The organism is Shewanella saliphila (assembly GCF_014648295.1).
In the GTDB taxonomy this organism is placed as follows: domain Bacteria; phylum Pseudomonadota; class Gammaproteobacteria; order Enterobacterales; family Shewanellaceae; genus Shewanella; species Shewanella saliphila.
On record NZ_BMQV01000004.1, the window covers coordinates 115,344 to 158,627 of the forward strand.

Annotated in this window: 31 protein-coding genes, 6 tRNA genes and 1 pseudogene (1 of these 38 cut by a window edge); 29 read left to right on the forward strand and 9 right to left on the reverse strand. The window is 43.3% G+C overall.

Annotation, left to right across the window (positions count from 1 at the left end; translation table 11 throughout):
• Positions 1–740, forward strand: the 3' portion of a protein-coding gene (gene rpoS, locus IEY48_RS03705) for an RNA polymerase sigma factor RpoS (RefSeq protein ID WP_188917390.1). 232 nt of this gene lie to the left of the window's left edge; only the last 740 of its 972 coding nucleotides appear in the window; its start codon lies off the left edge, out of view; its stop codon occupies positions 738–740.
• A gap of 116 nt (positions 741–856) precedes the next feature.
• Here rpoS and mutS read toward each other — a convergent pair whose 3' ends face one another.
• Positions 857–3,433 (reverse strand): DNA mismatch repair protein MutS, encoded by a 2,577-nt coding sequence (mutS, locus tag IEY48_RS03710; RefSeq protein ID WP_188917392.1) that lies wholly within the window; start codon positions 3,431–3,433, stop codon positions 857–859.
• 285 nt (positions 3,434–3,718) lie between these two features.
• Between mutS and IEY48_RS03715 the strand changes: the two are divergent.
• From IEY48_RS03715 to IEY48_RS03790, 16 genes and pseudogenes are all read left to right on the forward strand, one after another.
• Positions 3,719–4,593: pseudogene (locus IEY48_RS03715) on the forward strand (recombinase RecA).
• Between the two features lie 720 nt (positions 4,594–5,313).
• The gene (gene alaS / locus IEY48_RS03720; protein WP_188917394.1) at positions 5,314–7,938 is read left to right on the forward strand and encodes an alanine--tRNA ligase; all 2,625 of its coding nucleotides are present in this window, start codon (positions 5,314–5,316) and stop codon (positions 7,936–7,938) included.
• A 425-nt stretch (positions 7,939–8,363) separates the two neighbouring features.
• A complete protein-coding gene (csrA, locus tag IEY48_RS03725; RefSeq protein WP_188917397.1) occupies positions 8,364–8,561 on the forward strand; it encodes a carbon storage regulator CsrA in 198 nt (65 codons plus the stop codon).
• A 250-nt stretch (positions 8,562–8,811) separates the two neighbouring features.
• A tRNA-Ser gene (locus IEY48_RS03730) sits at positions 8,812–8,903 on the forward strand.
• 23 nt (positions 8,904–8,926) lie between these two features.
• Positions 8,927–9,003 (forward strand) — tRNA-Arg (locus IEY48_RS03735).
• Positions 9,004–9,030: 27 nt separating this feature from the next.
• Positions 9,031–9,107 (forward strand) — tRNA-Arg (locus tag IEY48_RS03740).
• 27 nt (positions 9,108–9,134) lie between these two features.
• Positions 9,135–9,211, forward strand: a tRNA-Arg gene (locus tag IEY48_RS03745).
• 7 nt (positions 9,212–9,218) lie between these two features.
• Positions 9,219–9,310: transfer RNA gene (locus tag IEY48_RS03750), tRNA-Ser, on the forward strand.
• A gap of 67 nt (positions 9,311–9,377) precedes the next feature.
• A tRNA-Arg gene (locus IEY48_RS03755) sits at positions 9,378–9,454 on the forward strand.
• 1,164 nt (positions 9,455–10,618) lie between these two features.
• A complete protein-coding gene (locus IEY48_RS03760; protein ID WP_188917398.1) occupies positions 10,619–10,861 on the forward strand; it encodes an OadG family protein in 243 nt (80 codons plus the stop codon).
• Between the two features lie 13 nt (positions 10,862–10,874).
• Entirely contained in the window at positions 10,875–12,665 is a 1,791-nt protein-coding gene (gene oadA, locus IEY48_RS03765; RefSeq protein ID WP_188917400.1) for a sodium-extruding oxaloacetate decarboxylase subunit alpha, read from the forward strand.
• Between the two features lie 9 nt (positions 12,666–12,674).
• Complete coding sequence (locus IEY48_RS03770) at positions 12,675–13,805, forward strand: sodium ion-translocating decarboxylase subunit beta (protein ID WP_188917403.1); 1,131 nt, start codon at positions 12,675–12,677, stop codon at positions 13,803–13,805.
• 369 nt (positions 13,806–14,174) lie between these two features.
• Positions 14,175–15,563: a CmpA/NrtA family ABC transporter substrate-binding protein gene (locus IEY48_RS03775; RefSeq protein WP_188917405.1), complete on the forward strand. Its 1,389-nt coding sequence runs from the start codon at positions 14,175–14,177 to the stop codon at positions 15,561–15,563.
• 84 nt (positions 15,564–15,647) lie between these two features.
• Positions 15,648–16,568: an ABC transporter permease gene (locus IEY48_RS03780; protein WP_229786307.1), complete on the forward strand. Its 921-nt coding sequence runs from the start codon at positions 15,648–15,650 to the stop codon at positions 16,566–16,568.
• Positions 16,569–16,578: 10 nt separating this feature from the next.
• The gene (locus tag IEY48_RS03785; RefSeq protein WP_188917407.1) at positions 16,579–17,451 is read left to right on the forward strand and encodes an ABC transporter ATP-binding protein; all 873 of its coding nucleotides are present in this window, start codon (positions 16,579–16,581) and stop codon (positions 17,449–17,451) included.
• 167 nt (positions 17,452–17,618) lie between these two features.
• Complete coding sequence (locus tag IEY48_RS03790) at positions 17,619–18,782, forward strand: alginate export family protein (RefSeq protein WP_373293691.1); 1,164 nt, start codon at positions 17,619–17,621, stop codon at positions 18,780–18,782.
• 123 nt (positions 18,783–18,905) lie between these two features.
• Here the strand turns inward: IEY48_RS03790 and IEY48_RS03795 are convergent, their stop codons facing one another.
• Complete coding sequence (locus IEY48_RS03795; protein ID WP_188917411.1) at positions 18,906–20,156, reverse strand: dicarboxylate/amino acid:cation symporter; 1,251 nt, start codon at positions 20,154–20,156, stop codon at positions 18,906–18,908.
• A gap of 311 nt (positions 20,157–20,467) precedes the next feature.
• Between IEY48_RS03795 and IEY48_RS03800 the strand changes: the two genes are divergently transcribed.
• The 5 genes from IEY48_RS03800 (at position 20,468) to IEY48_RS03820 (ending at position 27,017) form a co-directional block, all read left to right on the forward strand.
• The gene (locus IEY48_RS03800; protein WP_188917413.1) at positions 20,468–20,887 is read left to right on the forward strand and encodes a YqaA family protein; all 420 of its coding nucleotides are present in this window, start codon (positions 20,468–20,470) and stop codon (positions 20,885–20,887) included.
• An 87-nt stretch (positions 20,888–20,974) separates the two neighbouring features.
• Positions 20,975–23,830, forward strand: coding sequence for a M16 family metallopeptidase (locus IEY48_RS03805; RefSeq protein WP_283106148.1), 2,856 nt, complete (start codon positions 20,975–20,977; stop codon positions 23,828–23,830).
• A gap of 352 nt (positions 23,831–24,182) precedes the next feature.
• Entirely contained in the window at positions 24,183–25,826 is a 1,644-nt protein-coding gene (gene gshA / locus IEY48_RS03810) for a glutamate--cysteine ligase (protein ID WP_268244294.1), read from the forward strand.
• A 2-nt stretch (positions 25,827–25,828) separates the two neighbouring features.
• Positions 25,829–26,281, forward strand: a complete 453-nt coding sequence (locus tag IEY48_RS03815; RefSeq protein WP_229786305.1) for a hypothetical protein — start codon at positions 25,829–25,831, stop codon at positions 26,279–26,281.
• A gap of 133 nt (positions 26,282–26,414) precedes the next feature.
• Positions 26,415–27,017 carry a transglycosylase SLT domain-containing protein gene (locus IEY48_RS03820; RefSeq protein ID WP_188917417.1) on the forward strand — a complete coding sequence of 201 codons (603 nt, stop codon included), beginning with the start codon at positions 26,415–26,417 and terminating at the stop codon, positions 27,015–27,017.
• A gap of 56 nt (positions 27,018–27,073) precedes the next feature.
• On the opposite strand, the gene IEY48_RS03825 is transcribed toward IEY48_RS03820, so the two are convergent.
• The 3 genes from IEY48_RS03825 to purE all read right to left on the reverse strand — a co-directional run bounded on the left by IEY48_RS03825 (position 27,074) and on the right by purE (position 30,565).
• A complete protein-coding gene (locus IEY48_RS03825; RefSeq protein WP_188917419.1) occupies positions 27,074–28,654 on the reverse strand; it encodes a methyl-accepting chemotaxis protein in 1,581 nt (526 codons plus the stop codon).
• 337 nt (positions 28,655–28,991) lie between these two features.
• Positions 28,992–30,074: a 5-(carboxyamino)imidazole ribonucleotide synthase gene (gene purK / locus IEY48_RS03830; protein ID WP_188917421.1), complete on the reverse strand. Its 1,083-nt coding sequence runs from the start codon at positions 30,072–30,074 to the stop codon at positions 28,992–28,994.
• Complete coding sequence (purE, locus tag IEY48_RS03835; protein ID WP_188917423.1) at positions 30,074–30,565, reverse strand: 5-(carboxyamino)imidazole ribonucleotide mutase; 492 nt, start codon at positions 30,563–30,565, stop codon at positions 30,074–30,076. Before purE ends, purK begins: the two co-directional genes overlap by 1 nt.
• Before the next feature lie 294 nt (positions 30,566–30,859).
• On the opposite strand from purE, the gene IEY48_RS03840 reads away from it, so the two are divergent.
• The 4 genes from IEY48_RS03840 (at position 30,860) to IEY48_RS03855 (ending at position 37,608) form a co-directional block, all read left to right on the forward strand.
• Positions 30,860–32,683, forward strand: coding sequence for a vWA domain-containing protein (locus tag IEY48_RS03840; protein ID WP_188917426.1), 1,824 nt, complete (start codon positions 30,860–30,862; stop codon positions 32,681–32,683).
• 91 nt (positions 32,684–32,774) lie between these two features.
• Positions 32,775–33,320, forward strand: coding sequence for a sigma-70 family RNA polymerase sigma factor (locus tag IEY48_RS03845; protein ID WP_229786309.1), 546 nt, complete (start codon positions 32,775–32,777; stop codon positions 33,318–33,320).
• Positions 33,320–34,177 carry a hypothetical protein gene (locus tag IEY48_RS03850; RefSeq protein WP_188917430.1) on the forward strand — a complete coding sequence of 286 codons (858 nt, stop codon included), beginning with the start codon at positions 33,320–33,322 and terminating at the stop codon, positions 34,175–34,177. The genes IEY48_RS03845 and IEY48_RS03850 overlap by 1 nt, the downstream gene beginning before the upstream one ends.
• Positions 34,178–34,323: 146 nt before the next feature.
• Positions 34,324–37,608: a S41 family peptidase gene (locus IEY48_RS03855; protein ID WP_188917432.1), complete on the forward strand. Its 3,285-nt coding sequence runs from the start codon at positions 34,324–34,326 to the stop codon at positions 37,606–37,608.
• Positions 37,609–37,782: 174 nt separating this feature from the next.
• Here the strand turns inward: IEY48_RS03855 and IEY48_RS03860 are convergent, their stop codons facing one another.
• Together IEY48_RS03860 and IEY48_RS03865 are read right to left on the reverse strand one after the other, a co-directional pair.
• Positions 37,783–38,223 carry an OsmC family protein gene (locus tag IEY48_RS03860; protein WP_188917434.1) on the reverse strand — a complete coding sequence of 147 codons (441 nt, stop codon included), beginning with the start codon at positions 38,221–38,223 and terminating at the stop codon, positions 37,783–37,785.
• 193 nt (positions 38,224–38,416) lie between these two features.
• On the reverse strand, positions 38,417–39,067 hold the full coding sequence (locus IEY48_RS03865; protein WP_188917436.1) for a DsbA family oxidoreductase: 651 nt from the start codon (positions 39,065–39,067) through the stop codon (positions 38,417–38,419).
• 406 nt (positions 39,068–39,473) lie between these two features.
• On the opposite strand from IEY48_RS03865, the gene hpf reads away from it, so the two are divergent.
• Positions 39,474–39,830 (forward strand): ribosome hibernation-promoting factor, HPF/YfiA family, encoded by a 357-nt coding sequence (gene hpf, locus IEY48_RS03870; protein ID WP_160053720.1) that lies wholly within the window; start codon positions 39,474–39,476, stop codon positions 39,828–39,830.
• Positions 39,831–39,897: 67 nt separating this feature from the next.
• Here the strand turns inward: hpf and IEY48_RS03875 are convergent, their stop codons facing one another.
• Positions 39,898–40,623, reverse strand: a complete 726-nt coding sequence (locus IEY48_RS03875) for a YebC/PmpR family DNA-binding transcriptional regulator (protein WP_188917438.1) — start codon at positions 40,621–40,623, stop codon at positions 39,898–39,900.
• A gap of 417 nt (positions 40,624–41,040) precedes the next feature.
• Here IEY48_RS03875 and IEY48_RS03880 point away from each other — a divergent pair, with 417 nt between their 5' ends.
• The gene (locus IEY48_RS03880; protein WP_188917440.1) at positions 41,041–41,289 is read left to right on the forward strand and encodes a TIGR02922 family protein; all 249 of its coding nucleotides are present in this window, start codon (positions 41,041–41,043) and stop codon (positions 41,287–41,289) included.
• A gap of 49 nt (positions 41,290–41,338) precedes the next feature.
• Here IEY48_RS03880 and IEY48_RS03885 read toward each other — a convergent pair whose 3' ends face one another.
• The gene (locus IEY48_RS03885; protein WP_188917442.1) at positions 41,339–41,923 is read right to left on the reverse strand and encodes a TetR/AcrR family transcriptional regulator; all 585 of its coding nucleotides are present in this window, start codon (positions 41,921–41,923) and stop codon (positions 41,339–41,341) included.
• A 145-nt stretch (positions 41,924–42,068) separates the two neighbouring features.
• Between IEY48_RS03885 and IEY48_RS03890 the strand changes: the two genes are divergently transcribed.
• Positions 42,069–43,112: an alkene reductase gene (locus tag IEY48_RS03890; RefSeq protein ID WP_188917444.1), complete on the forward strand. Its 1,044-nt coding sequence runs from the start codon at positions 42,069–42,071 to the stop codon at positions 43,110–43,112.
• Positions 43,113–43,284: the final 172 nt, after the last annotated feature.

Sequence of the window (43,284 nt, forward strand, 5' to 3'; positions counted from 1 at the left end):
AAGGCTGCGAAAAATCTCGCAACCGCATGATCGAAAGTAATTTGCGTCTCGTTGTTAAAATTTCCCGAAGATACAACAATCGTGGTTTGGCATTGCTTGATCTTATCGAAGAAGGCAATTTAGGCCTGATCAGAGCGGTAGAAAAATTTGATCCTGAACGCGGTTTCCGTTTTTCAACTTATGCGACTTGGTGGATCAGACAAACCATTGAACGTGCGATTATGAATCAAACACGCACAATTAGACTTCCTATTCACGTGGTGAAAGAATTAAATGTGTATTTGCGTACAGCAAGACAGCTGGCGCAAAAACTGGACCACGAACCCACAGCAGAAGAAATCGCTGAAAAGCTTGATGTATCAACCGGTGATGTTAGCCGTATGCTTAAACTGAATGAGAAAATTACTTCAGTTGACTCACCGCTTGGCGGCGAAAACGAAAAAGCGTTATTAGACGTGATTGCCGATGATGACTCGGTAGGGCCAGATCATCGCGTACAAAACGAAGACTTATCAAACTCTATTGTAGGTTGGTTAAACGAGCTCAACACTAAGCAACGTGAAGTATTGGCAAGGCGCTTTGGTTTATTGGGTTATGAGCCATCAACACTTGAAAATGTCGGTGCTGAAATTGGTTTAACCCGTGAGCGTGTTCGTCAAATTCAGGTAGAAGCGCTTAAACGATTAAAAGATCTACTTGGATCGCAAGGGTTATCAGTGGAAGCATTATTTAGAGACTAGAGACTAGAGACTAGAGACTAGCTAGCAAAAGTGTGCGGCTAAGCTAAGCCGCACTATGATATGAACACTATAAGGACACATTGGCGTGTCCTTTTTTATTGCTTACAATTTTACGCTTAATTGGCTAGTTTTTTTAGCTCATACAATAAGTCCAATGCCTGCTTAGGTGTAAAATCATCAGGGTTTATTTGTGCTAGCTTATCCATGGCAGGCAAAGGTTCCGGCATCGGCGCAAGTAAATTCATGCTCACCTGACTTGGTGCTTGTTCTGCAGCTGTTATATCGCGATTTTCGAGTTGATGCAGCTTATGCTTGGCAGCCTTAATGACTTGATTTGGTACACCGGCTAATGCGGCAACTTGTAAACCATAACTCTTACTGGCAGCGCCCTCTTGAACCGCATGCATAAAGGCAATGGTATCGTCATGCTCAATCGCATCTAAGTGAACATTCACTACCGCGGGTAATATTTCAGGTAATTGGGTGAGCTCAAAATAATGGGTCGCAAATAAGGTCAAAGCACTGACTTGTTTGGCAAGATATTCTGCAGCAGACCATGCTAGCGATAAACCATCATAGGTTGAGGTTCCTCGGCCAATTTCATCCATTAACACTAAGCTATTGGCGGTGGCATTATGCAAAATATTGGCGGTTTCGGTCATCTCGACCATAAAGGTTGAGCGACCCGATGCTAGATCGTCAGATGCGCCAATACGAGTAAATATTCGATCGATTTCGCCAATTTGTGCAGCATCAGCAGGCACAAAACAACCAATGTGCGCCATTAAGGTGATAAGTGCTACTTGACGCATGTAAGTCGACTTACCGCCCATATTAGGACCGGTCACAATTAACATTTTACGTTGTGGGGTTAGGCTTACAGGGTTGGCAATAAAGGCGGATTGACTGACCTGTTCAACGACAGGGTGACGACCTGCATCGATATGAATTCCGATATCGTTTGTCATCTGTGGGCATTGATAATTGAGCGTTTCTGCACGCTCAGCAAAATTGCTCAAAACATCTAACTGCGCGGCAGCGGTTGCAAAACTTTGTAACTCTTGCAATTTAGGTAACAGTAAATCAAATAATTGTTCCCATAACTGTTTTTCTAACGCGAGCGCTTTACCTTGGCTCGAAAGCACTTTTTCTTCATACTCTTTAAGCTCTGGAGTGATGTAGCGCTCTGTGCCTTTTAATGTTTGGCGACGTTGGTAGCTTAAAGGCACTTTATCAGCTTGTAAGCGGCTGACTTCAATGTAATAACCATGCACGCGGTTATAGCCCACTTTTAGGGTACTGATACCTGTTTGCAGTTTTTCGCGGGCTTCTAGTTCAACCAAATAATCACTCGCGCCTTCGCTCAATTTCCGCCACTCATCTAACTCGGCATGGTAACCGCTTTTAATTACACCGCCATCGCGAATTAACATCGGCGGGTTATCGACAATCGCGCGCTCGAGTAGGTCGTGCTGCTCAGGAAACTCGCCCAACTGCGTCGCTAATGTCATCATTTGTGGTTGTTGGCATTGAGACAATGTTTGCTGAACAGAGGGCAATAATGCTAACGCTTGCTTTAAGCGTGAAAAATCGCGTGGTCTGGCGCTGCGCAGGGCGAGACGAGCCATAATTCGTTCAATATCGCCCAAGCTTTTTAGTTGCTCATGCAGAGTATGGTAAAGGTCGTTTTCAATTAACTCATTGACCGCACCGTGGCGTAATTGAACAGCTTGGCGATCGCGAAGTGGTTCGTGGATCCAGCGCTGCAGCATGCGGCTGCCCATAGGCGTTGCCGTATTATCGAGTACCCAAGCAAGGGTGTTGTCGCGTCCACCTGATAAATTTTGAGTTAATTCTAAATTACGACGCGTCGCAGCATCTAAAATAATTGATTCAGATTGATTAAAGCGCACAATTGAATTGATGTGCGGCAAGGCCATTTTTTGGGTGTCTTTAACATATTGCATTAAACAGCCTGCAGCTTGTAATGCTAATCGCGCATCGCTTATGCCAAAGCCATGTAAATCTTTGGTGCCAAATTGGTTGAGCAATAAATTGACGCAGGTGTCGTAATCAAACTCCCATTCAGGTCGGCGGCGAATACCTTTCATGTGATTGATTAATAACATGTCGGTAAAATCTTCGCTGTACAGTAACTCAGCTGGGTGGGTGCGTTGCAACTCGGCTTCTAATGCTTCGCGTGTTGGCAGCTCGGCAATGACAAAACGTCCAGATGAGATATCCAGTGTGGCATAGCCAAAACCACTTTTACCTTGATAAAGCGCGGCAAGTAGGTTGTCTTGTTTTTCTTGTAATAGTGCTTCATCGGTTAATGTGCCAGGGGTAACAATGCGCACAACTTGACGCTCAACTGGGCCTTTTGAAGTCGCTGGGTCGCCAATTTGTTCACAAATAGCCACAGACTGACCGATTTGAACCAATTTAGCTAAATAGCCTTCAACGGCATGGTAAGGAATACCGGCCATTGGGATTGGGTCGCCACCACTTTTACCTCGAGCGGTTAATGAAATACCCAGCAGTTCAGAGGCTTTTTTGGCATCATCATAAAATAACTCGTAAAAATCTCCCATTCGATAGAACAGCAACATCTCAGCATGAGCGGCTTTTAAGCTCAAATATTGTCGCATCATCGGGGTATGTTTTTCTAAATCGCTGGTATCAATTACAGTCATTATGGACTCTTCACTCTATCAATCTTGGGGCACGAAACTTTATGGCGTTAATCTTAACAATTTTTATCTTCGGGGTATAAATCAATTCATAATAAAAATTGCCGGTTGGGTAAAATGTTGATGTCAAAAGGCAAATTAACTTGAAATAAAAAAAATTACCATCAGCACTTGATACTGTATGACTATACAGTATACTGATGAACATATTGAGATGAGTTACAACATTTCACCTAAATACAAAACGCATTTTACTAAACGTATTGAATGCCTTAAGAGGGTTTTACAATGAAGGTTGATCCAAACAAAGAGAAAGCACTAGCCGCCGTTTTAGGCCAAATTGAAAAGCAATTTGGTAAAGGCTCAATTATGAAATTGGGCGAAGACCGCACAATGGATGTTGAAACTATCTCTACCGGTTCACTTTCATTAGACGTCGCGTTGGGTGCTGGTGGTTTACCAATGGGCCGTATCGTTGAAATCTACGGACCAGAATCGTCAGGTAAAACCACATTAACGCTTGAGGTTATTGCTGCGGCACAAGCATGCACTCGACCCTATCTACGCTAAAAAGCTTGGCGTTGATATTGATAACTTACTTTGTTCTCAGCCAGACACGGGTGAACAAGCGCTTGAAATTTGTGATGCATTAACACGCTCAGGCGCCGTTGACGTGATCATTGTTGACTCGGTAGCAGCATTAACACCTAAAGCTGAAATCGAAGGTGAAATCGGTGATTCACATATGGGCTTAGCAGCTATCAGTTCGTTTAGATATTCGCCGTACCGGTGCTGTGAAAGACGGTGATGAAGTGGTGGGTAACGAAACTCGCGTTAAAGTGGTTAAAAACAAAATTGCAGCACCATTTAAGCAAGCTGAATTCCAAATTCTTTATGGTCAAGGGATTAATCGTACCGGTGAGTTAGTTGATTTAGGTGTACAGCATAAAATAGTGGACAAAGCCGGTGCATGGTACAGCTATAAAGGTGACAAAATTGGTCAAGGTCGTGCTAACGCCGGTAAATACCTAATTGAAAATCCAGCAATCGCTAATGAAATTGACACCACACTGCGCTCGTTATTGTTAGCAAGCGGCAGCAGTTTAGCAAATGCTGATGATGGTGATGAAAACATTGATTTAGAAACGGGCGAAGTTTTTTAATCTAGGCTTGCCTAGTATATAAACCCATCAGCTGAAAAGTCGTGGTTGCGTTTGTTACGCGCCGCGACTTTTTTGTTTTGGAACCAGGCAAAAGTTACATCATTTTGATGAGCAAGAAATAGAGCAAGCCCAGATCTGGCAAAGCACACTGCTATTTAAACGACTAACATTATGCCGTTAGTTTGACTAATAATCACATCAATAAAGGCCATGGAAGTGCGCGAACCTAGCAAGCTTTGGCTCAAAGAGGTTTGGTTAAAAAAGGTTTGGCTAAAGAGACAATGAAACCGCCATTAATAACGCGATTGTGATTGGTTTGAGCCGTGTATATCAAAAGCCACAAAAAATACGGCCTATTAACTGTAGATAATAACAAAGAAAAATCCCTTGGTATTCGTCTTCTCATTGGGCAAAGTGTTAGTTTGAACATCTTGCTTATGTCTTTAGCTATGATCCCTACACGTTAGATATAAAGCGCTAACGCCTTAAGATGACTCAAGTCATCTCTAATAAGCCTCCTTAATAACATTGTTGATGCTAATAATCGCGCTATTGCGGCATTTATGCGATAAAACTATTGAGCAATTATCGTTTTTTGCTCAGATGATAATCGGTTTACTCGTCTCGCTTATTCCCTTAAATTCAGTATATAATGCCTTCATTTACTGGCTTGCGTGTCAAGCTGGGTATTTTTGTATTCTTCTATTTCAGGGCCATTTCATGTTTCAGACTACAGCAGAGTTAAGAAGTGCTTTTTTAAAGTATTTTGAAGATAACGGACATCAGGTTGTTGATAGCAGCTCACTCGTTCCCACTAACGACCCAACACTGTTATTTACCAATGCGGGTATGAACCAGTTTAAAGATGTGTTCCTAGGCATGGACAAGCGTAATTACACACGCGCAACCACATCTCAGCGCTGTGTGCGCGCAGGTGGTAAGCACAATGATTTAGATAACGTGGGTTATACCGCACGTCACCACACTTTTTTTGAAATGCTAGGTAACTTCAGTTTTGGTGATTACTTTAAAGAAGACGCCATTCGTTTTGCATGGACCTTTTTAACTGAAACCCTAAAACTGCCAAAAGAGCGTCTATGCGTCACTATCTATGAAACAGACGATGAAGCGTATGATATCTGGACTCAAAAAATTGGTATTGCTCCTGAAAACATGATCCGTATTGGTGACAATAAAGGTGCAGCTTACGCATCAGATAACTTCTGGCAGATGGGTGATACCGGTCCTTGTGGTCCATGCAGTGAAATTTTCTATGATCATGGCGATCACATCTGGGGAGGCCGTCCTGGTACTCCTGAAGAAGATGGCGATCGTTTTATTGAAATTTGGAACATCGTATTTATGCAATATAACCGTCAAGCCGACGGTGAAATGCTGCCTTTACCTAAGCCTTCTGTGGATACCGGTATGGGGATTGAGCGTATTGCTGCCATTATGCAAGGTGTACATTCAAACTACGAGATCGATATCTTTAAGCAATTAATTGCTAAAGCTGCAGAGATTATTGGCGTATCTGATTTAGAAAATAAATCACTACGCGTTATTGCTGACCATATCCGTTCATGTGCATTTTTGGTTGCTGACGGTGTTATGCCATCAAACGAAGGTCGCGGATATGTACTACGTCGTATTATTCGCCGCGCAGTACGTCATGGTAATAAGTTAGGTGCTAACGATGCATTTTTCTACAAGTTAGTGCCGACGCTCATTAGCGTGATGGGCGATGCAGCTAACGGCTTAAAAGCCATGCAAGCTATCGTTGAAAAAGCATTAAAAGCCGAAGAAGAGCAATTTGCCCGCACCCTTGAGCGTGGCTTGGTTATTCTAGATGGCGCGTTAAACGGTCTTAAAGGCGACACCTTAGACGGTGAAACCGTCTTTAAATTGTATGACACTTATGGTTTCCCTGTTGACTTGACCGCTGATGTTTGTCGCGAACGTGACATTAATGTTGATGAAGCCGGCTTTGAAGCCGCAATGGCCGAACAAAGAAGCCGTGCACAAGCGGCGGGTAACTTTGGTGCAGATTACAACAGCAATTTAATCATTGATGCTGAAACCCAATTTTGTGGATATAGCGAGTTAACAGGTGAGTCGACTGTGACAGGGTTATATGTTGATGGCAAAGCGGTAGAAAGCGTCGCCGCGGGTCAAAAAGCCATTGTTGTGTTAGCCAATACCCCATTTTATGCTGAGTCAGGCGGGCAGGTTGGTGACAAAGGTGTGTTAAGCACACAAGGTATTGAATTTACCGTTAACGACACTCAAAAATTTGGTCAAGCTACCGGTCATCAAGGTGAATTAGCTCAAGGACAATTAGTTGTCGGCCAAAGCTTATCTGCGCAAGTGGATAAAAAATTACGTCACCGCACTCAATTAAACCATTCTGTGACTCACTTATTGCACGCTGCACTGCGTCAGGTATTAGGCTCTCACGTGACGCAAAAGGGCTCATTAGTGAATCCAGAGCGTTTACGATTTGACTTTTCACACTTTGAAGCCGTTAAGCCATCTGAGTTGAAAACGATTGAAGATCTTGTAAATACTCAAATTCGTCGTAACCATCAGTTAAAAACGGCTGAAATGGCCATTGATGAAGCCAAAGAAAAGGGCGCGATGGCGCTATTTGGTGAAAAGTACGATGACCAAGTCCGCGTAGTCACAATGGGCGACTTCTCTATCGAGCTGTGTGGTGGTACTCATGTTGGCCGCACAGGTGATATTGGATTATTTAAAATCACATCAGAAGGCGGTATTGCTGCCGGCGTTCGCCGTATTGAAGCTGTTACCGGTGCTGCGGCAATGAGTTATGTTGCCGAGCAACAAGCTATGCTAGATGAAGCTGCGCAGTTACTAAAATCTGACAACGCATCAGTGGTGGCTAAGTTAAAAGCCCAGCTTGATAAAGTGAAACAGCTTGAGAAAGACTTATCGCAACTTAAAGATAAGTTAGCCGCTGCAGCAAGTGCAGATATGGCCGGTGATGCTATTGATGTGAATGGCGTGAAAGTGCTGGTTAAAATGATGGAAGGTGTAGACCCTGGTTCATTACGCGGTTTACAAGATGAGTTAAAGCAAAAGCTTAAATCAGCCATTATTGTGCTTGGCACCGCGAGAGACGGCAAAGTAAACCTGATTGCGGGTGTGAGCAATGACTTAACTAAGCAAGTTAAAGCGGGTGAGTTAGTTGCAATGGTTGCTCAGCAGGTGGGTGGTAAAGGTGGTGGACGTCCTGATATGGCGCAAGCTGGCGGTACTCAACCTGAAAATCTAGCCGCTGCATTAGCATCTGTTGAACCATGGATTTCTGAGCGCTTGAGCTAATTTATTCATGATTTCATGATTTAGTCGACACTTAAGTTATAAAGTCTATGATATTCAACTTTATAACTTGAGTGCGAACAGTAGATTTGGCATAGTGAAGTGACTCGCTAGCGGTAGAAGAGTTTGTTGAGCTTTGCACTAGTGTTAATTTAGCGTCTTTAGACTCCAGTGTTATATCGGATGTTTTGCGTTTGATTTTACTGTTTAGATTGATTTAACGACGTGATGATAAATGCGGCCTATTTAAAGTCGTCATGTATGAATAAATGGTTTATCGCCAAGATTTTAAGTTTTCCGAATAGATAATGCCTTATAAACCGACGTATTTTGAAATAGATACTATGATTTTATTAAGAGCAGACATTATAATGAACGCATATTACGGACAAAGCGTGTTATGCAGATTGAACTAAAGGAGCAACCGAATGCTAATTTTGACTCGTCGTGTAGGCGAAACATTAATGATTGGTGATGAAGTCACCGTTACGGTTTTAGGTGTTAAAGGTAACCAGGTACGTATTGGTGTTAATGCACCAAAAGAAGTGTCTGTTCACCGTGAAGAGATCTACCAACGTATTCAGTCTGAGAAGTCAGGTTCACCTTCTGAAGGTGGAAACTACTAATTTCGGCCTATTTGTCCGATATAAACTAAGTCAGCATTTGCTGGCTTTTTTGTTTTTTGGGCAAATAAGCCGTTTTAAAAAATCTTTCAAAATCATTTTTTAAAATAATATTCGCAAAAAAGAATACAGTTTTCATGAGTATTTGAAGCTATTATCTCCAATGTGATTAAAAACAGTCCAAATGAAGTTAGGTTTCCTAAAAAGGGTTTGACTTATTTTCGTCAAACAGTAATATGTGCGCCAAGAAAACGGAGAGGTGGCCGAGTGGCCGAAGGCGCTCCCCTGCTAAGGGAGTATGGGCTTTAAATCCCATCGAGGGTTCGAATCCCTCCTTCTCCGCCATTTCTTACAATAGTTAAATCGATGCGGATGTAGCTCAGCTGGATAGAGTACCTGGCTACGAACCAGGCGGTCGGAGGTTCGAATCCTCCCATCCGCACCATTTACTGTTGATGTGATAAATATGAATGCGCGTGTAGCTCAGCTGGATAGAGTACCTGGCTACGAACCAGGCGGTCGGAGGTTCGAATCCTCCCACGCGCACCATTCATATTGCACCAAAACCCAAATTTCGCGCGTGTAGCTCAGCTGGATAGAGTACCTGGCTACGAACCAGGCGGTCGGAGGTTCGAATCCTCCCACGCGCACCATTTTTGCGGAGAGGTGGCCGAGTGGCCGAAGGCGCTCCCCTGCTAAGGGAGTATGGGCTTTAAATCCCATCGAGGGTTCGAATCCCTCCTTCTCCGCCATTCATTATTTTATTTGTTAGCTATAATGGTTAACATAAAGTATTGAATGGCATGTTGTACCGATTTTGCGCGTGTAGCTCAGCTGGATAGAGTACCTGGCTACGAACCAGGCGGTCGGAGGTTCGAATCCTCCCACGCGCACCATAATAGAAACGCCCTGTATAATTACAGGGCGTTTTTTTATGGACAAAACGTAGAACCTCCTGCATTAATTAATCTACAGCTGTTAACCCACTGTTGTAGCCTCACAGCCTTTGATTTACTTCTATTAAGTCACCAAAGTTAATCCACAGACGTTAATTCACAGACGTTAATTCACAGACGTTAATTCACAGACTTTAATTCACAGACTTTAACCCACTGTCGTAGCTTCACAGCCTTTGATTTACTTCCATTAAGTCACTAACGTTAATCCACAGACGTTAACTCACTGTCGTAGCTTCACAGCCTTTGATTTACTTCCATTAAGTCACCAACGTTAATCCACAGACGTTAACTCACAGACTTTAATCCACTGTCGTTGATTCACTGCCGTTAACTCAGAACCGCAGCGCGGATATTAATATTCGCTATATTCCTCTATATCAGTACACCTAGCACCGTCAACGTTGTTAATCCTGCGTTAGCCATTAGCGACATCTACTTAGCCACTTTAAAACGTCTACAAGTTCAGCTGTTATTTGTCATGGCTTTTAGCCTGGCTGGTCAGCTTAATGGTCGATCATGGCCATTTTTATCACTAGAAAGTTACAGAGTGAGATTGGTAAACGATATCTATGTCTAAAAAGGGGCAATACATGATTGAAGTGTATTTATATTCATATAAAGTGAGTAAATAAACGGTTTTTTGTGTGGGGTGACGACTTATTTGCACTATTTTATCATGTTGCTGAATAGTTAATTTTAACGATTTTATTATGTATTGTTAAAAAATGGCTTAAATATTATTGAATCTTCATTTTTTAGGTGATTATTTTAAACTTTGTTAACCTGCACTGAGATTGGGCATTTATTTTGGTAAGACCAATTTACAAAGGGATAGTATTGTAACCGTTTTTTGTTTATATTTTGTGACAAGATTTTGAGTTTAACGCGTTTAAATAAGCCGTTTTACTCAGATAAACCACGGTGTTGAATGACGTTTGATATGAATATTTGCGCTTGCTTAATTAGCTTGTCGTTAATGTGTGAGTCAATGTGAGATTGTTTTTTTAGATCAAACTGCGAAGTAAGCCTCTATAGTGCATTGATTTAAAACATATTCATCAAATCGGCTGATTTTAATTGTTTGATAAAAAGTGAGGAAACATGACATCGATATCTGAGCAATTATCGGATGCGCTGGGCATCATGATAATGGGCATGGGCTTAGTGTTTACTTTTTTAAGTATCTTAATCGTAGGTATTGGCATTGTCGCAAAGCTTTTTCCTGCACCAGTGGCGGATATTCCCGCACCGCAAGCACCTTCTAATACAGCGGTAGCCACTCACTTAGATCCTAAGTTAGTTGCTGCAATCACCTCTGCGATACATCAATACCGCGCAAAATAATTTTGGAGTCATTATGAGCAAGCCATTAGCATTAACCGATGTCGTACTGCGTGACGCCCATCAATCATTACTCGCAACACGTTTACGTATTGACGATATGTTACCGATTGCCCCTTTGCTAGACAAAGTGGGCTTCTGGTCTCTAGAGTCTTGGGGCGGAGCGACCTTTGACTCTTGTATTCGTTATCTTGGTGAAGATCCTTGGGATCGCATTCGTGAATTAAAGAAAGCCATGCCAAATACGCCGCAACAAATGTTATTGCGTGGGCAAAATCTTTTAGGCTACCGTCATTATGCTGATGATGTTGTGACTCGCTTTGTTGAGCGCGCTCATACCAATGGTGTGGACGTATTCCGTATTTTTGATGCAATGAACGATGTGCGTAACCTTGAAACCGCTGTAAAAGCCGTTAAGAACGTTGGTGGGCATGCCCAAGGCACCATTTCATTTACCACAAGCCCCGTGCACACCATCGATACCTGGGTGGATATGGCTAAACGTTTAGAAGACATGGGCGCAGATTCTTTATGTATTAAAGACATGGCAGGCTTACTCAAGCCGATGCAAGCTTATGAATTAATCAGTCGCCTAAAATCGCAAACCGATTTAATGGTCTCAATGCATTGCCATGCTACAACAGGCTTAAGCACTGCAACCTATCAAAAAGCCATTGAAGCAGGAGTCGATGTTTTAGATACCGCGATATCATCAATGAGCCAAACCTATGGTCACAGCGCCACTGAAACGCTTGTTGCTATGGTTGAAGATACCGACAGAGCGACTGGCTATGACATGGTGTTGCTTGAAGAGATAGCCGCTTATTTCCGTGATGTTCGTAAAAAATACGTTCGTTTTGAAGGTGCATTAAAAGGGATTGATTCACGTATTTTACGTGCTCAAGTGCCTGGCGGCATGTTAACTAACATGGAAAACCAATTAAAAGAGCAGGGCGCTGCAGACAAAATGGATGCCGTGCTAGAAGAAATTCCACGGGTGCGTGAAGATCTCGGGTTCTTACCTTTAGTCACCCCAACATCACAAATTGTTGGCTCTCAGTCAGTGATTAACGTGTTAATGGGCGAGCGCTACAAGTCGATGACCAAAGAGACCGAAGGGGTATTAAAAGGTGAGTATGGCGCCACGCCAGCGCCTGTTAATGCCGAGCTACAAGCTCGAGTATTAAAAGGCGAAGATCCTATTACTTGTCGCCCTGCAGACTTAATTGCACCTGAGCTTGATAAATTACGTACAGAATTAGCTGAAAAAGCCAAAGAACAAGGTTTTGCGTTAGCAAGCGAATCTGATGACGACGTTATGACCTACGCACTGTTTAACCAAATTGGTTTGCAGTTCTTGAAAAATCGCGGCAATCCAGATGCATTTGAACCTGTGCCAAGTGCCGATGACCTCCAAGTTAAAGCGAGTGCTGACAACGGGCCACAAACTTATACCGTCAATGTTGAAGGCCAAAGCTTTGTTGTTGAAGTCAGCGAAGGCGGCGATATCAGTCAAATCACCCCAACAGCAGCACCTGTATCGGCAAGCCCAGCCCCGGTTGCAGCGGCTCCCTCTGCACCTACGGGTGAAGTTAAATGCACTATGGCTGCGCCTCTGTCGGGTAACATCTTTAAGGTGCTGGTTAACAATGGTCAAGCGGTTAAAGCCGGTGAAGTGTTGATTATTCTTGAAGCAATGAAAATGGAAACCGAAATTCGTGCTCAGCAAGACGGTGTTGTCGCAAACCTTGCCGTTAAGCAAGGTGACAGTGTGACAGTGGGTTCAGCATTACTTGCATTAGCATAAGAGGTCGAAATGGAAGGATTAATGGCCTTTTGGTCAGAAACTGGGATTGCCAACTTTACTGGCGGCCAATTATTAATGATGGGCGTGGGCTGTTTATTGCTGTTTTTAGCCATTGCTAAAGGCTTTGAACCACTATTATTACTGCCAATTGGCTTTGGTGCTATTTTAGCTAACATTCCGAACGCGGGTTTTACTGACGAGGGCGGCTTACTCTATTACGCCTACCATGTGGGTATTGAAACCGGTATTTTCCCACTGCTTATCTTCATGGGCGTGGGCGCCTTAACCGATTTTGGAGCCTTAATCGCTAACCCTAAAACATTATTGTTAGGTGCGGCGGCGCAGTTTGGTATTTTTGCAACCTTACTCGGTGCCATTGGGCTTAACTTAGTGCCTGGGTTTGAGTTTAGTATGCAAGATGCTGCTGCAATTGCCATCATTGGTGGTGCAGATGGGCCAACCGCGATTTTCTTAGCCTCTAAGCTGGCGCCTGAGTTATTGGGTGCCATTGCGGTTGCTGCTTATTCATACATGGCATTGGTGCCGTTAATTCAGCCGCCAATAATGAAATTATTGACCACCAAAGCTGAACGTGAAATTAAGATGGAGCAGCTGCGCGAAGTTAGCAAAAAAGAGAAAATCATTTTCCCATTGATGGTATTGGGTATGACCATTCTGTTTTTACCTGCAGCCACACCGTTAGTGGGTATGTTTTGTCTCGGTAACTTAATGCGTGAGTCTGGTGTAGTGGATCGTTTGTCTAAAACCGCACAAAACGAATTAATTAATATTGTGACGATTTTCCTCGGGCTGGCTGTTGGATCTAAATTGTCTGCAGAGCAGTTTTTGCGTATCGAAACCCTCGGTATTTTAGTTTTGGGTGCTGTGGCATTTAGTATTGGTACGGCTACAGGTGTATTAATGGCTAAGCTGATGTGTAAGCTGTCGGGCGGTAAAGTGAATCCATTGATTGGTGCGGCAGGTGTTTCAGCGGTGCCAATGGCTGCAAGGGTGGTGAATAAAGTGGGCCTAGAGTCTAACAATCAAAACTTTTTGCTTATGCATGCCATGGGGCCAAACGTTGCGGGGGTGCTGGGTAGTGCGGTTGCTGCCGGTGTCTTGCTTGCGGTGCTTGGTTAATCCCAAGATTTAATCTGAAACTGAGCCAGTGCTATAGCACTGGCTTTGTTCGTTTACGGCCTACCTCTTTTGGAACATATTGGTGCGTTAATGCTGTAATGTTGCACTGTTATGGTATTACGGGTTGTTAACCAAATTTTAACAATTGCAGTTAAATCATGCATTTAACAGATTGGCACGAATGATGAATATTAATACTTACACGTGTTGAACATTCTGTATGAGTGGGTAACGTGTCAGGTTTAAACCTAACTGACTGATATATAACGTGTAAAAATTTACTTTTTGGCAAAGGCGCTATCGAGATATTCCTTTATGGATATCCGAGGCGCCTTTTTTGTGGGCAATTTTCATCAATGGGGAATTAACATGACTTGGACAACATCGATAACACAGCAGTTGCTTAAACCGCTTATCTTGGGGATAGCGATTGGCACCAGCTTAAGTGTCACTTCGGTCAATGCTGAAATAGGCTATCCAGAAAAAGAAGAGCTTAAATTTGGTTTTATCAAATTAACCGATATGGCACCGATAGCTGTCGCGTATGAAAAAGGCTATTTCGAGGAAGAAGGCCTGTACGTCACCATCGAAGCACAAGCTAACTGGAAAGTCTTACTTGATGGCGTTATCGACGGTCGCCTTGATGGCGCGCACATGCTTGCGGGCCAGCCTATTGCTGCCACCATAGGTTATGGTACTAAAGCCCATATTATTACCCCATTTTCAATGGACCTAAACGGTAATGCGATTACGGTTTCAAATGATGTGTGGGCTAAAATGAAGCCGAACATTGCCAAGCAAGCTGATGGAAAGCCAGTTCACCCTATTACTGCCGACTCATTAAAGCCGGTTGTTGAAGAATTTAATGCGGCGGGTAAACCATTTAATATGGGCATGGTATTTCCTGTATCGACTCACAACTACGAGTTACGTTATTGGTTAGCGGCAGGGGGGATTCACCCAGGCTTTTATGCGCCGCACAAAGGTGATACTTCAGGGCAAATTGACGCACAAGCGTTATTGTCGGTAACACCACCACCACAAATGCCTTCAACACTTGAAGCTGGCACTATTTACGGATATTGCGTTGGTGAGCCCTGGAACCAACAGGCCGTGTTTAAAGGCATTGGTGTTCCGGTAGTGACAGATTATGAAATTTGGAAAAATAACCCAGAAAAAGTCTTTGGTATCACGGCACAGTTTGCTGAAAAATACCCTAATACCACTATTCGCTTAACACGTGCATTAATTCGTGCGGCCAAGTGGCTGGATGACAATAACAACGCTAACCGCCCAGAAGCGGTAAAAATATTGTCACAACCTAACTATGTCGGCGCAGATTACGACGTGATTGCCAACAGCATGACTGGCACCTTTGAATATGAAAAAGGCGACAAGCGTGCAGTGCCAGACTTTAATGTGTTCTTTAGACACAACGCCACTTACCCATACTATTCAGATGCGATTTGGTATTTAACTCAAATGCGCCGTTGGGGCCAAATTGAACAAGATCAATCAGACGATTGGTACAAAGATGTTGCCGCTAAGGTTTACCGTCCTGATCTTTACGCTAAAGCAGCACAATCACTTATCGACGACAAATTAATCCCTGCAAGTGCGTTTCCTGACTTTAGCAGCGAAAGCGGGTTTAAAGCGCCGCAAACTCACTTTATCGATAATTTAGTGTACGACGGAAGTCAGCCAAATGCATACATCAATTCATTTACGATTGGTTTAAAGCAAGGTGACAAGCTGTAATACACGGCTAAGGAGTCTGGGGTGAATAGTCTAACGTCGATTACACATAATCGCTTAATGGAACGAGACAAGGTGGCAGCAGTGATGGTGAAAATGGCTGAGCTCAGTAAAGTGATCTTGTTACCGTTTATTGGTATAGCCATATTTTTAAGCATATGGACAGTGACCGCCAATAGTATCGATACGTCTTTGGGTAAGTTTCCGGGACCGGTTGCGGTGGTGACACAGTTTGAAAATTTATATCAAGAACATGTTAACGAGCGCGAAAAAGCACAGGCATTTTTTGAACGCCAAGAAACGCGTAATGCGGCTCGGCTGGCAAAAGATCCAAGCTATGAAGCCAAAATTCGTGGCTACACCGGTAAAGAAACCTTTTGGGATCAAATTGTCACGAGTTTAGTGACCGTGATGAGTGGCTTTATATTGGCTGCAGTTATCGCCATTCCCTTAGGTATTTGGATGGGGTTAAGCCGCAGCTTACAAGCGGCAATTAACCCCATTATTCAAATCTTTAAACCGGTATCACCGCTAGCCTGGTTGCCTTTGGTCACTATGGTAGTGAGTGCGGTGTATGTGTCGCCAGATCCGATAGTATCAAAATCGTTTATTAACTCGATGTTGACCGTCACCCTGTGTAGCGTGTGGCCGATGATTATCAATACCGCTATTGGGGTGTCGAGTATCGACAGCGACTTAATTAATGTCAGTAAAGTACTGCGATTGTCGGCCATCACCCATGTGCAAAAAATTGTGTTACCCGCGTCCATTCCAATGATTTTTACCGGAATGCGATTATCGCTGGGTGTGGCCTGGATGGTATTAATTGCCGCCGAAATGTTAGCCCAAAACCCAGGGTTAGGTAAGTTTGTTTGGGATGAGTTTCAAAATGGTAGTTCTGACTCATTAGCGCGCATTATGGCAGCCGTCGTGGTGATTGGCTTTATTGGCTTTTTACTCGACCGCGGCATCTTAGCGTTACAACGCTGGGTTTCTTGGGACCAATAAGGAAAACACAATGAGCACATTTTTAGATATCAGTGGTGTTGATATGGTTTTTCCAACACCTAAGGGATCATTTACTGCCCTCAAAGACGTTAATTTGAAAATAAACCAGGGTGAGTTTGTCTCGTTAATTGGTCACTCTGGTTGCGGTAAATCAACCGTATTAAATATTGTCGCCGGGTTATATCAAGCCAGTTCTGGTGGGGTTATTTTAAAAAATACTGAAGTCAAAGCCCCTGGGCCAGAACGGGCGGTGGTGTTTCAAAATCATTCATTATTGCCCTGGCTCAGTGCCTATCAAAACGTTGAGTTGGCGGTAAAGCAAGTCTTTGCTGGCAAAATGAATAAAACCGAAATGAAACAATGGATTGAACATAATTTGCAGCTGGTACACATGGATCATGCTATGCACAAACGCCCAGGTGAAATTTCTGGCGGTATGAAGCAGCGTGTCGGTATTGCACGTGCGCTTGCCATGCAACCAGAAGTGCTATTAATGGATGAACCCTTTGGCGCACTTGATGCGCTCACCCGAGCACATATGCAAGATTCGTTAATGGAAATCCAAAGTCAGCTCAATAACACAGTGATTATGATCACCCACGACGTCGATGAGGCTGTATTGCTGTCAGACAAAATCGTCATGATGACCAATGGCCCCGAAGCCACCGTGGGTGAGATTTTATCGGTAGAGCTTGAGCGTCCAAGAAACCGCTTAGCCTTAGCGCAAGATACCGAATACAACCGATTGCGATCTGAAGTACTTAAGTTCCTCTACGAAAAGCAGCGCAAGGTTGAACCGCTGCCTCAAACTAAACAAGTAAATAAAATGCAAGATATGTCACAGCAAAAAATTAACAAAGTCGTTACCATTAATAACGGTTAGCTTGCAAGCGACTTAAATACACAACAACGTGTAATAATAAAATATTCAAGGGATATAAGATGAAAAATAAACTGCTTGCTAGTCAAGTTGCGGGTAAAGCTTGCTTAAATTTAAGCTCATTTAAAAAAGCGACAGTATCAGCATTAAGCTGTTCATTATTATTGGCAATGGGCAGTGCAAACGCTGCAGAAACAACGGTTAATTCAGTTGCCGATGCCATTACTCAGGGTACTGCACAAGTAAACTTAAATTTACGTTATGAATCTGTCGATCAAGATAATGCGTTAAAAGATGCTGATGCGTTGACTTTACGCACTCGCTTAACGTTTGCTACGGCGGAGTATTATGGATTAAGCGCGCTAGTTGAGTTTGAAGATTCTCGCAGTTTAGCAGGTGTCAATGATTACAATGATGCTATTGGTAATAATGCTGCTTACTCTGTGATTGCCGATCCGGAAACCACTGAGCTAGACCAAGCTTTCTTACAATATAAACGCAATGGCTTTAAAGCTAAAGTCGGCCGTCAAGTGATGGCTCTTGATAATATGCGTTTTATTGGGCATGTAGGCTGGCGTCAAGACCGTCAAACCTTTGATGCCGTGACCATGCAATATGCTATCGACGACTTTAGCGTTGATTACGGTTACATTTACAAACGTAACCGTATTTTCGCAGAAGTAAAAGACATTGACTCAAAAGATCACGTGTTTAATGCATCTTACAATTTAGATTTGGGAAAGCTAAGTGCATATGGCTACTTACTTGAAGAAGATACCAACGTAGAAAATGCTATTGACACCTACGGTATTCGCTTTGCGGGTGCTAAAGATTTTGATAACGTAAAACTCCTTTATACAGTTGATTATGCAACTCAAGACACAGATACCGCAACGGCATCATATTCTACTGATTATATGCTTGCAGAAGTGGGGGTAGGCTATAGTGGTTTAACGGTTAAGCTTGGATATGAGCTATTGGGTTCTGACGATGGCGAGTATGGATTTTCAACGCCATTAGCGACCTTGCATGCGTTTAATGGTTGGGCAGACCAATTCTTGGCAACACCAGCACAAGGCTTAGCTGATACATATGTATCAATTAGCGGTAAAGTCGCCGGCGGTAAATGGGCGTTGGTTTACCATGATTTTGAAGCCGATGACTCAAGTGCCACGGTGAGTGATTTAGGTAACGAAATAGACGCGGTATTTAGCTTACCAATCGATAAGCACTACACTGTTGGTGTTAAATATGCTGCTTACTCTGCAGGTGATGCCGGTGCCGGTAAAGTTGATGCAGATAAAGTATGGTTATGGGCAAACGCTAAGTTCTAATTCTTATCCAGAATTGAGGTTTATTAGTGTGCTATAACTAAAAAAGCGAGCATCAATTGATGCTCGCTTTTTGTTTTTTTGATTGCGGGTAACGCCCGCGTATTATTAATATTATGCTAAAGATTAAACCTGAGTTTGCGGCGCGGTTGATTCATTGGCGTAAAATTGTTCTACATCTAATTGACCTTCGCTTTTACCAATGACTACGGCCGTCATCATGTCACCTGTGACGTTAGTGGCTGTGCGGATCATATCGATAATACGGTCAATAGCTGCAATAAAAGCAATACCTTCAAGCGGTAAACCAATCACACCTAATGTGACGGTTAACATGACCATTGCGCTACCAGGCACACCTGCAGTACCCACCGAAGCCACCGTTGCGGTGACCGCAATTAGCATGTAATCGGTCATATCTAATGGAATACCGTAAATTTGCGCAATAAATATCGCGGCAATGGCAGGGTAGATACCACCGCAACCGTCCATGTTCATGGTTGCGCCAAGAGGCAGTACAAACGCGCTGTAGCGTTTAGACACCCCCATCGCTTCAGTGCAGCGTGTGCTGGCTGGTAAAGTACCAAAACTGGATGCAGTACTAAATGCCACGACTTGCGCTGGCATGGCTTTGCGGAAAAACTGTAATGGGCTTAACCCCGCAGCAAATTTCACTAAGCCACCGTAAACAACAATAATATGAATAAGCGCAGCGATATAAATCGCCATAATGAACTTACCTAACGGCAAAAGTGTGCTTAAGCCATACTCGCCGACCACCCAAGCCATTAACCCAAATACACCGATAGGGGTTAATTTAAGCACCATACGCGTTAACTGGAACATGACTTCCGCGCCCGCTTCAATGGTATTTTTTAACGCCACGGCTTTTTCGCCGACAGCATTAATCGCAATGCCCACCAACGCAGCAAACACAATAATTTGCAGCACATTACCCTCAGCCAATGAAGCAAAAGGGTTAACTGGGATCATGTTTAATAACACCTGAGCAAACCCAGGAATATCACGTTCGCGCACCTCAGATGTAGCCAGCGCAAGATTGCCGCCCATATCGATAAGGCTACCAATAGTTAAGCCAATAAACGACGCAATAGTGCCAGTAAACATAAACATGGCGAGGGTTTTAAAGCTCAGTCTTTTTAAGTTTGATTGCGAACCTAAAGAGGTAATACTGACCACAATGGCACAAAATACTAAAGGCGCGACCAGCATTTTTATCGCACTAATAAACAAATCGCCAAGCGGTTTTAATATAATGGCTGATTCACCCAGACCTATACCGGTTAAGGTGCCTAAAACAAAACCCGCAATGACTTTTTGCCAAAACGGAATACGATTGAGCGTTTGCAGTATCATGTCAATTCCAAGTGTAAACCCATGGTGTAATGCCAAGTGGATGGCATGTTAATGGGCTAAATAGCGGGGCATGGCGTTGTAAAACGTCCTGTACCCTACCTATAGGTTAATAAATATTAATCGCATTGTATGAACTGAGCTCATAGCAGACAACGTTATTTTGTTATAACTTATAAGAATAAGTGGCTTTGTTATTATAACTTTAATTTTTTTACTGTTTTTTAACCTATTTCAACAACAAAACCGACTTTTGTTGGTCGAAGCTATAGCTCGTTAACTCAACCCTTTATTACGAGACAATAAGATAAGTCATGACAAGTTTGTGGATGATGTTCTCCGGCGCCTTTTTAGCGGCGACTTTATTACCGGGCGGGTCAGAGGTGTTGCTGGTGGCGTTACTCAATGAAGCCCCCTCTATGTGGTGGCAGCTGTTATTAATGGCCACGTTAGGTAACACCTTAGGCGCCATGACCAGTTATGGTTTAGGCCGTGCAGGACGGATGGCTAAAAATCCACAAGACATTCAAAGCAAATCTCATCAAACGGCCTTAGTGTGGGTTGAACGTTATGGTATTTGGGCGTTGTTATTATCCTGGTTGCCACTTATCGGTGATGTACTATGCCTACTTGCTGGCTGGTTAAAGTGGCCATTGATGGCATCAACATTACTGATATTTGTCGGAAAAATATTACGTTACAGTGTGATTGTTTTCATCTTTATGTCGGTATGACAAGATAAAATGAATCTAGTATTAATCGGCTAGTGCATAACAAGTCTGTAATGCGCTAGACGCTTTGTTAACAGGAAGGACTCGATTTTGAAATTACATTTAAAAAAATGGTTGTTGGCCAGTGCCATCAGTGCTGCACTGGCAGGCTGTGCCCACGAAGTACAGCAAGTTTCTACATTGCCTCAAGGTGTTAGTTTAATTGAAGCCGTCGCCCAGGCAGAAAATCAAGTCAGTATCCCCTATAAAAAGTATCAACTTGCTAATGGCCTGACGGTGATTTTACATCAAGATAAATCAGATCCATTAGTGCATGTTGATGTGACCTACCATGTTGGCTCTGCCCGTGAACTTGCCGGGCGCAGTGGTTTTGCGCATTTATTTGAACACATGATGTTCCAAGGCTCACAACATGTCGCAGACGAACAGCATTTTAAAGTGATTACAGAGGCTGGTGGCACCTTAAACGGCACCACAAATACTGACCGCACCAATTACTTTGAAACCGTACCGAGCAATCAGCTAGAAAAAATGCTCTGGTTAGAGTCTGATCGCATGGGCTTTTTACTGCCCGCATTAACCGACAAAAAGTTTGAAGTGCAACGTGAAACCGTAAAAAACGAACGTGCACAGCGCATTGATAACCGCCCATATGGCCGTTTAAATGAACGTTTTAATCAAGCACTGTACCCAGCAGGACACCCTTATTCATGGCCGGTTATTGGCTGGCCAGAAGATTTAGACCGTGCTACCTCAAGCGATGTTAAACATTTCTTCCAACGCTGGTACGGACCAAACAATGCCACCTTGACCATTGGTGGTGACTTTGACGAAGTGCAAACGCTAGCATGGGTGAATAAGTACTTTGGCGAAATTCCGCGCGGCCCTGAAGTGAAGCCCGATGCTAAAACGGCAGTCACGTTAGACAAAACCCGTTATATTTCGATGGAAGACAAAGTCCATTTACCACTGCTTTATATCGGTTTTCCGACCGTATACGCACAACATAAAGATGAGGCCGCGCTCGACTTATTGGCTAATATCTTAGGCGGCGGTAAAACCTCGCTTATTTATAAAAATCTAGTGAAAGAAGGTTTTGCCGTGCAAGCCGGTGTGAGTCACCCATGTCAGGAGCTTGCATGCCAAATGTCTTTGTATGCTGTTGCTAATCCGGCAAAAGGCGGCAACCTCGCTGACATTGAAACCAAAGTGAATCAAACCATTGCCGAGTTTGAACAGCGCGGCGTGACTAATGATGATTTACAAAAAGTGAAAGTACAGTTTGAGGCCGACACCATTTTTGGCATGCAAAGTGTGCAAGGCAAAGTGTCGACTTTAGCTGCCAACCAAACCTTTTTTGGGCAACCAGATATGGTGGCCTCTGATCTTGCACGTTATGCCAATGTCACCAAAGCTGACGTTATGCGGGTATTTAACACCTACATTAAAAACAAACCTATGGTGGTAATGAGTGTGGTACCTGAAGGGCAAACACAGTTAATTGCTCATCAAGATAACTTTACACCAAAGGTGATGCCAATAGCGCAAGAAGCTGTTACCGGATTAACGGGTACAGCATTTGCTAAGTCCTCTTTTGACCGCAGTAAAATGCCAACATCATCTGCCGCGCCGTCACTTACTGTGCCACAACTGTGGCAAGCCAAGCTTGAAAATGGCATCAGCGTAATGGGCACAGAAAGCAACGAAACACCAACCGTAGAGCTATTAATATACCTTGATGGCGGTCATCGTTTAGCTTCGCTAGATAAAGCCGGTGTTGCCGACTTAACGGCGTCTATGCTTAATGAATCAAGCAGCAAACGCAGTAGTGAAGAGCTTGCGGGTGCATTAGACATGCTAGGTTCAAGTATTTCATTTGGCGCGAGCAGTTCTCAAAGCTACATTAAAGTATCGAGCTTAACTGAAAACCTCGATGCGACATTGGCCTTGGTTGAAGAACGTTTATTCAGCCCTGGTTTTTTACAAGCTGACTTTGATCGTGTTAAACAACAAGCTATCCAAGGGTTACAACATCAATTATCAGACCCTAACTACATTGCCAGCGCGGGCTTTAAAGCATTGCTTTATGGCAACGATAACCCAATGGGAGTGAGCAGTAATGGTACGGTTAAGTCATTGTCTGCGCTAACGTTAGATGACGTTAAACAATATTATCAGCAACAATATCGTGCGGGTAATGCGCAAATGGTGGTGGTGTCAGATCTAAATCAACAACAGTTAATGCCAAAGTTGTCGTTATTTGCACAATGGCAAGGAGAAGCGACTCAAGTTGCAGCATTAGGCGCATCGCTTACGCACCCTAAAAACACGGTTTATTTGATTGATAAACCAGGTGCGGCGCAGTCAGTGATTACCCTAGGTAAAACATCGTTAGCTTATGATGCTACAGGCGATTACTTTAAAGCTTACCTGATGAACTACCCATTAGGCGGTGCATTTAATAGTCGTATTAACCTTAATCTGCGTGAAGACAAAGGCTATACCTACGGTGCGCGAACCATGTTTGTTGGCGCTGAAGACTCTGGCGAGTTTATGGCTTACGCTAGCGTCCGCAGTGACGTGACCGCTGAAGCCTTAACGGAGTTTGTTAATGAGTTAAGCGCTTACCAAGCAAAAGGCATGACAGATGATGAGCTTAACTTTATGCGTAGCTCAATTGCCCAAGGTCAAGCGCTTGAGTACGAAACACCGTATCAAAAAGCTGGCTTTTTACGGATGATTCAACGTTATCAACTCGACAGTAACTTTACCGCAGAACAAGATAACATCGTCAATAACATTTCAACTCAAGAGTTAAACCAACTTGCGAGTCAGCTATTGAACATTGATGATATGGTTATTCTGGTCGTGGGTGATAAAACCAGCGTTGAACCTAGCATAAAAGCATTAGGGTATCAGGTTGAAACAGTAACACTTGCTGACTAGTTGAACAATTGATACGCTTTGGTTAACACTGGCACTTGAAAAAGCCCAGTGTTAACCTCATATTGTAAACATAAGTCAGCTCGCTAAGTTAGCTGGCTTTTTTAATGTAATTGACCAAACGGTATCGGTGCCCAATTTACCCTAAATGAGTAATTTGAGGTTAGTTAGTTTAGGCGTTACACAAGCAATTTTAATGACTTAGATCTTATAAACGGTAACCGCAGCGTGTTACCGTTTTTATTTTTTTACTTAGTCGGCGCGATGTCTCGCTGACGTAGAAATACATTTTTTGCGAAATTAGTAACAATATCCTTTATTATCAGGTCTAGCTGTTTACTCGCAATGCGAATCCATAAAAGAGAGTAGTAAATTGAAGTCTTTCAATGAAAAAGTCGAACACTTAAACGATACTCAAGGCCGCGAGGCATTATTGGGCATGTTACGTGGTATTGAACGTGAAGCATTGCGTATTGACGATAACGGTCATTTAGCTCAAGACGAACACCCAAAAGCATTAGGCTCAGCCCTGACTAACTCGCGTATTACTACCGATTACAGCGAAGCATTACTCGAATTTATCACCCCAGTAAATCACAGTATCGACGATTTACTCGAAGGGTTAACCCAAACTCATGCCTATACTGTACGCAATCTTAATGGCCAAAAACTGTGGCCAGTAAGCATGCCGTGTTATGTCGGCGATGTTGCCAATATACCGGTTGCACGTTATGGCAATTCTAATACCGGTAAAATGAAAACCTTATACCGCAAAGGATTAACCCACCGTTACGGCGCTTTAATGCAAATTATTGCCGGGGTGCATTTTAACTTTTCGGTTTCAAATGCGTTATGGCAACGCCTGTATGATGACAAAATTGCTAACGGTAATGGCAATGCTTGCTGTAGCAAAAGTATTACTTTTGAAGACTTTATCTCTGAATCTTATTTTGGACTTATTCGTAACTATCGCCGTTTAGTGTGGGTATTACCGTATTTGTTTGGTTCATCGCCCGCGTTATGTGGGTCGTTTATTAAAGATCAAGACGTTGATTTTGAGTTTGAAAAAACCGGTAAAGGGACCTTGTATTTACCTTATGCAACCTCATTGCGTATGAGTGATTTAGGTTACACCAACAAAGAACAAGACACCTTAAACATCAGCTATAACTCACTACCTGAATACCTCGAAGGTGTGGGCGCTGCGATTAAAATGCCATCGAAAAAATTTGCCCAAATTGGTGTCAATGTAGATGGTGATTACCGTCAGCTTAATAGCAATATTTTGCAAATTGAAAACGAGTTTTATGCGCCAATTAGGGCGAAACGCGTGACTAAATCAGGTGAGAAGCCTTCGCAAGCATTAGCTCGCGCAGGTGTTGAGTACATTGAAGTTCGCGCATTAGATGTTAATCCATTTAGCCCTGTGGGTATTGATGCTACTCAGGTGCGCTTCCTCGACTTATTTTTATTACACTGTTTATTGTCACCGTCAGAAGACACTGATGAAGCCGGCGAAGCTGAAATTGCTGCCAACTTAAAAGCCGTCGTGCTCGAAGGGCGCAAACCGGGTTTAACCTTGCAACGCCATGGCCAAGCTATTGGGTTAAATGAGTGGATGCACGAGTTATTTGCTGAACTATCAACCCTTGCTGTATTACTCGACGGTGAAGACAGTCATACATATCAAACCGCATTAAACACCTGGGCAGAAGCCATAGATGACCCAGATAAAACCTTGTCAGGTCGTGTTCTACACGAGGTTGTTGTAAAGGGTACTGACCACAGTGTATGGGTTCATCAGTTGGCAAAAGGTTATCATGAATTTTTGAGCCACTACCCACTTAGCGACGAAACTGAGCAATTCTATGCAGATGAAGCCAAAGCCTCGCTAGCTGAACAGCAAAACATTGAACAACAACCCCAAGACACCTTTAGCGAGTTTTTAAAACAATACTTTAAAGACGTTGTGCCAGCGGGCACCTTTGAGGCTAAGTAAGCATGTCTGGCAGATTGTCCCGGCGAAACAAAGCGCAAGCTACCGCAATGTGTTTGGCATTTGCCATTTTGCATGGTTGCGCGTCTTCGCCTGATGATACTGTCGTTTGTGGCACTGTTTCTAGCTATCTCGAGCCAGATAACAGTGCCCAGCTTTATCGAGTCGTCGTGACTCATCTTGACGGTGTCCCGGTTATTTCGCGGCCCAATTACCGCTTACCCCCTGGTAAGCATGAGTTTACCGTTGCTGAACTGATTAATGCACCAGAGCTCAAAGTGTCACTCGCGGCGCGTAAAGTGAAGGTATTGACTGTCGATGTGGGGGCTGAGCAGCGATACCATATTGCGGCTCAGTTTAATACCGACCGGATTTATATCGGTCAAAACACAGGGTATTGGCAGCCCATAGTATGGCAAACTGAACCTCATCAATGTGAGATGAAATCCGAACCTTAATTGCATTAGCGGTTCATTGATGTAAAACTCATCGTATCATCATAGGCTTAGCGGCTAATTGCCTGCCACTTTGTCTCAAATGTTATTTCTGGGTTAGCGAAAACCGTTAGCCTCACGTGCAAACCGAGGTGTTATGAAGCGTTTTTTAGCTGTGATTAGCTCAGTCTTATTACTGCAATTGTCTGGTTGTGCTACCTCTCCTCCGAAAGATCCTGATAATATCTGTGCCATTTTTGAAGAACACAGTGATTGGTATGATGCTGCCGTCGACACCCGTGAAAAGTGGGGCGTGCCAGTTCATGTTCCATTAGCCATGATGTACCAAGAAAGCTCGTTTAAACACGATGCTGCTCCCCCTATGGAATACTTTCTATGGATTATTCCCACTGGGCGAGCCAGCGATGCTTATGGTTATGCACAAGCGAAAACCATGACTTGGGACGACTATGTACGCGAAACAGGTAACAGTTGGTCAAGCCGTAGCGATTTTGACGATGCGATGGATTTTATGGGCTGGTTTATTTATAAAACCCATAAAATTAATGGTGTGTCTAAATGGGATGCGAAAAACCAATATTTAAATTATCACGAAGGCTGGGGCGGTTATAAGCGCGGCTCTTACAAGGCGAAAAAGTGGCTGACTCCAGTGGCCAATAAAGTCGAAAAGCGCGCCAAACGCTACGCTGCCCAATACGGTAAATGCAAAGAGGATTTAGACTCATCCTGGTGGTGGTAACCTCTTGCGTAAAGCCGCAGCGTGCGGCTTTATGCAAAGATGGGGTTGATCGGAGCTTATTGAGTCTTTTTAAAACTTCGCTTAAGAAACTGCTCAACCAATACAGTTTGCGATTCAAGCTTTTCAACTACACCTTGGCTGAGCCCAACCATATCTTTACCTAAGTCACTACTTTCATTAACCAATTGTGAAACATTAACAACGTTTCGGTTAACTTCTGTTGATACTTGAGATTGCTGCTCGACAGCACTTGCGATATGGTGAGTCATGTCGGTCATCATGCCAACCGCACTGCGAATTTCATTTAAGGCACTTCCTGCGCTTTCGGCTTGCTCAACGCAAACTGCTGCAGAGGATAATCCAGACTCCATACTGGATACCGCAGATTTAGTCCCTTGCTGAAGACTATTAATCATAGTGTGGATCTCAGTGGTAGAGACATGTGTTCGTTGTGCTAATGAACGAACTTCATCAGCCACAACGGCAAACCCACGACCTTGCTCTCCAGCTCTTGCAGCCTCAATAGCGGCATTTAATGCAAGTAAATTAGTTTGATCTGCAATTCCTTGAATAACATCTAAAACTGAACCTATGCTGTTACTTTGGTTTTCTAACTCAGCAATTACAGTTGAAATTTTATTCAATTGAATAGACATGTCTTGTATGGAACTGACCATTTGCTTAACGATATCGTCACCCAGATTGGTTTGAGATGATGCATTTTCAGCAGCCTGTGCTGCGTCAGTACAATTAGCGGCCATATCAGTTAGCGTAGCGGTCATTTCTTGCATAGCCGTTGCGACCTGTTCAACTTCAGCCATCTGAGACTGACTGTTCTTCTGAATCTCGGTACCTTTAACGGCCGATATTTTGGCGCTATTCGAGGTTTGTTCACTTGAGTCAAGAGTGCGGCCTAACACCGCTTTTAATTCTGAAGCTTGCATTTGTAATGCTAAATCAATTTTAGCAATATCATCATTCTTGCCTGTATAAATAGGTGAGGCAATCGGGTTGTCATATATTTCACTTGCTTTATTTACAAGAGCATTAAAGCGCGCAAACCCTAATTTTAGGCCGATTAAACCACAAACAAAACTAAGTCCAAACAGTCCATATCCAACTGTATTAGCTTGGCTAGCTACAAATAACATAGGTAGCATAGCTAAGATAAAAATGCTGTAAATTTTCAGTGGAAGAGTGAGTTTACTAGGTGTTACTGCACGCGTATCCCCATTATTTAATTTAGCATAAACCTTTTCAGCCCGATTGACTTGTTCTTGAGTTGGTTTTGTTCTAATTGATTGATATTCAATTATCTTTCCTTTGTAAGATATAGGCGTAACAAAAGCATCTACCCAATAAAAATCCCCATTTGCACACCTGTTTTTGACCAGGCCTTTCCAAGGTTCACCTTGTTGAATGTGTTGCCATAAATCTTTAAAAGCATCTGTAGGCATATCTGGATGGCGAACCATATTGTGTAGTTGATTTAATAATGTTTGTTGATCAAACCCAGCAACTTGGCAAAATGAGCTGTTTGCATACTTGATGTGGCTTTGAGGGTCTGTAATAGAAAGTAAAATTGAATCTGCGGGGTAGTCATACTCTTTATCGGTAGTGGGTTGATTATTCTTCATTTATGCTCCAATGTTTGACCACCATCATCCTTGAAACGGTACAGGTTTATTATTTTAATAATGAATAACTATTAATCGTGGATGATTTTAGGTTATAAAAAGGAGGTAGCACGTCAACCTGTAAAAGTTGTTAACTAACAATACTTAACTGTAATCAATAACAGAATAAGATAATTAACATCAGGTACTAACTTTATGCTACACCAAATTATTTTTTTGATCAGTTGTTTTTTGAATAAGTGAAAAAATATATTGTATACCTATGTTTTATAATAACAAAAAAGGAGCCTAGGCTCCTTTTTTCGTCGTTGATCAGATTTGTCGTTAATAAGGTGTATTAAGCAAACTCTGCCAAAATCCAATCTAAAGGAGCCTGGTATTGCTGTGGCATCCAGCTTTTAAGTTGGTTAATGCTGTCATCTAACATGGCTTTATTGTGCACAGACAAGTTTAAGTGACCCACCTTGCGGCCGACTCGCACTTCTTTGTTGTACCAAAACAGTTCAGCATTTGGCAGGCTTAACCAACGATCATCTTTATCGACACCGATTAAGTTCACCATCACACATTGAAAATTCACCTGTGGTTGATGCATTGGCAAATTACACAGTGCGCGTAAATGCAGTTCAAACTGATTGATATGACAGCCTGCCTGGGTCCAATGGCCTGAGTTATGCACTCTAGGCGCAAGCTCGTTAACCATAAGATGTTCACCAACTCTAAAGCACTCCATCGCCATCACACCCACATAATCAAGGCCATTCATGACCTTACTTAACATGGTTTCAGCTTCCGCTTGTAGCGGCGCTAAACGGCTTAGTGGCGCAATGGATGCCATTAAAATGCCGTCTTGATGCAGGTTCAGTGTTAAAGGGTAAAACAAACAACGGCCATCTTGGGTGCGCACGCCGACTAACGACACTTCTTCGTCAAAGTTAATCGCTTGCTCGGCAATGGCTTCATTGCGCCAATCATCAGGAATCGTGGTTGCTTCGGCCTGCTTTAACCAATGCTGACCTTTACCGTCATAACCGCCTGTGCGGCGCTTTAACAATACTCGGTCACCATAAGCACTGTGCAGAGTGTCAGTGCTGGTGTTGTCATCGACAAGTTGCCATGGCGAGGTTGCTACCGACAATTCATCTAACAGGCTTTTTTGCGTAAAACGGTCTGCTAAACGGCCAAAAACGGGGCCATTAATAAAATGCGGATGCTGGCTTAATTGCAAACTCAGTTGCGATTCTGGCCATTGTTCACGTTCAGCGGTAATGATGTCGTCTGCAAGTAGCGGCAATTGCGCATCAGTTGGGGTCATAATATCAACCGGGCGTACATTAATACCCAGTGGTTGACCTGCATGACTGAGCATGGCACCTAATTGACCATCGCCTAATACCCAAAGATTTTTTGGCAAAGTCATTAGTCTTCTCTCGGATCGGGATTATCTAGAATAGAGCGCGTTTGCTCATCACGAAACGCTTCTAAGCGTGCGGCTAAATCCGCGTCGGTAACGGCCAAAATTTGGCTCGCGAGTAAACCTGCGTTAAATGCGCCAGCAGTGCCAATGGCAAGGGTGCCCACGGCAATCCCTTTAGGCATTTGGACTATTGATAATAAGCTGTCCATGCCCGATAACGCCTTACTTTGCACTGGCACACCCAGCACAGGTAAGCGAGTTTTAGAGGCGATCATGCCTGGTAAATGGGCTGCGCCGCCTGCGCCACCAATAATGACTTTATAGCCTTTATCTGCAGCAGAACTTGCAAATTCCATTAGCTTGTCTGGCGTTCTGTGAGCTGAAACAACTTCAACATGGTAAGGCACTTGAAGCTTATCCATTATTTCTGCGGCGGCTTCCATCGTCGGCCAATCACTTTTCGAACCCATTACAACAGCAACTAGGGCTTGCATGTTAACTCCTTAACGTACTTATTCTATTAGTATATTTTGTTAATTTATCGGGTAAATAACCCGAGCGATTAACCTCAATATTAAGGCGATAAAAAAGGGGCTAGATAATAGCATAAGCCGTGCGCGATTGGCTGCACTTCAGTGTTTCTTGAGGCTAACACTCAGTTTCTAAAAACGAAAACTCTTTTACTGTGTTTGTTGGAGGACAATAAATATCATTTAAATAACCCTTTTTATATTTGCGTTCGTTATTAGTCAGTAGCGACATATCAAACAATTAAAAAGGGCACGATTATGAAGGATTATCAGCAAGCATTTAAGCAGCGTCTTTTGGCAATCATTATCAGTGGTATGATGGTTAGCGGCTGTGCGCAAGAGTCAAACGATTCTGTTCAACGAGAGCAAGGGCAGACTGACACCACAACCAGTGCATCTGAGCCTATGACCCAAAAAGACTTACCCGTGAGCGGCTCTCAATTAAAACCCCAACAAGCTGAAATGATGGTTTCAGCACAGGGACAAGCTCAAAGATTGGTAAAACAGCGCCAGCAATTGAGTGAAGCGAAAGTGATGGCCAACGTCATGCCAATGCACAGCGATAATCGTCACCTTAACTTGGCACCTATCAATAATGATAAGTTTGCCACCTTAGTGCAAAACGGCAATATGGTGGTGAGTGAAACACCAGTATCGACCTTCTCGATTGATGTTGATACCGGCAGTTACAGCACCACTCGCAGATTAATTAACCAAGGCCAATTACCGGGTAAAAACAGTGTGCGAGTTGAGGAGCTGATTAACTACTTTAGCTACGATTACCCCGCGCCAATCGATGCAGATGTACCCTTTAATGTCACCACAGAATTGGCGCCATCACCCTACAATCAAGACACGCAATTGTTACGTATTGGCATAAAAGGGTTTGATATTGCCGCTGACCAACTCGGTGCCAGTAACCTGGTGATGCTGTTAGATGTGTCAGGGTCAATGTCGTCAAACGATAAACTGCCATTATTAAAACAAGCACTGTTGATGCTCAGCCAGCAATTGTCGGCGCAAGATAAGGTCTCGATTGTGGTTTACGCCGGTGCCAGTGGAGTGGTACTTGATGGGGTTGCCGGTAACGACTTTACAGCCATCAGCCGCGCACTTAATAAACTCAACGCGCAAGGCGGCACTAATGGCAGCCAAGGGATACAACTCGCGTATCAATTAGCACAAAAGCATTTTATTGAAAACGGCACTAATCGCGTTATTTTAGCCACCGATGGCGACTTTAACCTCGGCATGACCGACCATCAGCAGCTGGTGGATTATGTGGCAGCTCACAGTAAAACAGGTATCGGTTTGTCGACATTAGGTTTTGGTTTGGGTTCTGGTAATGGTGGTTATAATGACCATCTTTTAGAGCAGTTATCAAATAAAGCCAATGGTCAATATGCCTATATTGATACCTTAAATGAGGCGCGCAAAGTGCTGGTAGATCAACTCAGTGCGACGTTATTAACCATTGCCCATGATGTCAAAGTACAAATTGAATTTAACCCCGCAGAGGTATCTGAATACCGCTTAATTGGCTACGAAAACCGCTTGTTAAACCGCAGTGACTTTAACAACGATGCTGTTGATGCAGGTGAGATTGGTGCGGGCCACAGTGTCACTGCGTTATACGAATTACGTTATAACGACAGTCAAAACAACTTGGTTGATCCGCTGCGTTACTCTGCATCAACGGTTACAGATGCTGATGTTTCGATAAATAGCGATGAAGTGGCTTTTTTAAAATTGCGTTACAAAGCCATTGGCGGTCAAGCGAGCCAATTATTAACTTACCCCATCACTAAACAGCAACAATTAAGCCATTTGCACCAAGCCAGTGATGATTTACGCTTTGCCGCGGCGGTGGCCGGTTTTGGTCAATTACTGAACCATAATAATTATGTCCACGACACTGATTATGCTAAGTTAATTACACTTGCCGAATCAGCAATGGGCCAAGACCGTTTTGGCTATCGCCATGAATTTGTACAGCTATTAAAAACCGCCAAGGTGCTGTCGATGCAGTCAGCAGAGGTGATGCCGCCAAGTCAGGTTGCTAAGCGGGTTAACCCACATTAAGGATAAAATGGTGCCAACACTCACTCAGTCAAAAGATGCACAGCCAAAGGATGACACTTTAGTGCCTCAAGTCGGTAGTGACGAGCAGCTTATGCTCAACTACCAGGCGGGCGACATTAATGCATTTGAAACCTTATATCGCAAACACAAAGACCCTTTGTATCGCTATTTTGTCCGCCAACTACATGATCAACAATTGGCCGAAGACTTATATCAAGACACCTGGAGCAAGGTGATGAATGCGGCGGCGCAATATCAAGTTAAAGCTAAATTTACTACCTGGTTGTATAAAATTGCCCATAACTTGCTGATTGATCATGTGCGAGTGCTTAAGCCACTCGATAACATCAGTCCACTTGCCGATGAGCAGCAAATGGATAGCCTTGAGGCTGACAATCTCAATGCGCCTGAGCCGCAATTACAACAACAGCAGCAACTCAATATGATGAAAGCCTGCATTGCCCATTTGCCCGCAGTGCAAAAAGAAGCGTTTTTACTCAACATTGAAATGGGCATGACCGCCGCGATGATCAGCGACATTGCCGATGTAACATTAGAAGCGACTAAAAGTCGGATTCGTTATGCTTATCAGAGTATTAAGCAATGTATTGCTCTTAAATTGCAGGAGACAAGGTAATGAGTCAGCAACAAGATGATGCAGAGTTCACTGCATTACAAACTGAAATCAAACAAGCCTATCATCAGCAATCGATGGAACAACCTTCAGCTGAGTTAGACGAGGCTATTTTGGCAAAAGCCAGGGCTGGTCGTCATGTGGTCGCTAAACAAAATGGCGTGACTAAATCATTGTGGCAACGCAATGCTTGGTTATTTTCAACAGCGGCATCGGTGATGTTGGTGGCAGGGTTGTTTATCTTAAGCCCGAGTTTACAACAACAGGTTGGTATAAACCTTGAGCAAGGGTTGCCTGAACAGCATATGGACGCACAACAGTTTGATGTTGAAAACGTGATGAGTAAATCATCAAGTGAAACCATTCGTAATGCCGCCGCTGAACAATCGATTGTTATTGAAGGTTTGTCAAAGCGCGCAGCGTCACCAAAGCTAGAGCAGGCTAGTCCAGCTTCTATAAGTGATGAGGCTTTAATCGACAATACGCTCACGGGCAAAATGCAGATGCAAGAGGCTTCCCAGCAAGCCTTAGTGGAATCGCAAAACCAAGCCAAAGCGGCTAAACAGGCTACCGCCGCTGAAGCTGCGCAGCTTAAAGCCGCTGCACTGCCCATACGCCAGCAAGAAAAAGAGTTTAAACTGATGAAGCAACAACTTGAAAGTAATCCAAAAGGTCATATTGAGCTTGATACCGCTGAAGTCGCGTTTGCGCGATTACAGGCATTAATGGCAGACAATAACATCAAGCAAGCTGAAGATTATATGATAACCATGGAGCAGCGCTTTCCTGAGCTTTTGAGCCCTTCACACCCACTTTATGAACAGTATCAAAAAATTAAAGTTCAGCTCACTTCGCAGTAATCAATTAACGCGCAATTATATCATCGGCTAAGCGAATAATGCTTAGCCGTTTTTAGTTACATTTTTGTACTGCAAAAAATGACATAACTCTGATAACGTGAGGAAATAATGAAAGGCCTTAGACCGAGTAAAGGAAACACCTCACCATGAAACTTCGCCGCTCTGTAACGCATTGCATGTTAGCTTTAGGCACATTAGCCTGCTCATCAATGATTTTCGCCAATGCCTCAAATCAAGGCTATTACCGTGCCCCTGCACTGCATGATCAAACGCTAGTTTTTACCGCAGAAGGCGACTTGTGGACCACACAACTTAATCAAACCAAAGCCAGCCGCTTAACTAGCCTCACCGCTGAAGAGCTCGATGCCACGATTTCTAAAGACGGTAAATGGGTGGCTTATACCGCCAATTATGAAGGTGCAACCGAAGTGTATGTGATGCCCATTGCGGGCGGCGTGGCAAAACGCGTGAGCTTTGAAAACAGCCGAGTACGCCTGCAAGGATGGACCGCTGCAGGTGAGGTGTTGTATTCCACCGACAATGCTTTTGGCCCCGCAAACTTTTGGGTGCTCAAAACCGTTAACCCGCAAACATTAACTGTTACCGACCTACCATTAGCCGACGCTGTTGAAGGCGTCATCGATGATAAAGGCGAGTATGTATACTTTACTCAGTTTGGTTTACAGGTGAGTGGCGACAACGCCAAGGTCTATCGCGGCGGCGCTAAAGGTGAGATTTGGCGTTATAAACTGGGCAGCAAACAAGAAGCGCAACAGTTAACCACAGCTCATGAAGGTTCTGTCAAACAGCCGATGGTATGGCAACAACGGGTGTATTTTGTCAGCGACCAATCTGGTAATGATAATATTTGGTCAATGAGTATTGATGGCACAGACATCAAACAGCATACCCAATACAGCCAATGGCAAGTGCGTGATGCCCAACTTGATAATGGCCGCATTGTATTTCAACAAGGCGCCGACATTAAGTTACTCAATTTAGCCGACATGGCCGAAAGTACCCTAGATATTGAACTCACCAGCGACTTTGCTCACCGCCGTGAGCAATGGGTGAATGACCCAATGGATTACGCCACCTCAACCGTGTTTGCTCAGCAAGGTGACAATGTGGTGATTACCGCGCGCAGCCATGTGGCGGTTGCCAGCAACGATGGCCGTCGTTTGATACAAATAGCCACGCCTGCCAATAGCCGCGTGCGTGACGCGTTGCTCAGCAGTGATGGAAAATGGGTTTATGGCATTAGCGATGCTTCTGGTGAACAAGAAATTTGGCAATATCCAGCAGACGGCTCTGCTGGGGCAAAACAGTTGACAAAAAATGGTAACACTCTGCGCACCAGTTTAACGTTATCGCCAAATGGCCGTTATTTAGCGCACGACGATTACATGGGCAATGTGTGGTTATTGGATTTAACTCGCAGCAACAACCAAAAAATTATCGAAAATGGTGAAGGCCTTGGCCCTTATCAAGACATTAAATGGTCTGGCGACAGCCAATTTATTGCGTTAACCAAATTAGAAATCGGCAAGCAACGACCGCAAATTGTGCTGTATTCTGTTAATGAGTCTAAATCCCAAACCTTAACCACAGATAAATACGAGTCGTTTTCGCCTAGCTTTAGCCATGACGGAAAATGGTTGTACTTTTTGTCTAACCGCGAATTTAAAGCCAATCCAGGCTCGCCTTGGGGCGACCGTAACATGGGGCCCATTTTTGACAAACGCACCCAAATATTTGCCTTGGCCTTAGACCCTAAAGCGACGTTCCCGTTTGCTAAGCCTACTGAACTAACTGCTAACAAAAGTGCGAAAACAGCCGATAAAAAAGATCAAGACAGTCCAGCGAAAACCAAAGTTGACTGGGATGGATTAAATCAGCGTTTATGGCAAGTGCCAGTAGATGCTGGCAACTACAGCAGTTTAACCGCCACCAAAGATAAGCTGTATTTACTCGATGGCCATCAAGGTAAAAGCGAGTTAAAACTGGTTAAGTTTGATGTACAACAGCCAAAAGCAGAGACTTTTAGTGACGATGTGGGCCAATATGCGTTGGCAAAAGATGGCCGCAAACTTATGCTGCGCAAAAAGTCAGACCCTAAAAATATCATGATTGTTGATGCGGGCGACAAACTTCCAAGCGATGTGTCTAAAGCTAAAGTCAGCACTGAGCAATGGCAGTTAAGCATTTCACCACAACAAGAATGGCAACAGATTTTTGAAGATGCCTGGCTTATGCATCGCGACTCGTTTTTTGACCCTAAAATGCGCGGCGTAGATTGGCAAGCAGCCAAAGCCAAATATCAGCCACTGGTAGACAGGCTAACCGACCGTAACGAACTTAATGACATCTTTGTGCAAATGATGGGTGAGCTTAACTCACTGCATTCGCAAGTGCGTGGTGGTGACATTGACAAAAATACCGATGCGGCCAAAGCCGCAGCGTTAGGGGCAAGATTAACCCAGACCGATAAAGGGGTGGTGATCAGCCATATTTACCAAACCGACAACGAGTTGCCTTTGTCTGGTTCACCGCTTGCGCGCATTGAAGTCGATGCCCAAGAGGGCGATGTTATCCGTGCGATTAATGGCAAAAAGGTCGACTCTGTTGCCGATGTGACGCAGCTACTGCGCAACCAGGGCGATAAACAAGTGCTAATAGGGCTTCAACGTGGCAAAACGGCTCTTAATACCGTGGTAACACCACACGACATACGTACTGACGCCAAGCTACGTTACCTTGATTGGGTTGAGCATAATGGTGCCAAAGTCGCTAAAGCTTCTAAAGGCAATATTGGTTATTTACATTTGTATGCCATGGGCTCAGGTGATATTGAAAGCTTTGCCCGTGAGTTTTATACCAATTACGACAAAGACGGCTTAATCATTGACGTGCGCCGTAATCGTGGCGGTAACATCGACAGCTGGATCATTGAAAAACTGCTGCGTCGTGCCTGGGCATTCTGGCAGCCAACCCATGGCAGCACCAATGCAAACATGCAGCAAACGTTCAGAGGTCATTTAGTGGTATTGGCCGATCAGATGACTTACTCAGACGGCGAAACCTTCTCTGCCGGTATTCGTGCGCTTAATATTGCCCCTATTATTGGTAAACAAACTGCCGGTGCAGGTGTGTGGCTGTCGGGGCGTAACTCTGTTACCGACAAAGGCATGGCGCGAGTGGCCGAATACCCTCAATACGCTATCGATGGTCGCTGGATTGTTGAAGGCCACGGTGTTGAGCCAGACATTGAAGTTGATAACCTCCCTTACGCGACATTTAGCGGCAAAGACGCCCAGCTTGAGGCGGCAATCAGTTACTTAAAAGATGAGTTGGTACAACAACCTATTACGCCGTTACAAGGGTTACCTATGCCAAAAACAGGTAAAGCGGGTGATATAAAAACCAAATAGGGTTAGTGTTAGCCATGCTTACAAGCAAAGGCTGTAAGCGCGTTTGTAAGTAACCTTATCCCTAGTTCTGGTTAAGTAAAAAAATGCCCCTGCCAAATCCAATTTGGTAGGGGCATTTTTATTAATGATGAAACATAAGCTTGGCATTAAACCTAACGAGGGCTAATGCGTTGTTTAGTTGGTTTTAATCTCTACTTCACAAGCAATTGAGTTAGCAATAAAGCAGTTTGCGTGTGCTTTTTCATGTATTTTATCTAAGGTTTCTTGGGTGACTTCAATGCCTTCTGCAAAGGTCACAATTGGCTCAAGTGTCATTTTAACTACTGCTACTTTACCCGCCTCATTTTTGCCTAAATCGGCAGTGGCATTGTCAACATAACTCAGTACGGGCAGTCGTTTTAAATGCGCAATCGCTAAAAACGTCAGCATATGGCACGACGATAATGCCGCTAAAAAGCTTTCCTCTGGGTTCACTTTTTCTGCATTGCCTTTGTATTCTGGCGCCGATGATGCGTCGATGGTTTGCCCTGTGCCAAATTTGACCTGATGGTCGCGATTAAACTCACCTTCTTCACTGGGTGAAGACTGCCAATTTACCGTTGTTTTAAAACCCATTCTGTACTCCCAAAACCACTAAAATAGTGGCTGTTTATAACGACTCAATGTACCGTTTAATATCAGAGCGAAGGTGAGTGAAACGATAACTTATCAGGCTAGATTCAACACCAAGTGCTAATGAAAGTCTATGAAGCAGATCGAAAAAAACGCTTTTAATTTGCAGCTAATCATTAGGCTTGGATATATTATGTTATGCAGCGTCTGTGGTGAGCTTGGTGATTAACTCTGCAATCGTAGCGGGCTCTTGTGCGCCAGAGACTAAATACTGCTGATTAAACACTATGGCCGGCACGGCTTGAATGCCGCGACTAATCCACAGTTGCTCTTCTTCTTTGACCGCTTTTTCATAACGTTTGTCGGTCAATACCGTCCGGGCTTCAATTGCATCTAACCCTACGCTGGTGGCGGCTTCAACTAACACCTCTATATCATCTGGGTTCTTCTGCTCGGTAAAGTAGCAGGTGAATAGTGCCAGTTTCAGTTCAGTTTGTTTACCAGATTCAGCAGCCCAATACAGCAGCTGGTGGGCGAGTAGGGTGTTATAGATACGCGATGAGTCTGAAAAGTTAAATTCAAAACCTAAATCGGCACCCATTTGAGTGAGCCGCTGTCTATTCTGTGCACTTTGCTCTGGCGTTGAACCGTATTTTTCAGCAATGTGTTCGCCCAAATGTTGACCCTCAGGTCCCATTGATGGGTTAAGTTCAAAAGGGTGCCAATGTAATGTCACATCAAGGTCGTCAAATTGGCTTAATGCTTGTTCAAGACGGCGATATCCTACAATGCACCATGGGCACATTACGTCTGACACTATATCAATTTGGAGCTGTTTTGTTGCCATGATGGATCCTAATAATGATTAATTCGACTTAATTAAAAAAAATAAAATAACTACATTTGCTTATAAATTAACTGCTTTTACGGGTTAATTGATGGGTTTATCACCATTTGTATAAACAACACGAAAGTTGCACTCAACGCCGCTAAAAATGTGTCTATACTTAATCAGTAATCTGATGTTTAATCAATGTAAGGGTTAGGTCTATTTGATATAGCCCATTCGAGTTGGTTTTAAACACTTGCTGGTGGCACATGAGTCACATTTTTAAATTTACCACTTGTGACTTCACCCACATGCCCCATGTCTAATTATGTAAGCATGCATTTGTACAACTTAGTTATTTATGTCAGCATGCATTTGTACCACGCGATAAATTTGGCAAGTAAAATTCTGTTAAGGACAATCTATGAAAATAAATCTTTCTGGTCACCATGTTGATGTTACTGATACTGTCAAACAACACGTAGAAGAAAAATTCGCTAAAATAGCTAGCCATTTCCCAACGCTTATTTCGTTAGATATCATCATTGCAAAAGAGCATGGTGAATTTGATGTTGAAATTCGTACCAACTATGAAGGAACTCGAATTGCTGCAAAAGGTAACAATGCAGTAATGTATCCAGCCATTACCAGCGCTGCTAAAAAATTAGATGCTGCACTGAAACACCGTAAAGGCCAACTTAAAGCAGATTTACATGAAAAGCCTGATGTTACGGCGCCTGAAATTGCTTATGAAAAAGTACAAGAGATGGATCTTCGTTAATCCATTGGTTCATTAACAAAAAACGCAGCTTAAGGGCTGCGTTTTTGTTTGTTGCTAAAGACGATGATTATTCTTCGTCAATTTCAGCGTTGTGATAAATGTTTTGTACATCGTCGCAATCTTCTAATGCGGCAATAAACTTATCGAATGTTTCAATGTCTTCACCAGTAATACTGGTCATTGTTTGTGGTACAAACGATAAACTCTCAACTTCAAATTCCATTTCTGGGAATGCTTCAGTCAAGGTTGTTCTGATGTTGTTGAATTCAGTGATAGGTGCAAATACGCTTATCATGCCGTCTTCTAATTCAACGTCTGTTACATCAATTTCAGCCATCATGAGTAACTCAAGAATGGCTTCATCGTCTTCGCCTTTAAATACAAACACGGCTTGATGTTCAAACATATGGCCAACAGTGCCTGGGCTACCTAATTTGGCATCATTTTTGACAAAAGCTTGGCGAACTTGGGTAAAAGTTCGGTTGCCGTTGTCGGTTAAGCAGTCAACAATTACCATGCAGCCGCCAGGGCCAAAACCTTCGTAACGTGCAGTATCGTAATCTTCGCCGCCACCACCACGTGCTTTTTCAATTGCACGTTCAATCACGTGTGCTGGCACTTGGTCTTTTTTCGCGCGTGTTATCAAGCTGCGTAATGCTAAGTTGCCGTCTGGGTCAACACCACTTTGCTTGGCACAAATGTAAATTTCTTTACCGTAGCGCGAATACAAACGTGTTTTTTGACCGGCTGTTTTAGCCATTGATTCTTTACGGTTTTGGTATGCTCTGCCCATCTTAATCTCGTTATATTTCGGAAATGGAAGTCGTAAAAGTGTCGCCGATTCTAGCAGGAATAAGCCGTTGTGTTTAGGTGCAGAGCATAAATATTGTTGAATTACTGTCGATAACGCGATAAGTATCATCATATTTCGCTTGGGGTAGGAATGTGAGCTACATAGAAATACTCATATTTACACATCTGATGTGTTAAGTTTATGTATCAAGTTAGCCCATTCGATAATACAATTTACAGATGTGTTATCAATGATAGCCAAAAATAGCATAATAAGAGAAAGGACTTCTCTGTGAGAGATACTCAAGCTTTGATACCTGAGGCTCGCTCCTTATTTACCCTGAAATGTATTGATTATTTGCAACTATCAATATCATTTCTACACTTAGCATATAATGCTGGAAATGAGAGTCCTAATATGAAATCTGAATCTGCTGAAGCAGTTCAAGCACAAAATGCGACAGTCACCGTGTTATTTTACGATGCTCCTGCAGGTCTTGAAATGTACAACGCTGTATTGACTGATTTACAAGTCAGTCAATCTGGGCGTGTGATGATCCCTGAGTCATTCCGTCGTGGTAAGTCAATTATTGCGGTACTCGAAGGCGAGTGCACAATATTGAATTCGTTAGGTGAGCGTGTTTATTCGCAGCGCACTGTTGGTTAATCACTCAACATGATTGATTAATAATAAAAAAGACACGCAAGTGTCTTTTTTATTGTCTGATTAAATCCGCGAGCAGTTTGTCTGCTAAGGGTTGTAATACTTCTACATTAGGTTGGGTGTTCGCTACCGTTCGTAATCCGTAAATCCCCATCACTAAATACTGAGCTAAAAACTGGCTATCGCTCTCTTGCGGGATAAGCTGTTGTGCTTTTGCGGTATCAAATACCTGCGCTAATGATTGATGCCATGACTGTAAAAATTGACAAGTGATTTGTTTAATCTGCTCATCTTGCTCACCCATTTCACTTAACGATTTAGTCAATAAACAGGCTTTGGTAGCATCACAACTTAAACACTCTTGTAATATTTGCGCGAGATAATCACTTAAGTTATCTACTGCAGAGCGGTCATTGGCAAACAGTTGCTTAAATTGATCTGTTCTATCTTGTTGATATTGTTCAATTGCGGCAATGAATAAACCTTTTTTATTATCGAAAGCGCAATAAATCGACCCAGGATGCAGTCCTGTCGCTTTAGTGAGATCTTGCATGCTGGTTTTAGAAAATCCGTTTACCATAAAGGTACACATTGCCGCACGTAATACTCGTTCTCTATCAAATTCAGCGTGTCTCATATTCTGCCACTTAAAGTTAATAACAAAGCGCAATAGCTCATATTTTCTGAGTCTATCCAAATTTGACCGACTATTCAAAAAATACTTGAATGTGTATTCAAATATCATTATTCTTGAATGCATATTCAATTAAGGAGATCGTCACATGACGGCAAGTTTATTTACACCATATAAACTCAATGACACCCTAACATTATCAAACAAGATTCTAATGGCACCATTAACCCGTTGTATGGCAGATGATGACTTGGTCCCTACGCAGCAGATTGCCGATTATTATGCGCGTCGTGCTGAAGCCGGCTTAATTATCAGTGAAGCCACGATTATTCGCGCCGATGGCCAGGGTTATCCAAACACTCCAGGTTTATTTACCCCAGCGCAAATTGATGGTTGGCGCGTAGTGACTGATGCTGTGCACAAAAATGGCGGCAAAATATTTGCCCAGCTATGGCACACCGGCCGCGTGGCTCATCCACACTTTTTTGGCGGTGGTGACGTATTATCGTCTTCTGCCCAAGCGGTTGAAGGCACAGTGCCAAGAATGCGCGAACTGGTTTACCAAACGCCAAAAGCCGCCACAATTGAAGACATTAAACAATTAGTGATTGATTATGCTCAAGCGGCTGCAAACGCGATTGATGCAGGTTTTGACGGCGTTGAAATTCACGGCGCGAATGGCTATTTAATTGACCAGTTTTTACATCACGACAATAACCGTCGTGAAGATGAATACGGCCAAACCCCTGAAAACATGTCACGCTTTGCGTTAGAAGTGGTCGATGCTGTTATTGCGCGTATCGGCGCTGATCGCACAGCATTACGTGTATCTCCAGGTGCTTATTTTAATATGGCTGGCGACTCACGCGACCGCGCAGTATTTGATTATTTATTACCTGAGGTGGCTAAACGCAATTTAGCGTTTTTACACGGCGGAATTTTTGACGACTCAATGGAGTTTGATTACCTAGGTGGCAGTATCTCGGCTTATCTTCGTAGCGTTTACACGGGCACATTAGTGGGCGTGGGCAGTTACACCGCAGAAACTGGCAGTGCTGCTATTAGCGATAACAAGTTTGATTTATTAGCCATTGGACGCCCGTTTATTGCTAACCCAGACTATGTGGCAAAGGTGCGTGACGGAGATGAGCTAGTGGCTTACACCGACACCATGTTAACTGAATTGATTTAAGTTTTTGTTGTTTGCGTGGCTAATCCTTACGGATTATATACCCAAACAACCTGAAGATGCTCGATTTCAGCAAGAATTTACACGCGTTTAGACAAGGCATTGATTGCGGGTAATGGTTATTCCCTTTCCAAAATCAATAACGCAGCATAAACGCGTGTAAAACTTGCCCTTT

Coding starts and splice junctions, on each gene's coding strand:
- IEY48_RS03785 (WP_188917407.1), top strand. CDS start 16,579: ATGAGCACATTTTTAGATATCAGTGGTGTTGATATGGTTTTTCCAACA.
- IEY48_RS03890 (WP_188917444.1), top strand. CDS start 42,069: ATGACGGCAAGTTTATTTACACCATATAAACTCAATGACACCCTAACA.
- IEY48_RS03850 (WP_188917430.1), top strand. CDS start 33,320: ATGAGTCAGCAACAAGATGATGCAGAGTTCACTGCATTACAAACTGAA.
- IEY48_RS03780 (WP_229786307.1), top strand. CDS start 15,648: ATGGTGAAAATGGCTGAGCTCAGTAAAGTGATCTTGTTACCGTTTATT.
- IEY48_RS03825 (WP_188917419.1), bottom strand. CDS start 28,654: ATGAAGAATAATCAACCCACTACCGATAAAGAGTATGACTACCCCGCA.
- IEY48_RS03875 (WP_188917438.1), bottom strand. CDS start 40,623: ATGGGCAGAGCATACCAAAACCGTAAAGAATCAATGGCTAAAACAGCC.
- IEY48_RS03795 (WP_188917411.1), bottom strand. CDS start 20,156: ATGATACTGCAAACGCTCAATCGTATTCCGTTTTGGCAAAAAGTCATT.
- IEY48_RS03815 (WP_229786305.1), top strand. CDS start 25,829: ATGTCTGGCAGATTGTCCCGGCGAAACAAAGCGCAAGCTACCGCAATG.
- IEY48_RS03865 (WP_188917436.1), bottom strand. CDS start 39,067: ATGGCAACAAAACAGCTCCAAATTGATATAGTGTCAGACGTAATGTGC.
- IEY48_RS03885 (WP_188917442.1), bottom strand. CDS start 41,923: ATGAGACACGCTGAATTTGATAGAGAACGAGTATTACGTGCGGCAATG.
- hpf (WP_160053720.1), top strand. CDS start 39,474: ATGAAAATAAATCTTTCTGGTCACCATGTTGATGTTACTGATACTGTC.
- IEY48_RS03845 (WP_229786309.1), top strand. CDS start 32,775: ATGCTCAACTACCAGGCGGGCGACATTAATGCATTTGAAACCTTATAT.
- IEY48_RS03860 (WP_188917434.1), bottom strand. CDS start 38,223: ATGGGTTTTAAAACAACGGTAAATTGGCAGTCTTCACCCAGTGAAGAA.
- IEY48_RS03790 (WP_373293691.1), top strand. CDS start 17,619: ATGGGCAGTGCAAACGCTGCAGAAACAACGGTTAATTCAGTTGCCGAT.
- IEY48_RS03820 (WP_188917417.1), top strand. CDS start 26,415: ATGAAGCGTTTTTTAGCTGTGATTAGCTCAGTCTTATTACTGCAATTG.
- IEY48_RS03855 (WP_188917432.1), top strand. CDS start 34,324: ATGAAACTTCGCCGCTCTGTAACGCATTGCATGTTAGCTTTAGGCACA.
- purE (WP_188917423.1), bottom strand. CDS start 30,565: ATGCAAGCCCTAGTTGCTGTTGTAATGGGTTCGAAAAGTGATTGGCCG.
- csrA (WP_188917397.1), top strand. CDS start 8,364: ATGCTAATTTTGACTCGTCGTGTAGGCGAAACATTAATGATTGGTGAT.
- IEY48_RS03880 (WP_188917440.1), top strand. CDS start 41,041: ATGAAATCTGAATCTGCTGAAGCAGTTCAAGCACAAAATGCGACAGTC.
- IEY48_RS03775 (WP_188917405.1), top strand. CDS start 14,175: ATGACTTGGACAACATCGATAACACAGCAGTTGCTTAAACCGCTTATC.
- IEY48_RS03840 (WP_188917426.1), top strand. CDS start 30,860: ATGAAGGATTATCAGCAAGCATTTAAGCAGCGTCTTTTGGCAATCATT.
- purK (WP_188917421.1), bottom strand. CDS start 30,074: ATGACTTTGCCAAAAAATCTTTGGGTATTAGGCGATGGTCAATTAGGT.
- IEY48_RS03770 (WP_188917403.1), top strand. CDS start 12,675: ATGGAAGGATTAATGGCCTTTTGGTCAGAAACTGGGATTGCCAACTTT.
- oadA (WP_188917400.1), top strand. CDS start 10,875: ATGAGCAAGCCATTAGCATTAACCGATGTCGTACTGCGTGACGCCCAT.
- IEY48_RS03760 (WP_188917398.1), top strand. CDS start 10,619: ATGACATCGATATCTGAGCAATTATCGGATGCGCTGGGCATCATGATA.
- IEY48_RS03800 (WP_188917413.1), top strand. CDS start 20,468: ATGACAAGTTTGTGGATGATGTTCTCCGGCGCCTTTTTAGCGGCGACT.
- mutS (WP_188917392.1), bottom strand. CDS start 3,433: ATGACTGTAATTGATACCAGCGATTTAGAAAAACATACCCCGATGATG.
- alaS (WP_188917394.1), top strand. CDS start 5,314: ATGTTTCAGACTACAGCAGAGTTAAGAAGTGCTTTTTTAAAGTATTTT.